The organism is Winogradskya consettensis (assembly GCF_018332715.1).
GTDB lineage: Bacteria > Actinomycetota > Actinomycetes > Mycobacteriales > Micromonosporaceae > Actinoplanes > Actinoplanes consettensis.
Genome location: NZ_BOQP01000058.1, coordinates 56,586 through 106,831, shown reverse-complemented (window position 1 = coordinate 106,831; position 50,246 = coordinate 56,586). Strand labels below are relative to the sequence as shown.

The 50,246-nt window shown below is 69.0% G+C and carries 56 protein-coding genes, 1 tRNA gene and 1 other RNA gene (1 of these 58 only partly in view); 32 read left to right on the top strand and 26 right to left on the bottom strand.

Annotated features, from left to right (window positions below; translation table 11 throughout):
* Positions 1-185 precede the first annotated feature (185 nt).
* Both Aco04nite_RS44540 and Aco04nite_RS44535 read right to left on the bottom strand, forming a co-directional pair.
* Positions 186-575 (bottom strand): YciI family protein, encoded by a 390-nt coding sequence (locus tag Aco04nite_RS44540; RefSeq protein WP_244876748.1) that lies wholly within the window; start codon positions 573-575, stop codon positions 186-188.
* A 33-nt stretch (positions 576-608) separates the two neighbouring features.
* On the bottom strand, positions 609-1,514 hold the full coding sequence (locus Aco04nite_RS44535) for an oxidoreductase (protein WP_213003222.1): 906 nt from the start codon (positions 1,512-1,514) through the stop codon (positions 609-611).
* 132 nt (positions 1,515-1,646) lie between these two features.
* Between Aco04nite_RS44535 and Aco04nite_RS44530 the strand changes: the two genes are divergently transcribed.
* Positions 1,647-2,489: a helix-turn-helix transcriptional regulator gene (locus Aco04nite_RS44530; RefSeq protein ID WP_213003221.1), complete on the top strand. Its 843-nt coding sequence runs from the start codon at positions 1,647-1,649 to the stop codon at positions 2,487-2,489.
* Between the two features lie 107 nt (positions 2,490-2,596).
* Here Aco04nite_RS44530 and Aco04nite_RS44525 read toward each other — a convergent pair whose 3' ends face one another.
* Positions 2,597-3,190 (bottom strand): TetR/AcrR family transcriptional regulator, encoded by a 594-nt coding sequence (locus Aco04nite_RS44525; protein ID WP_213003220.1) that lies wholly within the window; start codon positions 3,188-3,190, stop codon positions 2,597-2,599.
* Positions 3,191-3,281: 91 nt separating this feature from the next.
* On the opposite strand from Aco04nite_RS44525, the gene Aco04nite_RS44520 reads away from it, so the two are divergent.
* A complete protein-coding gene (locus Aco04nite_RS44520) occupies positions 3,282-3,671 on the top strand; it encodes a nuclear transport factor 2 family protein (protein WP_213003219.1) in 390 nt (129 codons plus the stop codon).
* Positions 3,672-3,680: 9 nt separating this feature from the next.
* Positions 3,681-4,133, top strand: a complete 453-nt coding sequence (locus Aco04nite_RS44515; RefSeq protein WP_213003218.1) for a DUF4279 domain-containing protein — start codon at positions 3,681-3,683, stop codon at positions 4,131-4,133.
* Between the two features lie 50 nt (positions 4,134-4,183).
* On the opposite strand, the gene fabF is transcribed toward Aco04nite_RS44515, so the two are convergent.
* The 5 genes from fabF to Aco04nite_RS44490 all read right to left on the bottom strand — a co-directional run bounded on the left by fabF (position 4,184) and on the right by Aco04nite_RS44490 (position 8,875).
* Complete coding sequence (gene fabF / locus Aco04nite_RS44510; protein WP_203835000.1) at positions 4,184-5,410, bottom strand: beta-ketoacyl-ACP synthase II; 1,227 nt, start codon at positions 5,408-5,410, stop codon at positions 4,184-4,186.
* A 1-nt stretch (position 5,411) separates the two neighbouring features.
* Positions 5,412-5,654 carry an acyl carrier protein gene (locus Aco04nite_RS44505; protein ID WP_015619828.1) on the bottom strand — a complete coding sequence of 81 codons (243 nt, stop codon included), beginning with the start codon at positions 5,652-5,654 and terminating at the stop codon, positions 5,412-5,414.
* A 32-nt stretch (positions 5,655-5,686) separates the two neighbouring features.
* Positions 5,687-6,637 carry a beta-ketoacyl-ACP synthase III gene (locus tag Aco04nite_RS44500; RefSeq protein ID WP_213003217.1) on the bottom strand — a complete coding sequence of 317 codons (951 nt, stop codon included), beginning with the start codon at positions 6,635-6,637 and terminating at the stop codon, positions 5,687-5,689.
* 2 nt (positions 6,638-6,639) lie between these two features.
* Positions 6,640-7,572 carry an ACP S-malonyltransferase gene (locus Aco04nite_RS44495; RefSeq protein WP_213003216.1) on the bottom strand — a complete coding sequence of 311 codons (933 nt, stop codon included), beginning with the start codon at positions 7,570-7,572 and terminating at the stop codon, positions 6,640-6,642.
* A gap of 118 nt (positions 7,573-7,690) precedes the next feature.
* Positions 7,691-8,875: a PucR family transcriptional regulator gene (locus Aco04nite_RS44490; RefSeq protein ID WP_213003215.1), complete on the bottom strand. Its 1,185-nt coding sequence runs from the start codon at positions 8,873-8,875 to the stop codon at positions 7,691-7,693.
* 235 nt (positions 8,876-9,110) lie between these two features.
* Between Aco04nite_RS44490 and Aco04nite_RS44485 the strand changes: the two genes are divergently transcribed.
* The 4 genes from Aco04nite_RS44485 (at position 9,111) to Aco04nite_RS44470 (ending at position 11,244) form a co-directional block, all read left to right on the top strand.
* Positions 9,111-9,323 carry a hypothetical protein gene (locus tag Aco04nite_RS44485; protein WP_213003233.1) on the top strand — a complete coding sequence of 71 codons (213 nt, stop codon included), beginning with the start codon at positions 9,111-9,113 and terminating at the stop codon, positions 9,321-9,323.
* Between the two features lie 72 nt (positions 9,324-9,395).
* Entirely contained in the window at positions 9,396-9,947 is a 552-nt protein-coding gene (locus Aco04nite_RS44480) for a TetR/AcrR family transcriptional regulator (RefSeq protein WP_203834995.1), read from the top strand.
* Positions 9,948-10,009: 62 nt separating this feature from the next.
* On the top strand, positions 10,010-10,483 hold the full coding sequence (locus tag Aco04nite_RS44475; protein WP_213003214.1) for a sigma factor-like helix-turn-helix DNA-binding protein: 474 nt from the start codon (positions 10,010-10,012) through the stop codon (positions 10,481-10,483).
* Between the two features lie 8 nt (positions 10,484-10,491).
* Complete coding sequence (locus tag Aco04nite_RS44470; protein ID WP_213003213.1) at positions 10,492-11,244, top strand: hypothetical protein; 753 nt, start codon at positions 10,492-10,494, stop codon at positions 11,242-11,244.
* A 38-nt stretch (positions 11,245-11,282) separates the two neighbouring features.
* Here Aco04nite_RS44470 and Aco04nite_RS44465 read toward each other — a convergent pair whose 3' ends face one another.
* The 3 genes from Aco04nite_RS44465 to Aco04nite_RS44455 all read right to left on the bottom strand — a co-directional run bounded on the left by Aco04nite_RS44465 (position 11,283) and on the right by Aco04nite_RS44455 (position 14,769).
* A complete protein-coding gene (locus tag Aco04nite_RS44465; RefSeq protein WP_213003212.1) occupies positions 11,283-11,930 on the bottom strand; it encodes a hypothetical protein in 648 nt (215 codons plus the stop codon).
* A gap of 353 nt (positions 11,931-12,283) precedes the next feature.
* On the bottom strand, positions 12,284-13,693 hold the full coding sequence (gene gltX / locus Aco04nite_RS44460; RefSeq protein ID WP_213003211.1) for a glutamate--tRNA ligase: 1,410 nt from the start codon (positions 13,691-13,693) through the stop codon (positions 12,284-12,286).
* A 65-nt stretch (positions 13,694-13,758) separates the two neighbouring features.
* A complete protein-coding gene (locus Aco04nite_RS44455) occupies positions 13,759-14,769 on the bottom strand; it encodes a DNA glycosylase AlkZ-like family protein (protein ID WP_213003210.1) in 1,011 nt (336 codons plus the stop codon).
* Between the two features lie 99 nt (positions 14,770-14,868).
* Here Aco04nite_RS44455 and Aco04nite_RS44450 point away from each other — a divergent pair, with 99 nt between their 5' ends.
* Genes Aco04nite_RS44450 through Aco04nite_RS44440 form a run of 3 tightly spaced genes read left to right on the top strand, consistent with a single transcriptional unit; the run spans position 14,869 to position 16,176 of the window.
* On the top strand, positions 14,869-15,408 hold the full coding sequence (locus tag Aco04nite_RS44450) for a dihydrofolate reductase family protein (RefSeq protein ID WP_244876747.1): 540 nt from the start codon (positions 14,869-14,871) through the stop codon (positions 15,406-15,408).
* Positions 15,409-15,412: 4 nt separating this feature from the next.
* Positions 15,413-15,742: an ArsR/SmtB family transcription factor gene (locus Aco04nite_RS44445; RefSeq protein WP_213003209.1), complete on the top strand. Its 330-nt coding sequence runs from the start codon at positions 15,413-15,415 to the stop codon at positions 15,740-15,742.
* Positions 15,742-16,176 (top strand): SRPBCC domain-containing protein, encoded by a 435-nt coding sequence (locus tag Aco04nite_RS44440; RefSeq protein ID WP_213003208.1) that lies wholly within the window; start codon positions 15,742-15,744, stop codon positions 16,174-16,176. Before Aco04nite_RS44445 ends, Aco04nite_RS44440 begins: the two co-directional genes overlap by 1 nt.
* Here Aco04nite_RS44440 and Aco04nite_RS44435 read toward each other — a convergent pair.
* The 3 genes from Aco04nite_RS44435 to Aco04nite_RS44425 all read right to left on the bottom strand — a co-directional run bounded on the left by Aco04nite_RS44435 (position 16,166) and on the right by Aco04nite_RS44425 (position 21,675).
* Entirely contained in the window at positions 16,166-18,289 is a 2,124-nt protein-coding gene (locus Aco04nite_RS44435; protein ID WP_213003207.1) for a methyl-accepting chemotaxis protein, read from the bottom strand. The genes Aco04nite_RS44440 and Aco04nite_RS44435 overlap by 11 nt on opposite strands.
* Positions 18,290-18,372: 83 nt before the next feature.
* A complete protein-coding gene (gene aceE, locus Aco04nite_RS44430) occupies positions 18,373-21,111 on the bottom strand; it encodes a pyruvate dehydrogenase (acetyl-transferring), homodimeric type (protein ID WP_213003206.1) in 2,739 nt (912 codons plus the stop codon).
* 162 nt (positions 21,112-21,273) lie between these two features.
* The gene (locus tag Aco04nite_RS44425; protein WP_203834985.1) at positions 21,274-21,675 is read right to left on the bottom strand and encodes a YjbQ family protein; all 402 of its coding nucleotides are present in this window, start codon (positions 21,673-21,675) and stop codon (positions 21,274-21,276) included.
* Positions 21,676-21,824: 149 nt separating this feature from the next.
* Here Aco04nite_RS44425 and Aco04nite_RS44420 point away from each other — a divergent pair, with 149 nt between their 5' ends.
* From Aco04nite_RS44420 to Aco04nite_RS44405, 4 genes are all read left to right on the top strand, one after another.
* Entirely contained in the window at positions 21,825-24,092 is a 2,268-nt protein-coding gene (locus tag Aco04nite_RS44420; RefSeq protein WP_213003205.1) for a thiamine pyrophosphate-dependent enzyme, read from the top strand.
* Between the two features lie 95 nt (positions 24,093-24,187).
* Entirely contained in the window at positions 24,188-24,619 is a 432-nt protein-coding gene (locus tag Aco04nite_RS44415) for a DUF3052 domain-containing protein (protein ID WP_203834983.1), read from the top strand.
* Positions 24,620-24,682: 63 nt separating this feature from the next.
* Entirely contained in the window at positions 24,683-25,147 is a 465-nt protein-coding gene (locus tag Aco04nite_RS44410) for a peroxiredoxin (RefSeq protein WP_213003204.1), read from the top strand.
* A gap of 84 nt (positions 25,148-25,231) precedes the next feature.
* Positions 25,232-25,303 (top strand) — tRNA-Val (locus Aco04nite_RS44405).
* 610 nt (positions 25,304-25,913) lie between these two features.
* Here Aco04nite_RS44405 and Aco04nite_RS44400 read toward each other — a convergent pair.
* Positions 25,914-26,162 carry a hypothetical protein gene (locus Aco04nite_RS44400; protein WP_213003203.1) on the bottom strand — a complete coding sequence of 83 codons (249 nt, stop codon included), beginning with the start codon at positions 26,160-26,162 and terminating at the stop codon, positions 25,914-25,916.
* A 225-nt stretch (positions 26,163-26,387) separates the two neighbouring features.
* On the opposite strand from Aco04nite_RS44400, the gene Aco04nite_RS44395 reads away from it, so the two are divergent.
* Positions 26,388-26,729 (top strand): hypothetical protein, encoded by a 342-nt coding sequence (locus Aco04nite_RS44395; protein WP_213003230.1) that lies wholly within the window; start codon positions 26,388-26,390, stop codon positions 26,727-26,729.
* Here the strand turns inward: Aco04nite_RS44395 and Aco04nite_RS44390 are convergent.
* The 3 genes from Aco04nite_RS44390 to Aco04nite_RS44380 all read right to left on the bottom strand — a co-directional run bounded on the left by Aco04nite_RS44390 (position 26,726) and on the right by Aco04nite_RS44380 (position 28,898).
* Positions 26,726-27,274, bottom strand: coding sequence for a dihydrofolate reductase family protein (locus Aco04nite_RS44390; protein ID WP_213003202.1), 549 nt, complete (start codon positions 27,272-27,274; stop codon positions 26,726-26,728). The genes Aco04nite_RS44395 and Aco04nite_RS44390 overlap by 4 nt on opposite strands.
* A 195-nt stretch (positions 27,275-27,469) precedes the next feature.
* Positions 27,470-28,078, bottom strand: coding sequence for a hypothetical protein (locus Aco04nite_RS44385; RefSeq protein WP_213003201.1), 609 nt, complete (start codon positions 28,076-28,078; stop codon positions 27,470-27,472).
* Positions 28,079-28,280: 202 nt separating this feature from the next.
* Positions 28,281-28,898: a maleylpyruvate isomerase family mycothiol-dependent enzyme gene (locus Aco04nite_RS44380; protein WP_213003200.1), complete on the bottom strand. Its 618-nt coding sequence runs from the start codon at positions 28,896-28,898 to the stop codon at positions 28,281-28,283.
* 250 nt (positions 28,899-29,148) lie between these two features.
* On the opposite strand from Aco04nite_RS44380, the gene Aco04nite_RS44375 reads away from it, so the two are divergent.
* Positions 29,149-30,348: an MFS transporter gene (locus tag Aco04nite_RS44375; protein WP_213003199.1), complete on the top strand. Its 1,200-nt coding sequence runs from the start codon at positions 29,149-29,151 to the stop codon at positions 30,346-30,348.
* On the opposite strand, the gene Aco04nite_RS50155 is transcribed toward Aco04nite_RS44375, so the two are convergent.
* Both Aco04nite_RS50155 and Aco04nite_RS50150 read right to left on the bottom strand, forming a co-directional pair.
* On the bottom strand, positions 30,337-30,465 hold the full coding sequence (locus Aco04nite_RS50155; protein WP_369076672.1) for a hypothetical protein: 129 nt from the start codon (positions 30,463-30,465) through the stop codon (positions 30,337-30,339). The genes Aco04nite_RS44375 and Aco04nite_RS50155 overlap by 12 nt on opposite strands.
* 32 nt (positions 30,466-30,497) lie before the next feature.
* On the bottom strand, positions 30,498-31,370 hold the full coding sequence (locus Aco04nite_RS50150; protein ID WP_369076671.1) for an LbetaH domain-containing protein: 873 nt from the start codon (positions 31,368-31,370) through the stop codon (positions 30,498-30,500).
* Positions 31,371-31,376: 6 nt separating this feature from the next.
* On the opposite strand from Aco04nite_RS50150, the gene Aco04nite_RS44365 reads away from it, so the two are divergent.
* Positions 31,377-31,874, top strand: coding sequence for a hypothetical protein (locus Aco04nite_RS44365; RefSeq protein ID WP_213003197.1), 498 nt, complete (start codon positions 31,377-31,379; stop codon positions 31,872-31,874).
* 10 nt (positions 31,875-31,884) lie between these two features.
* Positions 31,885-32,373, top strand: a complete 489-nt coding sequence (locus Aco04nite_RS44360) for a GNAT family N-acetyltransferase (protein ID WP_213003196.1) — start codon at positions 31,885-31,887, stop codon at positions 32,371-32,373.
* Between the two features lie 21 nt (positions 32,374-32,394).
* Here the strand turns inward: Aco04nite_RS44360 and Aco04nite_RS44355 are convergent, their stop codons facing one another.
* Positions 32,395-33,039 (bottom strand): hypothetical protein, encoded by a 645-nt coding sequence (locus Aco04nite_RS44355; protein WP_213003195.1) that lies wholly within the window; start codon positions 33,037-33,039, stop codon positions 32,395-32,397.
* Between the two features lie 253 nt (positions 33,040-33,292).
* On the opposite strand from Aco04nite_RS44355, the gene Aco04nite_RS44350 reads away from it, so the two are divergent.
* Complete coding sequence (locus tag Aco04nite_RS44350; RefSeq protein ID WP_213003194.1) at positions 33,293-34,156, top strand: hypothetical protein; 864 nt, start codon at positions 33,293-33,295, stop codon at positions 34,154-34,156.
* A 116-nt stretch (positions 34,157-34,272) separates the two neighbouring features.
* On the opposite strand, the gene Aco04nite_RS44345 is transcribed toward Aco04nite_RS44350, so the two are convergent.
* Positions 34,273-35,205, bottom strand: coding sequence for an NAD(P)/FAD-dependent oxidoreductase (locus Aco04nite_RS44345; protein WP_213003193.1), 933 nt, complete (start codon positions 35,203-35,205; stop codon positions 34,273-34,275).
* A gap of 150 nt (positions 35,206-35,355) precedes the next feature.
* On the opposite strand from Aco04nite_RS44345, the gene Aco04nite_RS44340 reads away from it, so the two are divergent.
* Positions 35,356-35,790, top strand: coding sequence for a hypothetical protein (locus Aco04nite_RS44340; RefSeq protein ID WP_213003192.1), 435 nt, complete (start codon positions 35,356-35,358; stop codon positions 35,788-35,790).
* Here the strand turns inward: Aco04nite_RS44340 and Aco04nite_RS44335 are convergent.
* The gene (locus tag Aco04nite_RS44335) at positions 35,781-36,242 is read right to left on the bottom strand and encodes a GNAT family N-acetyltransferase (RefSeq protein ID WP_244876746.1); all 462 of its coding nucleotides are present in this window, start codon (positions 36,240-36,242) and stop codon (positions 35,781-35,783) included. The two genes, Aco04nite_RS44340 and Aco04nite_RS44335, sit on opposite strands and share 10 nt — an antisense overlap.
* A gap of 298 nt (positions 36,243-36,540) precedes the next feature.
* Complete coding sequence (locus Aco04nite_RS44330) at positions 36,541-37,215, bottom strand: bifunctional DNA primase/polymerase (RefSeq protein WP_213003191.1); 675 nt, start codon at positions 37,213-37,215, stop codon at positions 36,541-36,543.
* A 245-nt stretch (positions 37,216-37,460) separates the two neighbouring features.
* On the opposite strand from Aco04nite_RS44330, the gene Aco04nite_RS44325 reads away from it, so the two are divergent.
* From Aco04nite_RS44325 to mctP, 8 genes are all read left to right on the top strand, one after another.
* Positions 37,461-38,690, top strand: a complete 1,230-nt coding sequence (locus Aco04nite_RS44325) for a helix-turn-helix domain-containing protein (protein WP_213003190.1) — start codon at positions 37,461-37,463, stop codon at positions 38,688-38,690.
* 13 nt (positions 38,691-38,703) lie between these two features.
* The gene (locus Aco04nite_RS44320) at positions 38,704-39,276 is read left to right on the top strand and encodes a flavoprotein (RefSeq protein WP_203834965.1); all 573 of its coding nucleotides are present in this window, start codon (positions 38,704-38,706) and stop codon (positions 39,274-39,276) included.
* 21 nt (positions 39,277-39,297) lie between these two features.
* Positions 39,298-40,155 carry a Nif3-like dinuclear metal center hexameric protein gene (locus Aco04nite_RS44315; RefSeq protein ID WP_213003189.1) on the top strand — a complete coding sequence of 286 codons (858 nt, stop codon included), beginning with the start codon at positions 39,298-39,300 and terminating at the stop codon, positions 40,153-40,155.
* On the top strand, positions 40,152-40,886 hold the full coding sequence (locus Aco04nite_RS44310; protein ID WP_213003188.1) for a zinc ribbon domain-containing protein: 735 nt from the start codon (positions 40,152-40,154) through the stop codon (positions 40,884-40,886). Before Aco04nite_RS44315 ends, Aco04nite_RS44310 begins: the two co-directional genes overlap by 4 nt.
* A gap of 5 nt (positions 40,887-40,891) precedes the next feature.
* On the top strand, positions 40,892-41,995 hold the full coding sequence (locus tag Aco04nite_RS44305; protein ID WP_244876749.1) for a bifunctional RNase H/acid phosphatase: 1,104 nt from the start codon (positions 40,892-40,894) through the stop codon (positions 41,993-41,995).
* A gap of 87 nt (positions 41,996-42,082) precedes the next feature.
* Entirely contained in the window at positions 42,083-43,381 is a 1,299-nt protein-coding gene (locus Aco04nite_RS44300) for a glycoside hydrolase family 18 protein (RefSeq protein ID WP_213003187.1), read from the top strand.
* Between the two features lie 181 nt (positions 43,382-43,562).
* Entirely contained in the window at positions 43,563-43,829 is a 267-nt protein-coding gene (locus Aco04nite_RS44295; protein WP_213003186.1) for a DUF3311 domain-containing protein, read from the top strand.
* On the top strand, positions 43,822-45,468 hold the full coding sequence (gene mctP, locus Aco04nite_RS44290; protein WP_213003185.1) for a monocarboxylate uptake permease MctP: 1,647 nt from the start codon (positions 43,822-43,824) through the stop codon (positions 45,466-45,468). Before Aco04nite_RS44295 ends, mctP begins: the two co-directional genes overlap by 8 nt.
* A gap of 115 nt (positions 45,469-45,583) precedes the next feature.
* Here the strand turns inward: mctP and Aco04nite_RS44285 are convergent, their stop codons facing one another.
* Positions 45,584-46,042: a MarR family winged helix-turn-helix transcriptional regulator gene (locus Aco04nite_RS44285; RefSeq protein ID WP_213003184.1), complete on the bottom strand. Its 459-nt coding sequence runs from the start codon at positions 46,040-46,042 to the stop codon at positions 45,584-45,586.
* 200 nt (positions 46,043-46,242) lie between these two features.
* On the opposite strand from Aco04nite_RS44285, the gene rnpB reads away from it, so the two are divergent.
* From rnpB to Aco04nite_RS44265, 4 genes are all read left to right on the top strand, one after another.
* An RNA gene (gene rnpB / locus Aco04nite_RS44280) (RNase P RNA component class A) lies at positions 46,243-46,650 on the top strand.
* A 945-nt stretch (positions 46,651-47,595) separates the two neighbouring features.
* Complete coding sequence (locus Aco04nite_RS44275) at positions 47,596-48,177, top strand: hypothetical protein (RefSeq protein WP_213003183.1); 582 nt, start codon at positions 47,596-47,598, stop codon at positions 48,175-48,177.
* Positions 48,178-48,186: 9 nt separating this feature from the next.
* Positions 48,187-48,480 carry a hypothetical protein gene (locus tag Aco04nite_RS44270; protein WP_213003182.1) on the top strand — a complete coding sequence of 98 codons (294 nt, stop codon included), beginning with the start codon at positions 48,187-48,189 and terminating at the stop codon, positions 48,478-48,480.
* Positions 48,477-49,796 (top strand): hypothetical protein, encoded by a 1,320-nt coding sequence (locus Aco04nite_RS44265; protein ID WP_213003181.1) that lies wholly within the window; start codon positions 48,477-48,479, stop codon positions 49,794-49,796. Before Aco04nite_RS44270 ends, Aco04nite_RS44265 begins: the two co-directional genes overlap by 4 nt.
* A 187-nt stretch (positions 49,797-49,983) precedes the next feature.
* On the opposite strand, the gene Aco04nite_RS44260 is transcribed toward Aco04nite_RS44265, so the two are convergent.
* Positions 49,984-50,246: the end of an HNH endonuclease gene (locus Aco04nite_RS44260; protein WP_213003180.1), read on the bottom strand. The gene runs 313 nt beyond the window's last position; 263 of the gene's 576 nt are visible here — the last part of the coding sequence; its start codon lies off the right edge, out of view; its stop codon occupies positions 49,984-49,986.

Sequence of the window (50,246 nt, the reverse complement as noted above, 5' to 3'; positions counted from 1 at the left end):
CCGTCTCGCCCGGCCGCCGTCCCGCACGGCCGCCGTCCCGCACGGCCGCCGTCCCGCACGGCCGCCGTCCCGCACGGCTGCCGTCTCGCCCGGGAGGAGCGATCGGCCGCCGTCCCGCCCGGACGGGCGTAGCGATCGGCCATGACGTGCCGGGCCCGGCGCGCATCGCGTGCCGGGCCCTCGCATCACCAGTACTTCGCAGACGGCCGGACCTCGACCGCACCGCCGAGCCGGGCCTGCGGCACCCGGGCCGCGACGGCGATCGCGGCCTCGAGATCATCCGCCTCGACCACCGCGAACCCACCGACCGCGCCCTTGACGTCGAGGTACGGCCCGGGCGTGGTGACGGGCGAGCCGTTCTCCACCCGCACGGTCGTGGCGTTCTCCGGCAGCCCCAGCGGCGGCCCGCCGGCGACGTTCTCCAGCTTGTTGATCGCGGCGTAGTCGGCGTAGATCGCCGCCTTCTCCTGCGCGGGGAACGCCTCGAACTCCGGGCTTCCGGGCAGCGGATAGCTCCCGTGATAGATGACCAGCACGAACTGCAACGTGTCCTCCTCGGGTCGGTTGGTAACCACCCCTGTGAACCCGTGCGTCGCGCCGATGTGACATCAGAGATAGCTGACGCCGGTCAGTTCCTCGGAGGAAGCCCAGAGCCGCCTGCCGACGGCCGGGTCGGCGGCCTCCCGGCTGAGCTTGGCCTCGGTGACCCGGCCCCGGGTCTCGAACAGCCCGGCCGGCCCGAAGAACTGGCCACCCCGCACCCCGGGATCGGTCGCGGCCCGCAGCTGGGGCAGCGTGCCCTGCTCCACCGACTGGGTGGCGAGCAGGCCGAGCCGGGCCACCGCCTTGCCGAGCCGGCCACGGTGTTCCCAGGCGCGCGGCGTCAGGTTGGTGCGGGTGAGGCCGGGGTGGGCGAGCGTGCTGATGACCGGAGAACCGATGGCGCGCAGACGGCGGTCGAGTTCGAGGCCGAAGATCGTGGTGGCGAGCTTGGAGCGACCGTAGGCGGGGGCGGGCCGGTAGTCGCGCTCGGACATCAGGTCGTCGAAGTCGAGGTGCGCGTTCTTGTGGGTGATCGAGCTGAGGCTGACCACGCGGGGCCCGCGTCCCGCGGCGAGGGCGTCGAGCAGCAGACCGGTCAGCGCGAAGTGGCCCAGCAGGTTCGTGCCCAGGTGCAGCTCGAAGCCGTCGGCGGTGGTGCGGCGCGGGCCGAGCAGCACCAGGCCGGCGTTGTTGACCAGTAGGTCGATCACCGGGTGGTCGGCGACCAGCTTCGCGGCGAACGTGCGGACCGAGGCGAGGGAGGCAAGGTCCAGCTCGCGAACCTCGACGTCACCGCCGATCCGGCGGGCGGCCTCCTGCCCGGCCGCGGTGTTGCGGACGGCGAGCACGACGTGGGCACCGTGCCGGGCGAGCTCGGTGGCGGTGACGAGCCCGAGACCCGAGTTCGCGCCGGTCACGACGGCGATCCGGCCGTGCTGGTCGGGGATGCGGTCGGCGGTCCATCCGGTCATCTGTGGCTCCTGGCGGCTGTCGGGTCGATGTCCGGCCGACGCTAGGCGTGAACCGCATGGGTTCGGTCGTTCCCGGTTGCCTAGGTCCGCGAGACCTACCCTGGCTGCCGGGTGGGTCGGCAGACTGAGGGCATGACCCATCCGTACGCACGTGAGCTCGGCGATTTCCTCCGCGCCCGGCGCAACCGGCTGAGCCCGCACGACGTGGGCCTGGAGCCGGGCGGCCGGCGCCGGGTCGCCGGGCTGCGGCGCGAGGAGCTCGCCCTGCTGGCCGGGCTGAGCACCGACTACTACCAGCGGATGGAGCAGGGCCGGGAGGTACGCCCGTCCGACGAGATCCTGGACGCGATAGCGGGTGCGCTCGGCCTCGACGACGAGGAACGCCGCCACCTGTTCACCCTGGCCTACGCCGCCCGCAGGCCGATGCCCGCCCGGCTGGAGCACGGCCCGGAAGAGGTTCCGCGCAGCACCCGGCGGCTGCTGCAGATCATGGACACCCCGGCTGTCGTCCTCGGCCGCCACCTGGACCTGCTCGCCTGGAACCCGATGGCGGTGGCCCTGCTCGGCGACCCCGACCTGGTTCCGCCCGACCGGCTCAACATGCTCCTGCTGATGTTCGACGACACGCTGACCCGCGAACGCAGCTGCCCGGACTGGGAACGCCAGGCCCTCGACTACATCGGCATGATGCACGCCGCCGTCGCCACCGACCCCACCCATCCCCGCGCCACGGCGATCGTCGGCGAGCTGAGCATCCGCAGCGCCGACTTCCGGCGGCTGTGGGGCCTGCACGACGTCCGCGAGTCCGTCAGCGGCACCAAGATCTTCCGCATCCCCGAGACCGGCGACATCCTCCTGGACTGGGACACCTACCCCCTGCCCGGCAACCCCGGCCCGATCATGCTCGTCTTCACCGCCGAGCCGGGCAGCCCCGACGCGGACCGCCTGAAACTCCTCAGCTCCCTGCGCGCCTGACCGCCCGGAACACGAGGAACCCGTCGCCCCTGCGGGCGATGCCGGTGAACGCGTTGTGGGCATCGAACACCACGCGACCGGTGACGAGCCGATGAAGGCTGAAGGGATCAGGCCCGCAGGCCGGTCAGCAGGCGTTCGATGTCGGTCCGGGCGGCTTCGAAGGTCTGCTGTGGTGTAACGGACTCGGCGATCATCGTGGCCGCCTCGCAGACGGCGCCGATGACCAGCCTGGTGCGGAGGGTGTCGTCGCCCGCGGTCAGCTCGCCCGCCTCGCGGAGCCGCCTGAATGCCGTCCGGAGCAGGCCCGCGGCGTGCCGGTCCTCGATGTCGCGGATCGTCGTGCGGTCGAGCACCCGGGGCCCGTCGACCACCACGATGCGCTGCAGGTCCGGCTCGGCGACCGCGGTCAGGAACTGCGCCACGCCGGCTTCGAGCTTCTGCCAGGCGGTGCCGCCGGTCGTGACGGCAGCGGTCGTGCGGGCGGCGATGCGCTCGTGCGCTGCGGCGTATACGGCCAGGAACAGTCCCTGTTTGCCGCCGAAGTGGTGGTAGACCGCCCCCTTGGTCAGGCTCGCGGCCTCGGCCACAGCGTCGATCGTGACCCGGTCGTAGCCGTCGGCCCCGAACGCGGCGCTCGCGTGCGCGAGCAGGCCGGTCGTGGTGCCGGCAGACCGCGCGGCCTGGGTGCGGCGCGTCGACATAGGACTCCTCCTCGGCTTGACATCGAAGTGGACCGGTCAAATGATACATACTCTGAGTACGTACTTTGAGTATGTAAGTTGGGAGCATGTCATGCAGGAGTTTGTCGACCGCTGGGCCGCGTTCTGGAGTTCACCCGACCCGGCGCGCGTGGATGAGCTCGGTGCCCCCGGCATCGTGCTGCGATACCCCGGGCTGCCCGAGCCGTTGCGGGGCATCGAGGCGTGGCGGGAGCGGGTGGCCGCCATCGTCGGGCGTTTTCCGGACGTGCGGCTGGCCGTCACCGCGTACGCCATGGTGGATGATCTTTGCTTTGTGAGCTGGCGCGGCACCGCCACCGTGGCCGGGCAGTCGATCGCCTGGGAGGGCATCGATCGCATGCGGCTGTACGGCGGCCTCGTTGTCGAGTCCCTGGTCGCCTTCGACACCGCCGGACTGCGTCCCGCCGCGCCTGACGGGGTGAGCCCGGCGGGACGGGGATAGCGTTCGGGGGTGAGTGATGATGAGGGCTCGGTCCTGGTTAAGCAGTATGTGTACTTTGCCCTGAAGAGCGATATCACGACGCCGGAGGCGATAACCGCGAAACTGGGCTTTCAGCCCGATCGGGTCGGGGTCCGGGGGTCAAGCCAGACCACGCCGCCGGTCCCGGCCACCCATACGTGGGCTGTCGAATGTCGTAAGCCCCGGATGACCGTCGACGAGCAGGTCTCCGAGGTGTTGGACCGGATCCGGCCCCTGGCCAACGGCATCCGGGAGCTGGTGGAGCCGGGCGAGATCGAGGCGGTCCTGCAGATCGTCCGCTACTTCGAGGTGGACGACGGCGACCCGCAGGCGGCCGAGGACGGCCCGCCGGAGTCACTGCTCGGCTGGCATCTCACCATCGCCGACCTGGCCTTCCTCGTGTCGATCGACGCGGACGTCAGCGTCGACGAATACAGCGTCTGACCGCTGGGAACAGGAAAGGGCGCCCCCTTGCGGGGACGCCCGGACCTAGGTCACACCCGGGTGAAGACCAGGGCTACGTTGTGACCGCCGAAGCCGAACGAGTTGTTCATCGCCGCCGCGATCTCGAGGGGGCGGGCCTTGTGGGCCGCCACGTCGAGGTCGAGGCGGTCGTCCGGGTCGTCCAGGTTGATCGTCGGAGGTACGACGCTGTCCCGGATGGCCAGGATGGTGGCGATCGACTCCAGGGCGCCGGCGGCGCCGAGGAGGTGACCCGACATGGACTTCGTCGAGGTGATCACCGGGTGGTCGCCGACGGCGGCGCGGATGCCCTTGATCTCGCCCATGTCGCCGGCCGGGGTCGAGGTGGCGTGCGCGTTGACGTGGGCGATGTCGGCGCCGGTCAGGCCGGCGTCCTGGATCGCCTTGGTCATCGCGCGGATGCCGCCCTTGCAGTCCGGGTCGGGCTGGACGATGTCGAAGCCGTCGGAGGTGATGCCGGCGCCGGCGAGCCGCGCGTAGATGCGCGCGCCCCGGGCGACGGCGTGGTCGTAGCGCTCGAGCACCAGGGCGCCCGAGCCTTCACCCATGACAAAACCGTCGCGGCCCTTGTCCCACGGGCGGGAGGCCTTCTCCGGCTCGTCGTTGCGCGTCGACATGGCGCGCATCGAGGCGAAACCGGCGAGCGGAAGCGGGTGGATGACCGCCTCGGTGCCGCCCGCGACGACCACGTCGGCGCGGCCGGAGCGGATGATGTCGAGGGCCAGGGACAGCGCCTCGGAACCGGTGGCGCAGGCGCTGGCCATGGAGTGCACGCCGGCCCGTGCCTGCAGGTCGATGCCGATCCAGGCCGCGGGGCCGTTGGGCATGAGCATCGGCACGGTGTGCGGGCTGACCCGGCGCGGGCCCGAGGCCTCCAGGATGTCGTCCTGGTTGAGCAGGGTGACCGCGCCCCCTATGCCGCTGCCGAAGCTGACGGCGAGGCGTTCCGGGTCGAGCCCGGAGCCTTCGAGGCCCGAGTCGGCCCAGGCCTGCTTCGCGGCGATCAGGGCGATCGCCTCGGAGCGGTCGAGCTTGCGCATCCGGACCCGGTCGATGACCTCGGAGGGGTCGACGGCGAGCTGCCCGGCGATGCGTACGGTCAGCTGCTCGGCCCACTCCGCGGTGAGCGGGGTCACCCCGGAGCGGCCGGCGAGCATGGCGTCCCAGGTGGACGCGACGTCCCCGCCAAGCGGGGTCGTCGCGCCGAGCCCGGTGACGACGACGTCAGTGACACTCATGTCAGTGGTTCGCCTCGATGAAGGAGACGGCGTCGCCGACGGTCTTGAGGTTCTGGACCTCGTTGTCGGGGATCTTGACGCCGAACTTCTCCTCGGCTGCCACCACGACCTCGACCATGGACAGCGAGTCGACGTCCAGGTCGTCGGTGAAGCTCTTCTCCTCGGCGACGTCCTCCGGGTTCACCCCGGCGACCTCTTCGAGGATCTCGGCGAGGCCGGAGGTGATCTCTTCGCGAGTTGCCATTGTGTGGTCTTTCCCTTCGATGGTGGTCTTGCTTACGGACAGCGAATGACCTGTCCGGCGTAGGTGAGGCCGCCGCCGAAGCCGAAGAGCAGCACCGGAGCGCCCGAGGGCACCTCGCGCTTCTCGACCAGCTTGGACAGCGCCAGCGGGATGCTAGCCGCGGAGGTGTTGCCCGACTCGACCAGGTCCTTGGCGATGACCACGTCGGGGCCGAGGCCCAGCCGCTTGACGATGCCGTCGATGATGCGGGTGTTGGCCTGGTGCGGCACGAACGCCGCGAGCTCGGACGGCTTGACGCCGGCCCGCTCGCAGGCCTGCAGGGCGAGCGGCGCGAGCGCGGTGGTCGCCCAGCGGAAGACCACCTGACCGTCCTGCTTGATGTACGGGGTGCGCCCCTCGATCCGCAGCGCCTCGCCCTTCTCCGGGGCGGAACCCCAGAGCACCGGGCCGATGCCGGCCTGCTCGCCGTCGGGGACGCCGCTGACGATCGCGGCACCGGCGCCGTCACCGAAGAGGATCGCGGTGGTGCGGTCGGTCCAGTCGGTCAGGTCGGAGAGCTTCTCGGCGCCGATCACGAGGGCGTGGCGGGTGGCCCCGGCCCGGATCGCGTGGTCGGCGGTGGCCAGCCCGTAGGAGAAGCCGGAGCACGCGGTGTTCAGGTCGAACGCGGCGGGCGCGGTGATGCCGAGGCGCGCGGCGACGCGGGTCGCGACGTTCGGGCACCGGTCGATCGAGGAGCAGGTGGCGACGACGACCATGTCGATGTCGGCGGCGGTCAGCCCGGAGCCGGCGAGAGCCTTCTCAGCGGCGAACGTGGACATGTCGGCGACCGACTCGGCGTCGGCGACCCGGCGTTCGGCGATGCCGACCCGGTCGCGGATCCACTCGTCGTTGGTCTCCATGAGCTGGGCCAGGTCGTTGTTGGTGACCACTTTCGAGGGTTGATAGTGGCCCAGCGCCACGATGCGGGAACCCGCGGTCATGGTCATGCTCCTTCGGTCGCAGTGTGGCGGGCGATGAGGTCGCGGGCAGCGTCCAGGTCACCGGGGTTGTTCAGGGTGACGATCTCGGGGGCGTTCTCGCCCTTGAGCTCGCGTTTGACGATCCCCGCCAGGGTGCCGGCGGGCGGCAGCTCGATGATGCCGGTGACGCCCAGCTCGCGCAGGGTCTTCATGACCAGGTCCCAGCGGACGGGGGCGGTGACCTGACGGACCAGGCGCTGCAGCAGCTCCCGGCCGTCGGTCACGGACGTGCCGTCCAGGTCCGACAGGACCACGCGGGCCGGGTCGGCGACGCTGACCTCGGCGGCAGCGAGGCCCAGGGCCTTCTCGGCGGGCGCCATGTACGGCGTGTGGAATGCCCCGGCGACGGCCAGCGCACGGACCCGGGCGGCTGCGGGCGGCTCGGCGGCGAACTTCGCGAGCGCGTCGAGGGCGCCGGCGGCCACGATCTGGCCGGTGGCGTTGCGGTTGGCCGGGTAGAGCCCGTGTGCCTCGATGCCCGCGAGGACCGCGTCGGCGTCACCGCCGAGGACGGCGCTCATGCCGGTCGGCTCCAGCGCGCAGGCGGCGGCCATCTCCCGGCCACGCACCCCGGCCAGGGTGATGGCGGTCTCCGGGGTCAGCACCCCGGCGAGGGCGGCGGCGCCGAGCTCGCCGACGCTGTGACCGGCGACGACGTCGACGCTCGCGAGCGGGAGGTGCTCGGCCGCGAGCAGGGCGGCCGCGACGAGCAGGGGCTGCGTCCGCGCGGTGTCCTTGATCTCCTCGGCGTCGGCCTCCGTCCCGAGGTGGACGAGGTCGACACCGGACAGCGCCGACCAGGAGGTCAGGCGGTCCTGGGCGCCGGGCAGATCGAGCCAGGGGGCGAGGAAGCCGGGCTTCTGGGAGCCTTGGCCGGGGGAGAGGACTGCGAGCACGCTTATGACTCTCCCGGATCGGAGGTCATTACGAAGGTGTCGCACGGGACCAAACCCTACGACCGACGTTGTTGGTTTCCTACAAAGACCCCTGGTGCCTGTCCCACTAAGGGATGTTTCACGTCGCCGGGTCGAGCCGGCCGATGGTCATCGCCATGCGCAGGGCGAACGCGTGGCGCCCGTCCAGCGGCGACAGCCCGGTCACTTCGGTCACCCTTTTGAGCCGGTATCGGACCGTGTTCGGATGGACGTAGAGCTCGCGGGCCGCGCTCTCCAGCACCCCGCCCGCCCCGAAGAAGGCATCCAGGGTTTCGAGCAGCCCGCCCCCGGCCCGCGACAGCGAGCCGTACGCGTCATGCCGCAGCGCCCGCCGTGCCTCGGGGTCCCCGGCCAGGGCCCGTTCCGGCAGCAGGTCGTCGGCGGCCACGGGTTTCGGCGCGGCGGGCCAGGCGGGCGCGGCCCGGAATCCGGCGAGCGCGGCACGGGCCGACTCGGTGGCCTGGTCCAGTGAGGGCACGGCCGGCCCGACGACGATCGGCCCGTCGCCGAACGCGCCCGCGAGCTGCGTCGCCGTGGCGAGGGGGTCGGTGGCGCCGCCCATCACCACCACGATCCGGTCGCCGTGCACGCCACCGATGACCTCGACCCGGGCCCGTCGCGCGGCGCGGTAGAGCGAGTGCAGCACCACGGTGTGGTCGCCGCCCGGGGAGCGGCCCACCACCACCGAGACGGGCGGTGCGTCGGCCCAGCCCAGGGCCGCGGCGCGGCTGGCGAGCACGTCGGAGGAGTCGCCACGCAGCAGGGCGTCCACGAGCAGGGCCTGCAGCCGGGTGTCCCACGCGCCGCGCGTCTCGGCGGCCCGGGCGTAGACGCGGGCGGCGGAGAACGCGATCTCGCGGGAGAACTTGAGGATGGCCATGGCCAGCGCGTCCTCCTCGCCGTCGGCGGCGAGGGCCTGCACCTCGGACTCGGCGACGTCGATGGTCACCTTGATCAGCTGGACGGTCTGGGTCAGCGTGATCGCGCGGGCCAGGGTCCGGGGCGCGGCCGCGAAGACCTCGTCGGAGATCTCCTGGGTGCCGGCGGCCGTCCCGCCCGAGCGCAGCCATTCGACCAGGGAGCGGATGCCGGCCTGCGCGACGAGCATGACCGAGGAGCGCTGGTCCGCGGGCAGTGCCCGGAACCAGGGCAGCGTCTCCTCCATCCGGGCCACGCTGGCCGAGGCCAGGGTGCCGGCGCTGCGTTCGACCTTGCGGAGGGTGGCCGCCAGCGGGGCGTTCGTCGGTGCGGGTTTGCGTGCCACCGGACCAGCATGTCAGGCGGCCGCCGGAACGCGGCGCGCGCGGCGAGAGGCGTACCTTTTGAGATATTTGTCCGTAATAGCGGTGCGCCTTCCCTGCGATTCCGGTCGGTGACCTGGCATCGTGTCGTCCTGGTACGTGACCGCGTACTTGACTCGATAGCCGTCGAAGGTCAAGCGCGGGGTCGCGGTGCCGATGAGACCGGGTATCCCGGCGAAGCACGGAAAGGAGGCGGCAGTGACGGACCACGAGGGCGTACTCCCCGACCCGGAGCAGGACTGCACCGAGGACCTGCCCACCCTGCTCGCCCCCGAGCCGGCCGACGACTTCCCGCACCGCATGGGCTGTCGCACCCAGCTGCACGGCTGGGCCGGTGCCCACCTGCACGGCGCGGTCCGGCCCCGCCGCCGCGCCGCCGGCCGTGGCCGCCCACCCGGCCGCTGGTGCTGAGAGCCCCCTGAAAGAGGGACCGGCCCGGCGCGTACGACGCGGTTGAGGCCCTGCGACCGACACCGTGAGCGGGTGGACGACAAGAGACGGCTGATCCTCGACCAGGCCCTGGCCCTCGTCGACGAGCGCGGCCTGGCCGCGATGTCCATGCGCGCGGTCGCCGAACGGGTCGGGCTGACGTCGATGGCGCTGTACCCGTACGTCGGCGGCAAGGACGCCATGCTGGACGGCCTGGTCGATCTGCTGAACCTGGAACTGGCCGACTACGACGGCGACCCGGCGGAGATCGACTGGCGGCAGCGGCTCCGGGCGCTCGGACGGGCGGTGCGGGGGCTGTCGCTGCGGCACCCCGGCGCATACCCGTTGCTGCTGAACCGTCCTTCGCCCGGCAGTTCCTGGCTGACCGCGGCCCTGCGCGCCACGCTGCACGACGCCGGCGTGGCCCCGGACACCGTGCCCCGGCTGACCCGGATGATCTGCGCGTTCCTGCTGGGTTACACCACCGGCGAGGTGACCGGCGGCCTGCCCGAGGCGACCCCGCAGGGAGACCCGGCCGGCGCCGAGTTCGACGCCGACCTGGACGATCTCGTACGCCTTGTCGAGGTCACCGTCCGGGTCGTGTAGACCCCGTTCCGCGACGAGGCCACCCCGCTGTGCCCTATAAAAGGGGCAAAAGGGAGGCCCGAATGACCGACGACTACGTGGCCCAGCGGTACGCCCACCTGCGCCGCGCGGCCTTCCTGATGTGCGGGGACTGGACGCGGGCGGCCGGCCTCGCCCGTGCCACGCTGGCCAGGGCGCTGACCGATCCGGACGTCGCCGATCTCGACCTGTGGGCGTACGGCGATCTGATGTCGGCCTTCAAACCCGCGCACAGCCGTCGCGAGCACGTCTTCGTGGCACACCCGCAGGCAGTGGGGGAGCAGGACGCGGATGCGGCGCTCAGCGACGTCTACACGGTCCTGGTCCTCGACGCCCTGCGCAGGCTGCCGCCGAAGTGCCGCGCGGTCCTGGTCCTGCACCACTTCTGCCATCTGCCGGTGGGCGAGACGGCCGACGTGCTCGGCATCGACGGCGGCAAGGTCACGGAGTACGAGGCCGAGGGGCTGGCCGCCTTCGGTGACCTGTTGCGCGCGACCCAACCCGCCGGTGCGCTGTGAGCGCGGCGATGACGTCCGTCCTGGAACGGGCGTGCGCCGGCGAACCGCCGATCGGTGACGCGGTCGACGACATCTTCCGCCGCGCGGAACGGCTGCGCTGCAGGCGGGCGGCCACGGTGGTCATCGCCGGTCTGGTCGCGGTCTGCGTGGTCGTTCTGCTCGGGTACGCCCTGACGACAGTCCTGCTCCCCGGGCACAAACCACGCTCGACAGCGGCCGTGGCGGTCGCCCAGCCCCGCCCGTCGGCAGTGCTGGATCCGGTGCTGAACGTCCTCGCCGCCCCGGTCGACGCCAAGGAGTTCCGGATCGTGCCCCGCCCGCCGTACCGCGGTTCGGGCTGGCGGCAGTACGCGGTCGTCGGCGCCGGTGGGGAATCCCGTGGCCTGATCGAGGTGGCAGTCTTCGACGCACCCGCGGGCCTGTGCCTGCCGGTGGCCGCGGACCCGAACGCCTGCGCCGAACCGGACAGTTCAGCGTCCGGATTCGAGTACGCCCGCTACGACGAGAGCGACGACCGGGACTGGCAGGTGCACGAGGTGATCGCCCGCCGGGTGGTCGACGGCCGCACGATCGCGGTGCAGGTCACCGGCGAGCGCGGCACGGGCGACCGGGACCGGGGCGAGGCACCGCTGACCACCCGCGAGGTGGCGGACGCGGCGACGAACCCGCGCCTGCTGGACGGTTTCGGCCTCGGCGAGCGCTGCAATCAACCCGCCCCGGACTGCCCCGTCCTACGCATCCCGGTGCGGCCCGCCGGCTAGACCCGCCTGGTCAGATCCGGCTGGTCAGATCCGGCTGGTCAGATCCGGCGGCGGATGAGGTACGCCACGCCGGCCAGCCCGAGCAGGACGACGAGCAGGACCGCGCCGTTGAGCAGGAACAGCCGCTGCAGCTGGTCGAAGACGTCCTTGCCGACGGCGACCGGGTCGAGCTCCTCGTTGACGCTCTCGCCCACGCCGCCGCCGATGCCACCGGCGACCGCGTCGGGCTTCGCGTCCAGCGGGAGGCCGCTGAGCCGCAGCGTCTCCGACATGGAGAGCCGGCCGTAGAACCAGCCCGAGGTCTTCTTGCCGGTCGGCTGCTTGGCCGGCCGGTAGGCGCGAGGCCCGCCGGAGGCCATCGGGTACAGGTCGTAGACCTGGCTGGCCTTGTCCTTGATCTGCACGGTGACCGTGAACTTGACGCCGAGCTTGTCCGACTTGGGCTGCGTGGTCGTCGGCGTGGCGGCACCCAGCCAGTTGACCTCGCCCAGCAGCCGCTGGAACAGGTCGGGGTGCTCGGCCTGCTTGACGACGAGCTTGCCCTCGGGGAACTTGCCGGTGACCAGCACGGAATCAGGCGTCGCGGCCGCTTTGGGTGCGGCGCTCGCCGGCGCCGAGGACAGGGACAGGCCGATAGCGACGGTCGCGGCGAGCGCCCCCGTCGCGGCAACGAGCCGTTTCAACATCCCTCGAGCCACCGTCCGGCCTCCCCCGCCTTGGTGATGGACATGGTCCGCCGCACCCCTGGTTCTGACGAACCCCGGTTCACAGCTTCCCCGCAGACGGCCCCGGCCGCATCCCGGGCCACGACCTTTGGAGCCATCCGGAACAGACCCGGTGCAAGGGCGAGGAGGGTACGCCGACAGAGCTGATCAGCGGGCGAATAGTACCCAGCAGGGGCAAGTTCCGGAGCGCCCGGTCACCCGTCCTGCGGATACCTCTACCCCTATGACGCGAGCGGCTGACCAGGACGTTGCACCAATCGGTACACGCGCACTGAATTCTCAGTGAGCGTGTACCGAAATGGTCACGAAATAGTTCAGGCCACCTTCTGGCGGGCCGCTGCGAGCCGCGCGAGGGTCTTCTCCCGGCCGAGGACCTCGAGAGATTCGAAGAGCGGGAGGCCGACCGTACGCCCGGTGACCGCGACCCGCACCGGTGCCTGGGTCTTGCCCAGCTTGAGCCCGCGCTCCTCGCCGACCTTCTCGAGCGCGGCCTTCAACGGCTCGGCGGCCCACTGCTCGAGAGCGCCGAAGGCGGCCGCGGCGGCGTCGAGGATGTCGCCCGCACCCTCCTTCATCGCCTTGTTCCAGGACTGCTCGTCGCTGACCGGCTCGGCCAGGAACAGGAAGTCCACGTAGTCGACGATCTCGCTCAGCACCGCGATGCGGGTCTGGGCGAGCGGCGCGACGTCGGCGAAGACCTGGAAGTCGAACGCCTCCGGGTCCCACGGCGGGGCCGCGATGGTCTCGGTGCCGCCCAGCCACGGCGCGCACACCGCGGCGAACTCCTCCGACGACAGCGCGCGGATGTACTCGCCGTTGAACGCCCGCAGCTTCTTGACGTCGAAGAACGCGGGGGAGTGGTTGACGTCCTCGAGCCGGAACTCGTCCTCCATGACCTGCCACGGCACGATCTCGCGGTCGCCGGTGGGCGCCCAGCCGAGCAGCAGCAGATAGTTGCGCATGGCGGCGGCGAGATAGCCCTCGTCGCGGTACGACTCCAGGGCCACCTTGTCGCGGCGCTTGGAGAGCTTCTGGCGCTTCTCGTTGACGATGACCGGTACGTGCGCCCAGATCGGGGGCTTGACCCCGAGCGCCTCCCAGAGCAGTTGCTGCTTCGGGGTGTTGGGCAGGTGCTCCTCGGCGCGGATGACGTGGGTGATGCCCATGGTCATGTCGTCCACGACGTTGGCGAGCAGGAACACGGCGGTGCCGTTGCTCCGGGCGATGACGAAGTCCTCGATCAGCTTGTTCTCGAACGTCGGCTCGCCCCGGACCAGGTCGACGACGACGGTGCTGCCCTCGTCGGGCGTCCGGAAGCGCAGGGCACGACCCTCGCCGGGGCCGAGCGCGCGCTCCCGGCAGAAGCCGTCGTAGCCGGTGTGGGTGTTGCCGGCCCGCGCGACGACGTCCTCGCGGGTGCAGTCGCAGTAGTAGGCGCGGCCCTCGGCGTAGAGCCGGGTGGCGGCGGCGGTGTGCTCGCTCGCGTACGAGGACTGGAAGTAGGGGCCCTCGTAACTGCCGCGTTCGATGCCGATCCAGTCGAGGGCGGAGATGATGCCCTCGATCCACTCGGGACGGTTGCGGGCCGCGTCGGTGTCCTCGATGCGCAGGACGAACGCGCCACCGGTCTGGTGGGCGACGATCCAGTTCTGCAGAGCGGAACGGGCACCGCCGACGTGGAACATTCCGGTCGGCGAGGGGGCGAAGCGTACTCGTACAGTCACCCACCAAGACTACGGCGCCCGTCGAGCAGGTTCACGCCGGGCAGGTCAAGGCGCCACGCGGCGCCTCAATCCCGGCTGACCACCGCCCCCTCGGGGAGGGCCCGGCGCACCGTGGCCGGCAGCCGGCCGAACGCGGTGATCACCGGCCTGCCGTCCCGTTCCTCCCAGACCCCCTCGATCCGGCCGTTGACCACCAGGGTGGGTGAGATCCAGCCCTGGGGGCGCGACACCGCCGACTTCGGCCCGCTGCTCATCTGATCGAGTTGCCGGGTGCTGGCCACCACGTACGGGTCGAAGGCCGGCAGCAGGTGCACGGTCTCGCCGCCCAGGGGCATCTCCGCGTCGGCGGGCAGGCCGTCCGCGGTCAGCTCGAGGCGCGCGAACGACTTCTTGGCCAGCGGTGGTTTCAGGTCGAACCAGCGGGCGAACTCGTCGGCGCCGGCCGGTCCGTAGGTGTCCAGGTAGGCGAGCGCGAGCCGGTCGACGGCCTCGTCGGTGGGCACGGGTTCCCAGTCGCCCAGCCACGCGCGCGGCGCCACGAAGGTGACGTTGCGGCCTCGCGGCGGTCCGGAACAGAGCAGGCCCCGGAAGGCGAGCGGTTTGAGGATCGCGCCGAAGCCCTGGGTCAGCGGCTCCCGGAGGTCGTCGTGCCCGGTCGTCTCGATGATCGCCGTGGCCAGTTCCTCACGGGTCAGCGGTTCCGCACCCAGCACGTCGGGTGTCGCGGCGATGATGTCGGTCATCTGCGAGGCCGTCACGCCGTGGTACTTGAGCCAGGAGCCGGTTGTCTCACGGGTGCGCGTACTCATCGCTGCCACCCAGGTCGGGAGGTCCTCGGCCGGGAGGAGATGCAGGGTGCCCCGGGCCGCCCATGTGCGTACCAGAGTCCGATCCTGGTAGAGCGCTCTGTCGAGGTCCGCCGTTGCCGTCCGGAGAGCGACCGCGGCCTGGGCCGATGCGGCCACCTGGGCATGCACCCCGCTGAGGCGGCGCGCGACGGCTATCGCGTCCTTTGCCCGCTCCCCGCCGAGGAATTGTCGCTCTATCCGCCGCCGCAGGATCTGGTCGAGGCTCACGCTTCTGGTTATACGCCCTTGACGCGAGCGCCGTGACCTGGGTAATTTACCAACAAGCTAATTAACCGATGCGTTAAACAAACCGACAGACTGGGAGTCATGGACATGGGCAAGATCATCGCGGTGGAGTACGTGACGCTCGACGGTGTCTTCGAGGAGCCGAGCTGGAGCGGGCCCTATTTCAACGACGAGCTCGGCGGCTGGCAGGACGAGAACCTGCAGGAGGCGGACGCGTTGCTGCTCGGACGGCGTACCTATGAGGGCTTCAAGGCCGCGTGGCCCGGCATGGAGGAAGCGACCGGGCATTTCGGCAAGAAGATGAACTCGATGCCCAAGCACGTCGCCACCACCACCCTCACCGAGCCGGAGTGGAACGCCGCGTTCCTGACCGGCGAGGTCGCCGAGGCCGTTGCCGGGCTCAAGGCCGGCCCGGAGAGTCTGCTGATCAACGGCAGCGCCGAGCTGGTCAACTATCTGACCCGGCACAACCTGATCGACGAGTACCGGATCATGGTCTTCCCTGTCGTCGTCGGCGAGGGGCGCAAGCTGTGGCACGACGGCACCAAGGTCGCGCTCTCGCTGACCAGGACCTGGAGCACGAAGACCGGCGTCGAGGTCATCACGTACGTGCCGGCCTGATCCGGTGGCGGACGACCGGCTGAGCGTCATCTTCGGCGCCCTCGCCGACCCCACGCGCCGGGCCATCCTGGCGCGCCTGGCGCAGGGCCCGGCGAGCGTCAACGAGCTGGCCGAGCCGTTCGCCATGACCCTGCCCGCCGTCTCCAAGCACCTCAAGGTCCTCGAACGGGCCGGCCTGATCTCCCGTGGCCGCGAGGCCCAGTGGCGCCCGTGCAAGCTCGAGGCCGAGGGGTTGCAGGAGGCTTCCGAGTGGGTGGACCGCTACCGCCAGTTCTGGGAGTCGAGCTACGACAAGCTCGACGCCCACCTCAAAAACATGATGAAAGGCACCTGATGGATTTCCGTGAGATCGACATCGTTCGCGTCTTCGACGCTCCCCGCGAGCTCGTCTGGGCGGCCTGGACCGATCCGGACCAGCTGGCTGCCTGGTGGGGACCGTCCGGCATGACCACACCCCGGGAGAGCGTGGAGATGGATGTACGCCCCGGCGGTGTGTTCCGCCTGACCATGGTCGCCCCCGACGGGACGGAATTCCCGACCGACATGCGCTTCACCGTCGTCGAGCCGGTCGCCACGCTCGGGTACGAGTGGGACGGTCAGCGCGGGATCGGCGGAGGCACCGCGACCGTCACCCTCAAGGATCTGAGCGACGGCCGCACGGAGCTCACCAACCACTTCGCCGGCTACACCGACGACGTGGTCCAGGGCTACATGATCGAGGGAACCAACCAGCAGTTCGACAAGCTCGCCGCGTTCATCAAACAGTAAACCTGTCCACGAGTACGGTGAGCCGGCGCGCGGTCGCGTCGAGCTCCTCGGCGGCCTGGTGGGAGACCTGGACCGCGCCGCGGGTGCTCTCCACGGCCCCGCTGACCGCGCCGATGCCCGAGGCGATCTCCTGGCTGCCCACGGCCACCTCGGAGATGTTGCGCGACATCTCCGCGGTCGTCGCGGCCTGCTCCTCGACCGCCGCGGCGATCGCCGTCTGATAGTCGTTGACCTGGGCGATCGTGTTCGTGATCGCGTTGATGGCCTCGACCGCCTTGGCGGTGTCACCCTCGATGGCCGACACCCGCGCGGTGACGTCCTCGGTCGCCTTCGCGGTCTCCTGGGCCAGATCCTTGACCTCGCCCGCGACCACCGCGAAGCCCTTGCCGGCGTCGCCCGCCCGGGCCGCCTCGATCGTCGCGTTCAGCGCCAGCAGGTTCGTCTGCTCGGCGATGCTGGCGATCAGCCGGACCACGTCCGCGATCTTGCCGGTGGAGACGCGCAGCTCGTCGATGACGCCCGAGGCGGTGGCGGTGAGGCCCACGCCGTCGCGCCCGGCCCTGGCCGCGTCCTGCGCGTTGCTGGAGATCTCGCTGATCGAGGCCCCCATCTCCTCGGCTCCGGCGGCGACCGTCTGCACCACGTGCGAGATGTCCTCGGCCGCCCGGCTCGCCGCTCCGGCCCGGTCGGAGGCGGTCGCGGCGGAGCCGGTCAGCTCGCCACCGGTCGTCGCGACCAGCCCGGCCGACTTCGACACCTCGTGCGACGCCCCGGTGACCTCGACCATGACCTCCCGCAGCTCGGTGACGGCCGTGTTGAGCGCCGTCCCGGCCCGGCCGATCTCGTCGGTGCCGCTCTCGTCGCTCCTGACTGTCAGGTCACGCTTGGCCAGCCGGGTCAGGGCCTCGGTCAGCCGGCCCAGCCGCTTCGAGATGCGGCGCGCCTGCCCGGCGGCCAGCAGACCACCGGCCACCGCCATCAGCAGCGCCGCGATGACGAACGCGACCAGCATGTCCCGGCGCCCGTCGTGGACCGCGTCGGAGGCTCCGGTGGTGTCGGCCTCGTACCCGTTGACCGCGATCGCCCAGGAGAAGGGTTTGTACAACGACACCGTGGTGATGGTGTTACCGGCCTTGCCGTTGGTGGCGCCGGGCAGCTGGTACGTGGTCCGGAACGTGTTGTCGCCGGTGAGCTTCGCCGCCTCGGTGACGATCTGCTCGACGTACTTCACGCCCTTGGCATCGGTGGCGTCCAGCACGGTCGTCCCGGCCGCGCCGTCGACGCTGGAGGCGATGACCCGGCCCTTGTCGGCGCTGTTCGTGCTGTACACCGCCACCGAGCCGTTCTCGCGGATCTTGCTGCCGGCGATCGCGTCGGTCAGGTTCGCCAGGGCGGTGGACTGGGGTACGCCGACGAACAGCGCGCCGATGACCGTCCCGGAGCTGTCCTTGATCGGGTCGTACGCCGTGATGAACCAGGTGTCGACCACCTGCGCCACGCCCCTGTAGCTCTTACCCGACTTGATCGCGGCGGCGACGGCGTTCGGGGTGCCGTCCGCGCCGGTCGCCGGGATGTACGTACCGATCACCCGGTTGCCGGTCTTGCCCTTGACGTTCGTCGCCACCCGCAGCAGGTCGCCGTCGTCGTTCATCCGCTGGAAGACGGTCACCGAACGCCCAGTGAGGTCGGCGGTGTCGTCCACGAACGCGGTGGAGGTGCCGAAGCTCGTGTTCTGGCCCAGCCACTTGCCGCCCACGGTCATCCGCGGCAGGGTCACGGTGCTCTTGGCCTGGCTGACCTGGTTGGTCGTGGCCCACTTGACGGTCTTGTCCTGCAGCGACGCGCCGCCCGCCTTCTTGAGCAGCGAGTTGGCGGTGCTCATGCTGTTGCTGACGCCGGTCTGCACCTCGTCACCGACCGAGCTGACCAGCCTGTTGACCTCGTCCGAGGTGCGGTTCAGATCGTCGGTCGTCAGCTGCTGGACCTGGTCGTCCGTGCGGTTGGCGAACGAACCGCTCTGCCAGGCACCGACCCCGACGAGGACCGCGGCCGTACTGATGACACTGCCGAGGCCGAGGGCAAGCAGCTTATGACTGATCTGAGCACGCACCATGCCCGACTTTTCGACCTTCTCGGGCAAAAACTGAGGGATGCGCCGCGTAATACGCGGCACATCCCTCCCTTACGCGTTGCTGATCAGCTGTCGCCGCCGGTCTCCCCGACCGGAGCCGCGCTGACGTCGTCGATCGCGTACTTCTTGGCGGCCTCGGCCGGCACGTGCGCCGGGACCTTGCCGCGCAGCGCGAGCTGGCGCAGCGTCGCCACGGCCACCGACTCCGCGTCCACGTGGAAGTGGCGGCGCAGGGCGTGCCGCGTGTCGCTCATGCCGAAGCCGTCCGTGCCCAGCGACGTGTAGTCGTTCGGCACCCAGCGGCTGATCAGGTCGGGGACGGCCCGCATCCAGTCGCTGACCGCGACGACCGGGCCCTCCGTGCCTTCCAGCTTGGTCTGGATGTACGGCTTGCGCCCCGGCTCGCCCGGGTTGAGCAGGTTGTGCTCCTCGGTCTCCACCGCGTCGCGGCGCAGCTCGGTCCACGAGGTCACCGACCAGACATCGGCGCTGACGCCCCAGTCCTGAGCGAGCAGCTCCTGCGCCTTGATCGCCCACTGCATGCCCGTGCCGGAGGCGAGGATCTGCGCCTTCGGACCGGTCGTCTGCGGCGCCGCGGCGTAGCGGTAGATGCCCTTGAGCAGGCCCTCGACGTCGACGTCGGCCGGTTCCGCGGGCTGCAGGATCGGCTCGTTGTAGATCGTCAGGTAGTAGTAGACGTTCTCCTGGTGCTCGCCGTACATCCGGTGCAGGCCACGCTCGACGATATGCGCGATCTCGAACGCGAACGCCGGGTCGTACGCCACCACCGCGGGGTTGGTCGCGGCGATCAGCAGGGAGTGGCCGTCCTCGTGCTGCAGGCCCTCACCGTTGAGCGTGGTGCGTCCCGCGGTCGCGCCCAGCAGGAAGCCCCGGGTCATCTGGTCCGAGGCGGCCCACAGCTCGTCCGCCGTGCGCTGGAAGCCGAACATCGAGTAGAAGATGTACAGCGGGATCATCGGCTCGTCGTGGGTTGCATACGACGTGCCCGCGGCGATGAAGCTGGCGGTCGAGCCGGCCTCGTTGATCCCCTCGTGCAGGATCTGCCCGGTCGTCGACTCCTTGTACGACAGGAAGAGCTCCCGGTCCACCGACGTGTACGTCTGGCCGTGCGGGGAGTAGATCTTCTTCGTCGGGAAGAGCGAGTCCATGCCGAACGTACGCGCCTCGTCCGGGATGATCGGCACCCAGCGGGCCCCGAACTCCTTGTCGCGCATCAGATCCTTGAGCAGGCGTACGAAGGCCATCGTGGTGGCGATCTTCTGCTTGCCCGACCCGCGCTTGACGTCACCGAACGTCTTCGACTCCGGGATCGCCAGCGTCTTCGGCTTGGTGCGCCGGGTCGGCACGTAGCCGCCCAGCTCGCGCCGGCGCTCCTGGAGGTACTGCATCTCGTCGGACTTCGCACCGGGGTGGAAGTACGGCGGGAGGTACGGGTTCTCCTCGAGCTGCTTGTCGCTGATGTCGAGGTAGAGCCGGTCCCGGAAGCCCTTGAGGTCGTCCAGGGTCAACTTCTTCATCTGGTGCGTGGCGTTGCGGGCCTCGAAGTGCGAGCCCAGGGTCCAGCCCTTGATGGTGTGCGCCAGGATGACCGTCGGCTGGCCGGTGTGCTCGGTGGCGGCCTTGTACGCGGCGTAGAGCTTGCGGTAGTCGTGACCACCGCGCTTGAGGTTCCACACGTCGTCGTCGGACATGCCCTCGACCAGCTTGCGGGTGCGCGGGTCACGGCCGAAGAAGTTCTCCCGCACGTACGCGCCGGACTCGCCCTTGTACGTCTGGAAGTCGCCGTCCGGCGTGGTGTTCATCAGGTTGACCAGCGCGCCGTCGGTGTCCTTGGCGAGCAGGGCGTCCCACTCGCGGCCCCAGACGACCTTGATGACGTTCCAGCCGGCGCCGCGGAAGAACGACTCCAGCTCCTGGATGACCTTGCCGTTGCCCCGGACCGGGCCGTCGAGCCGCTGCAGGTTGCAGTTGATCACGAAGGTGAGGTTGTCGAGCTCCTCGCGGGCGGCCAGGCCGATCGCGCCGAGCGACTCGACCTCGTCCATCTCGCCGTCGCCGAGGAACGCCCAGACGTGCTGCTGGCTGGTGTCCTTGATGCCGCGGTTGTGCAGGTAACGGTTGAACCGGGCCTGGTAGATCGCGTTCAGCGGGCCGATGCCCATGCTGACCGTCGGGAACTCCCAGAAGTCCGGCATCAGCCGCGGGTGCGGGTAGCTCGGCAGGCCGCCACCCGGGTGCGACAACTCCTGGCGGAAGCCGTCCAGGTCGTTCTCGGTCAGCCGGCCCTCGAGGTACGCGCGGGCGTACATGCCGGGGGAGGCGTGGCCCTGGAAGAAGATGTGGTCGCCGCCGCCGGGGTGGTCCTTGCCGCGGAAGAAGTGGTTCATGCCGACCTCGTAGAGGCTGGCGCTCGACGCGTAGGTCGAGATGTGACCGCCCACGCCGATCTGCGGGCGCTGCGCGCGGTGCACCAGCATCGCGGCGTTCCATCGGATGTACGCCCGGATGCGCCGCTCCACGAACTCGTCGCCGGGGAACCAGGGCTCCTGCTCGGGCGGGATCGTGTTGATGTAATCGGTCGAGGTCAGGGGCGGGACGCCGACCTGTCGCTCACGGGCGCGTTCCAGCAGGCGCAGCATCACATAACGGGCTCTCTTGGGCCCGGCTTCGTCGATGACTCCGTCGAGCGACTCGACCCACTCGCTTGTTTCCTCGGGGTCGATGTCCGGAAGCTGGCTCGGCAGGCCGTCACTGATCACCGGGCGCTTGCGTTCCGTGGCCACAGGCATTCCTCTTGGTCGGTGTCGGACCGTACGCCCATTGTGTGAGTCGCACGGCAATGGTTCCATCCTGCCCCCTCCCGGTGCCTGTCGTCACGCCTACCGTCCTGCTGCGCGACATGGGACACACGTACTGGGCAGTAACTACTTTTGCTGCTGACTGCTTCATCCCAGAAAACTGAACCGGACCTGGCGTTCGGGGTTGTCGCCGTTCGGGTCGACGAGGCAGATGGACTGCCAGGTGCCCAGCGCGATGCGTCCGCCGATCACCGGCAGTGACGCGTACGGGGGGATCCAGGCAGGGAGAACGTGGTCACGACCATGCCCGCGCGAACCGTGCCGGTGCCGCCACTTGTCCTGCGCCGGCAGCAGCTCGTCGATGGCCGTGAGCAGGTCCTCGTCGGATCCGGCGCCGGTCTCGATGATCGCCAGCCCGGCGGTGGCATGCGGGACGAAGACGTGCAGCAGGCCGTCGCCGCGGCCGCGGACGAACAGCTCCGCTTCGCCCGTGATGTCGCGGACCACCGGCTTCGAACCGGTCCGGACGGTGATCACGGTGGTGTCCATGAGGGGGAAGTCTTACACGGAGACGTTCGTAGCTCACCACGCGGTTGTGCCTGTCCGCAGGCGAACGCGGTTATCCACAGGCGCACGTTATCGACGTCCGTTATCCACAGGACGCGCTTGCGCGGTGGCGGGGGTGGCCAAGGTCGGCAATGCTGGTTCGCGTGACCACGCCTCAACAACTCGACGAGCGTTTCCGCGACGCGGTCTCGGCCTTGCAGCCGCGCGACCCGATGCGCGCGCCCGGCGAACCGGTCCGCGAAGGTTCCGCACTCACCGGTGAGCGGGCCCGGGAGCTCTTCGACGCCCAGCTCACCAGCCGCCACCTCGACCTCGCCGCGCGCTGGCTGCGCAGCTTCAACGAGGGTTTCTACACCATCGGGTCGTCCGGCCACGAGGGAAACGCCGCCGTCGCGGCCGTGCTGCGCCCGGACGATCCTGCCCTGCTCCACTACCGCTCCGGCGCTTTCTACTGTGTCCGCGCTGCTTCAGCTGCTTCTGCAGGGGATTTCCTTCTGGATGCCGCCCGCGACGTCCTCCGCGGCATCGTGGCCTCCTCGCTGGAGCCGATCTCCGGCGGCCGGCACAAGGTCTTCGGCCGGTCCGATCTGGCGATCATCCCGACGACGTCCACCATCGCCTCGCACCTGCCGCGGGCGGTCGGCCTCGCGCTGGCCCCCTCGCTCAAGGGCGCCGACTCCTCCTGGCCCGCCGACGCGATCGTGGTCGCGTCGTTCGGCGACGCGTCGGTCAACCACGCCACGGCCACCGCCGCGTTCAACACCGCCGGCTACTACGAGCATCTCGGGCAGGACCTACCGCTGCTGCTGGTCTGCGAGGACAACGGCTTCGGCATCAGCGTCTCCTCGCCCGAGGGCTGGGTGGCCGCCGCGCTCAGCTCGCGCCCCGGCCTGCGCTACTTCGCCGCCGACGGCACCGATCTGGCCGCCGCCTACGACACCGCCCGAGAAGCCGCCGACTGGGTTCGTGAGCAGCGCAAACCCGCCGTCCTGCACCTGTCCGTGGTGCGGCTGATGGGGCATGCGGGGGCGGACGCCGAGGTGGCCTATCGCGCGGCCGACGAGATCAGCCGCGACCTGGCCCGCGATCCTCTGATCGGCACCGCGCGCCTGCTGATCGAGGGCGGGTTCGCCACGCCCGACGACCTGATCTCGCGTTACGACGAGCTCGGCTGGCAGGTCCGCAAGGTGGCCGAGGAGGTGCTCGGGGAGCCCAAGCTCGCCACCGCGGCGGAGGTCGCGGCGCCGCTGGCCACCCGGCGCCCATTGCGTACCTCGAAACACATCACCGACACCGCCACCCGGGCCAACGGGGCCGGTTCGGCGCTGCGCTCCCAGGCCTTCGGCGGGAAACTGCCCGAACGGGCAGGCCCGCTGACCCTCGCCCAGACGATCAACGCCACCCTGACCGACGCGCTGCTCGCCCATCCGGGAGCGCTGCTCTTCGGCGAGGACGTCGCGGTCAAGGGCGGTGTCTACGGTGTGACGAAGAACCTGCGCGAGCGTTTCGGGGCCACCCGGGTCTTCGACACCCTGCTCGACGAGACATCCATCCTCGGCCTCGGCCTGGGCGCCGGGCTCGCCGGCCTGCTCCCGATCCCCGAGATCCAATATCTGGCATATCTGCACAACGCCGAGGACCAGCTCCGCGGCGAGGCGGCCACCATGGCGTTCTTCTCGCAGGGAGCGTTCCGCAACCCGATGGTGGTGCGCGTCGCCGGCCTCGCCTACCAGCAGAATTTCGGCGGCCACTTCCACAACGACAACTCGGTCGCCGTCCTGCGCGACGTGCCCGGCCTGGTGCTGGCCGTCCCCTCCCGCCCGGCCGACGCGGCCCCGCTCCTGCGCTCCTGCCTGGCCGCCGCGGCCGTGGACGGCACGGTGAGCGTGTTTCTCGAGCCCATCGCGCTCTACCACACCCGCGACCTGTTCCAGCAGGGAGACAACGAATGGCTCGCCCCCTACGCGCCGCCCGGCGACTGGGTCGGCGCGCACATCCCCGTCGGCCGCGCCCGCACCTATCCGGTCGGCTCGGCGGAGGACCTCACGATCCTGACCTTCGGAAACGGCGTGCGCATGTCGCTGCGCGTCGCCGCCCAACTCGCCGCGGAAGGATACGGTTCCCGGGTGGTGGATCTGCGCTGGCTGAGCCCGCTCCCGGTTGCCGACCTCGTCCGCGAGGCCTCGGCGACCGGCCGGGTCCTCATCGTCGACGAAACCCGCCGCTCAGGCGGGGTCGGCGAGGGAATTCTGGCCGCTCTGGTGGACGGCGGATTCGTCGGCGCGGTCCGCCGGATCGCCTCGGTTGATTCACCCGTTCCGCTCGGTCCGGCAGCGCAACTGGTCCTGATCGGGGAAGATGCCATCACACAGGGTGCCCATGCCCTGCTGACGCGATAGATTGCCACACACTCGGTGCGCCACTTGCGCACAAGGCGCCGAGTGTGTGGACTACCCCCACAAAGTTGTCGTGAACAGCAAGGAGGAATTAGACAGTGAGCGCGACCGCTGGTCAGGCCGACGGCGTACGCAGCCTGGCGGACCGGTTCGGCTTCGAGCCGAGCATGGTGGTCATGGAGATGGGCTACGACGATGACGTAGACGAGGATCTCCGTGATGCCCTGACCGAACGCGTGGGCGAGTTGGTCGACGAGGACACCGATGAGGTGGTCGACGCGGTACTGCTTTGGTACCGCGACGGCGACGGTGACCTGTTCGAACTGCTCACGGACGCTTTGAGCCCCCTAGCCGACAGTGGCGTGGTGTGGCTCCTGACCCCCAAGGCAGGCCGCGACGGCCATGTCGAACCCAGCGAGGTCAGCGAGAACGCGCCGGCCGCCGGCCTTCAGCAGACCTCCACGGTGAACGCGGGCACGGACTGGACCGCTGCCCGCCTGGTGTCCTCCCGCGGGGCGAAGAAGAAGTAACCCTTCCGCTTCGTCAGCCGCGCGGTACCAGCCGCCGCGCGGCCTTTTGGCTATCGTTGACCGATGCCGATCGACGTGGGCACAGAGGCGCCGGACTTCACGCTCAAGGACCAGAACAACCAGGAGGTCACCCTCTCGGACTTCCGCGGCCGCAAAGCCGTACTCCTGGTCTTCTACCCCTTGGCGTTCTCCGGCACCTGCCAGGGCGAGCTCTCAGAGATCCAAGAGCACTACTCTGAGTACTCGAACGACTACATCCAGGTGTTGACGGCAAGTGTCGACTCCACCTACAGCCACAAGATCTGGGCAGACCGCGAGGGCTTCACCTTCCCGCTCCTCGCGGACTTCTGGCCGCACGGCGCGGTCGCCCAGTCCTACGGCGTCTTCAACACCCAATCCGGCTTCGCTAACCGCGGCACCTTCATCATCGACAAGGAAGGCGCCGTCCGCTACGCCCAGATGCAAGGCCCCGGAGAAGCCCGCGACCAGACCACCTGGCGCGAAACCCTCAAGGACCTCATCCTCTGAAGCCGGAGAAGACCCACCAGCCCCACCAAGGTAAGATAACCACTCCGGTACGCCCCGCGCCCTGACGAGCGCGGGGACGGAGCCGGGCGCGTAGCTCAGTGGGAGAGCACTCGCCTTACAAGCGAGGGGTCGTAGGTTCGAAACCTACCGCGCCCACGAGAGTCGGAGGACTCTGTCCGCGTAACGCTCGGACCTGGGACTCTCGTTATGTTTGCTCCGGGGGCCGAGCCCCCGGACACCCCGCGTTGCGGTCGTCGCGCTGGGTGGATTGGTCGCGCTGCGTTGTGGTGGTCGCGCTGCGTTGTGGTGGTCGCGCTGCGTTGTGGTGGTCGCGCTGGGTGGGGTGGTCGCGCTGCGTTGTGGTGGTCGCGCTGCGTTGGTGGGTGGTCTTCGCTTCGCTCGAGCAGCGCTGGGTTGGGCGCGTTTTCGCCTTCGCGGGCCTGGGGATTTGCCTTATTAGGGCAGGTCCAGGAATTCCCGGAATTGGGCTTCCACGGTGTTCATCGTGTCGGGGGAGACGAAGCCCTGGTTGTCGCGGATGACCTTGCGGTCAAGGATCTGGACAACGCTGTGGATCCGGACGAATGCCCCGCTCAGGGGTCGACTGGGCTGAGGCGGACTGCCAGCTGGTTTGGGTGCGGGACGTCGCGCACGACAGCGAGGGCCCATACGGCTAATTACTCGACGGAGTTGTATTCGTCGTTGCTGATAATCAGGACGTGGTGTTGACTACTGCCGCGCAAAAGTGTCCAGATCTGGCCGCGGTTCACCACTGCGCGTCGCGGAGTGCGATGTCGTTGCTGCTTTCGATCAGGGCGGCGTCTGTACCGGCTTGATCCGTGGTGCGCCGCCGTAGGTATTCCCCGTAGGCCACGGCGGCACTGCGTTGGCGTGCGCGCCGAGCCTCGGGGAGCATTTGGCGGACAGCTTCGGTCACGGCGGCGGAGGCGTTGCCTTGGGCTTGCAAGAAAGCGGCTACGTCGTCGGGAACGCTGATGCTCAGCTTGACGGTCATACTTTTATGCTGCCAAGCGAAGCCAATCATCGTACGTCGTCGTCGCTGCCGCTGCTGCTGCTGCTCTGCTCCAGCCGGTGCCCGCGTTCGCCGCACCGCAGTGGTCTCAATTTCGGTCTCAGTCGACACCGTCCTTGGATATGGAGGGTCTCTCGTGGCTGGTGGATATGGGCGGACGTGGGGTGGGGGTTCTGAGAGACTCGCGCGGTGGATGGGGAGCTGGATGTGCCGGTGTTGACCTTGTGGCGGCCTACCGGGCCGACGGAGGTCGAGCTTGTGCGGGCTACGGGGTGGCGGCGCTGGCCTCCGCGGCTGCCGGAGCAGCCGATCTTCTATCCAGTTCTCAATGAGGACTACGCGATCAAGATTGCGCGGGACTGGAATGTGCCGGCCTCGGGCGTGGGCTACGTGACCCGGTTCGAGCTGGACGCAGCGTTCGCTGACCGCTACCCCGTGCGTCGGGCGGGCGGGTCGACGATCCTCGAGCTCTGGGTTCCCGCCGAGGAACTGGACGAGTTCAACGATCACATCGTCGGCGAGATCAAGGTCATCCACGAATTTCGCTAGCGCGCGGGCGGCCGGTATTCGAGCAGCACGATCCGCGAATCCAGCACCTCCGTCCCGGCAAGCTCGAACCCGCCGCGGGCGAATCCGTCGAACGCGGGCTCGCGGCCGTCGACGCCCATCATCATCGGGAAGACCATCACCCTCAGCCGGTCGACCAGGCCGAGCTCCACGAGCCCTCGCACGAGCGAAAGGCTCCCGATCGTCCGCAACACGACGTCGGACTCGCGCTTGAGTGTCCCGATCCCGTCGGCAAGATCCCTGACCAGGCGGGTGTTCTGCCAGTCGAGCGGCCCGTGCAACGTACGCGAGACCACGACCTTGGGTGTCTCGTTCGTCTTCATGCTGTTCGCGTCCGTAGCCGTGACCGAGAACCCCGCCATGAGCTCATAGGTCACCCGCCCCATCACCAGAACCTGCGGACGCCCGACCTCCCGCGTGATCCAGGCGTCCAGCTCCTCCCCGCCGTACCCGAAATAGGGCCCCACCTCGACCCCGCGGGCAAACCCATCGATCGACACGAACAAATCAGCGATCAGCTCAGCCATCACTCCTCCATCCACCCGCAACAGAGCCGCAACCTATCGCCCGGCCGGGCCGGCAGAGCCTCGATGCTCCACAGACCACCCACCGTGGGTACGCCGGCACATCACTCGCTGCGGCAGTCATCCCAGCCAGCCGCCAACTGCCGGACGTTCAGGTGCAGGGCCGGCCGGCATACCCAGCCGGCCCTGCACCTCTTGTCAGTTAGCCCCGGCCGTGACCTCCAACTCCTGCCCGGCAGACACGGCCTCCTCCGGCAGCGGCGCTCCGTCGCGAGTGGTATCCCCGTCGGGAGGGGCTTCCCTCTCCCGACGACCGTCTCGATCGCGGTAGACCGAGCCGGTGTCCGACTCGAGCTCACCCAGGCTTTCCAGCCGGGCCCGGATGCCGCCGCGGCTGCGGCCGAACTCCTCCATCAGAACTCGTTCGGTCGCGCCCTCCCGGAAGAGTGCGACGAGGCGAGCGTCATCCGTGTCGGACCAGCGGGCACCCCGATTGGGATAGCGCCGTGGCTTGTCCGTCACCACGGTGGCCTTGGCCTGTTTGCGTTGGACGCGGAGGGCGGCAATGCCGGCCAGGGTCGACGTCAGCGCGTCGGCCACGGCCGGCAGGTCGTGCGGTGAGATCCCACCGCTGATCTCGCTCACCACCTTGCCGTCCGGATCCCAGCCGGCCAGCACGAGGCTGACCTGCTCTTCTCCCGTCCCGGTCGCGGTGATCTGGTAGGTGTGGGCACCGACGGTCAGGTGTCGTTCCAACGTGGTGTGCGGGCGCCGGTCGTGCTCCGACGCGTGCTCGATGTCGTTCATGCAGCGACCGTATGGCGCCCCACCGACAGTTTTTCCCGGGCGTGTCCGCCTCCCCGGCGTGTCCTGTCAGACACCTGACGAAGGCCGCCGAAGGGCTGCAAAAGTCGTCACGCCGAGCCACAATGGACGGGCGGCAAGACACGATGATCCGCCCAGGCGCCCCAGATCTGCGGGAAGCACCAGATCGCCGGAGCGCGCGAGATCACTTGACGCGGCTGCTGAGGATTCGCACGCCGGGGCCGTCCAGTTCGGAAAGCACCGCACGTCTGCCACACATGGCCATGAGCAGCGCCTCTGCCGGCCCCGCGACCAACGGACCCGTCCCGGAGAACCAGTTGAGATCAGAAGCCTCGAATCGCAGTCCCGCCAGGCGACGCCTCGGCGCGAAACCGAACGCCTTCCCACTGACCATGAACTCCAGCGACACCTTCAACCGGTCGAGCAGCAGACCATGAGGCAGACCGAGCGGGCGTCGCATGTCCTGGCCGTGCACCTGCAGATCGGTCAGCTGCCCGGGATACCCCACCAGAGGCGGCTTGAAGTCGTTGTAGGCGTTGTCGCGCAGCGCCTGCGCGAGTTCGGCCACTGGGCGATCCGCCGTACGCACCGCCGCGCGCGAGTTCCATTTGTGCAGGTTGAGCCCGCTCGACACGAGCAGACGCAGGTCCGGTTTACCCAGCGCGGCAAGCAGGTGCCCGGCAACCTCCTGCACGGTCCAGTCGCCGCAGAGGCTGGCAGCGCCGAGCTGATTCGGCTGCAGCGAGTCGAGCAGATCGGCGATACGGCGACGCTCGTCGGCGATTGCGGCACGGATGTCCATCCGCGGAAGGCTAGCGACAACCCACCACGTCAACAGCCCCAAGCCCAACGACATGCAAAAGATCACCAACCTTTGGTGTACGCCCGGAGCGCACTCGCCGTACCCAGCAGCAACGGAGCCCGTGGTCTACAGCGACTCCCCAAGCTGTCACCGGTGAGCACCGTGGTGCTGTCCGCCGCCCACGCAGCCGTCTTTCACAGACCTGAGCGCCGGTCTGTACAGACTCGATCCCAACGGCGAGAGTCGATGGATGGCCGATGCGACCGCAACCCTGTGGCGCAACCGGGAGTTCAATCTGCTCTGGGTCAGCCAGTCCCTTTCCGACATCGGCACGGCGGTCTCCGGCCTGGCAGTCCCGCTGCTCATCCTCGCGCTGACCCAATCGCCCGTCCGCGCGGGCCTGGTGGGCACGATCGGACTGGTCGTGACGGTGCTGTCGCGGCTGCCCGCCGGAGTGCTCGCCGACCGGTTCGACCGGCGCCGGATCATGCTGGTCTGCGATGCGGTGCGGCTGGTCGCCTACCTGGTCCTCGGCTTCGCGGTGCTCCACCACCAGGCGTCATTCGCCCTCGTGGTCGCGGTGGTCGTGGTGGCATCGGTGGGAAACGCCTTCTTCGGTACGGCGGAGCACTCATCGCTGCGCACGATCGTCCCGTCAGTGCAGCTACCGACGGCGGTCGCACGCAACGAGGCGCGGGCATACGGCACCACACTCGCCGGCCCGCCGCTGGGTGGCCTGCTGTTCGGAGTGGCGCACGCGCTGCCGTTCTTCGGCGACGCCATCACGTTCCTCGCGTCGATGATCGGCGTCCTGATGGTCCGTCGCCCCCTGCAGGAGGACCGCGAGGCCGAAACCTCCGGCCACCTGACAGCGCTCGCGGAGGGCTTCCGATTCGTGATCGGCAACCCGTTCCTGCGCACGATCGTGCTGGTCGTCGCCCCGCTGAACCTAGCCCTGCACGGCATCATCTTCACCATCATCGTGACGATGCAGACCCACCACAAACCCCCGGCCATCATCGGCACAGTCGAGACAGTCATCGGAATCGGCGGCCTTCTCGGCGCCGTCCTGGCCCCAGCCCTGCACCGCCGCCTGGCCTTGCCCGCCCTGATCCGAGCCGTCTGCTGGACAGCAGCCCTCCTGATGTCAGCCAGCGCCCTGGTGACCGACAGCGTGGCAGCAGCAATCCCCCTAGGCCTCGCAGTCCTCCTGGGCCCAGCAACCAACGCCGCCCTCTTCGGCCACCAAGCAGCAATAACCCCCGACCGCCTCCAAGGCCGAGTAGTCAGCGTCATCATCGTCCTGGCCACCTCCATAGCCGCCGCAGCCCCCCTCCTAGCCGGCGTCCTCATCACCGCCCTGGGCCCCGCCACCACCGTCCTAACCTTCGCCTCCCTGGTCATCTGCGCCGCAATAGCAGCCTCATCCACCACCGCCCTACGCCCCTGACACCCCACCAGACCCCGCCTTGCTCAGCCCCGCCTTGCTCAGCTCCGCCTTGCTCAGCTCCGCCTTGCTCAGCTCCGCCTTGCTCAGCCCCGCCTTGCTCAGCCCCGCCTTGCTCAGCCTTGCTCGGCCCTGCCTTGCCCTGCCCTGCCCTACTCGGCCCAGCCGGCGACGCCCGGTCCACCCGTGTCTGGCACGGCCCGGCCTTTATATGCCTGGCCCGGCTCGACTGCGCCCGGCTCGACTGCGCCCGGCTCGACTCGGCCTGGCTCGGCTCGGCTCGGCCGTGCTCGGGCGTAGTTCCGCTTGATCTGCCCTGCCCCAGGCCCGACCGCTCCGTCGACCCAACCCGGCCCGATCCGACTGCCCGGCCCGGCCCGGCCCGATCCGACTGCCCGGCCCGGCCCGGCCCGGCCCGGCCCGGCCCGGCCCGACTGCCCGACCCAACCCGGCCCGATCCGACTGCCCGGCCCGATCCGACTGCCCGGCCCGATCCGACTGCCCGGCCCGATCCGACTGCCCGGCCCGATCCGACTGCCCACCCCGGCCCGACCCGACTGCCCACCCCGGCCCGACCCGACTGCCCGGCCCGGGTCGACGGGGGTGGGCTGGCTTGGTCGAGCCTTTCGATTGGGGCCGGCTTTGCGTTGGCTGGTTCTTAATGCGTTGGGGAGGTGCGGAGGGTGGGTTTCAATGGGGCGATGAGTGAAGATCTTGGGCCGTCGAGGGCGGTGCTGCGGGCGTTTGGGGCTGTTGGGGAGCCTGTTCGGCTGGCTGGGGGGAAGGGCGGGGCCTGGCGGGTGGGGGATGTTGTTGTGAAGCCTTCGGAGGGGGATGCGGAAGTTCGGTGGCGGGCTGGGGTGCTGGCTGGGTTGGCGGAGTCGTCGGAGTTTCGTGTTGCGCGGCCGGTGCGGGCGGCTGATGGTGACTGGGTGGCGGGTGGGTGGGAGGCGACCTGGCTTGTGGCGGGGGAGCCTGATCAGCGGCGGGTTGTGGAGGTTGTGCGGGCTGGGGAGGCGTTTCATGCGGCGGTGGCCGGGGTGGCTCGGCCGTCCTTTTTGGATACGCGGTGGAATCCGTGGGGGAACGGGGAGTGGCTGGCTTGGGAGCCCGTCGACTCGGCTGGGCATGGCATGAAAACGGTTGTCCGGCGGCCGAGTGCTCTGCTGGATGAGTTGCTGGCGGTTCGGGTGCCGGTGGTGATGGTGGAGCAGATTGTGCATGCGGATCTGCTGGGGAATGTTCTTTTTGCTGAGGGGTTGCCGCCGGCGATCATCGACTGGGCTGCTTACTGGCGGCCGGCGGCTTGGGCGTCGGCTGTTGCTGTTGTTGATGCGATGGTGTGGCACGGGTTCGATTTTGGGCTGGCGCGGCGGTGGGCGGGGGTGCCCGATTGGGGGCAGTTGCTGGTTCGGGCAGCGATATTTCGGCTGGCTACGTGGGGTGCGGCGGGGTGGTCCGCTGAGCCGCAGGAGGCGTACGGGCCGGTGACCCGGGACGTCGTCGAGTTTGTCAGGGGTGGCGGTTAGGGTCGCTGGTGTGACTGAGATTCGGCTCGAAGTGATGACCCAGGTTCAATACGAGCAGTATCGCGAGTCGGCTGAGAAGGGGTATGCGAAGCAGGTCACGGAGTCCGGGGACATGTCGTCGGAGGAGGCTGCAGAGAAGGCCTCGCGGGACTATGCGCGGATTTTGCCCCATGGCATGCAGACCGATGATCAGCACTTCTTCCAGGCCTATGTCGGCGACGACGCGGTGGGCATGATCTGGTACAGCATCACCCCGGGGGCTGCCGGTTCGAAGGCATGGATCTATGACTTCGAGGTGGGTGAGCACTTCCAGCGGCGCGGTTACGGGCGGGCGATCATGCGGGCGGGTGAGGAGTTCTGCCGGTCTCGGGGGGTGGCTTCGATCGGGCTCAACGTGTTCGGGGGGAATGACGGGGCCCGGGCGCTCTACGAGCAGGAGGGCTACGAGATCACCGCGTTGCAGATGCGCAAACATCTGGGTGGGCCGGAGAGCCGGTGAGCGGCTGCCGGGGCGGCGGGACTAGTGGGGAGAGGGCGCAACCCGGTCGAGGCCGAGGGCGTCGGTGACCAGGGCCAGGAGGTCGTTCTCCCGCAGGGCCGGGTCAACCTCGATCACGCGGAGATTCAGGCGGCGCGCCTCGGTGCGGAGTTGATCGGTGAACAGCCGGTCGCGGGTGAGCAGGTTCTCGAGGGCCTTCGCCGGGTTCGACGTGCGGCCCGCTATCTGCCAGGTGGAGCCGCGGCTGGTGAATGCGGCGCGGCGGAAGGCGGGGGTGGGTAGGAGCCAGACCGCGTGGTGAGGTGCGGGGAGCAGGGGTTCGACCAGGTGGGGGAGTAGGCGGAAGCCCTCGGCCAGCAGCGGTGGGTGTGGTGGGAGGGCTCCGAGGTCTTCGGTGATCAGGGGGAAGGCCTCGCCGCGGTACCAGTGGAATGTCGTGAGCATGACTTCCGGGCTGCGGTTGAGCCAGCGGTCGTCCATGTCCATCGCCATGAAGTCGTGCAGCAGCGGAGCCTCGATGGGACTGCTGCGAGCGGCGTGATCGGTCATCACGTCGTCGGTGGCGTAGAGGCGGAGTCCGAGCGAGTGGGCGATGCGGCGGGCGATGGTTGATTTGCCCGCGCCGGAGCCGCCGCCGATCCAGTAGACGTGCTGCAAGGTGACCACGTTGACAGTTTGATGCACCCGCGCTGCACCCTGGCCTGTCTCAGGTCGGGGCAGGGCCGCCCGATTCTTCAGGCATCTGCGGACGGCTCCGCAGGTGAGCGGGCCCGGCTGTAAACCCCCTCGGCGGTCGGGCCCGCTCAGCTCTCGTCACCGAGACGAGCTGCGACCAGTCGAGCCGAGACCAGACGAGGCGAGACCGGCCGAGGCGAGATCAGTCGAGGCGGGACCAGACGAGACCGGAAGGGGCGTGGCCGTGACCGCTCCCCGGGCTCGCGAGCTTTATATCGGTGCTGATCACGAGAAGACCGTCGTCTCCGCGTACCCGTTGAGGATGCGGACCGGGCGCGCCCGACGTTACCGGTTCGGGTCGGTGACCGAGGTTGTGCCGCGTACGCCGAGTGGGCGTACCCGGGAGCAGCGGATCAAGGTCTCTTCCGAGCTGGCGCTGGTGCTGCTGGTGGTTTGTGCGGTGCTGACGCTTGTCGACGTGCCGTGGGCGGTGGCGGCTTCCGGGTCGCTCGCGCTGGTTGCTTTTGTCGCGGCCCGGCAGGCGCGGGCGGCCAAGGTCGGGACGCTGGCGTTGCCGCGTGAGGAGGGCGCGTTCGTTCTGCATGCGGAGCAGGAGCGCGCGGCTTTCGGCCGTGCGGTGGCAACTGCTCGACGGGTACGCAGGACTTGGCCCGCCCTGCACCACATGGTCGACGCCGCCGAGGCGGACCGGAGCCTGACCGCCGCGTTGGGTGAGCTCGCGGCGACCCTGTCCCGCCGGCAGCAGATTCGCCGGCTCCGGGACGAGCTCTACGACGCTGCCGGGCACGGGCTTCCGGGGGAGAGCCCGGCCGCGATGGCCCTGACCGAGCAGCGGACCCGCGTCGAGGAGCTGTGGCAGGTCAGTGGCGCGGACGCCAACCGGATCCTGGCGAGCATCCACGCGGCCGCCGTGGCCGGCGAGAACCTCATCCACGAGCAGCGTGTCCACGAGACCGCCCGGGAGGCTGAGCTGGCGATCTCCCGCCTGACCGCCACGGGTACGCCCACCACGAACGCAGGCCCGGAACTCGCCGAACGCACCGCCGCCGTGATCGCCGCCTACCGCGAACTGGCCGCCGCCAACTAAACCGCCGCCAACCGTGCCGCGCCCCACTGAGCCGCCGCCTCTTACCGGGCCTGTCCAAAGAGAGGCTTACTGGGCCTGTCCAGAGAGAGGCTTACTGGGCCTGTCCAGAGAGAGGCTTACTGGGCCTGTCCAGAGGGTGGCGAGTAAGCGGCAACAGCAGCAGCGGTGTCCTCGGTGATCAGGTCCATGTTCAGGGCGGCGGCGACCATGAGGCCGGCGGCGGCCGCGCTGACCACCTGGGCCATCTGGTCGGTGACGTTGCCGGCGACCCAGACGCCGGGGACGGCGGTGCGGCCGGTGGGGTCGGCGGGGACGCTGCTGCCGAAGTCGTTGGGCTCCGCGGTGAGGCCGAGTGATGCGAGCGGTTCGGCGTTGGCGAGGAAGCGGGGCGCCACGACGAGCGCGTCCCGGCGTACCAGCGTGCCGTCGCTGAGGCGTACCCCGGAAAGGGCGGGACCGTCGCTCACGACCTCGACCACCTTGTCCGTCACGATCCTGACCCCGCGGGCCCGCAGGGGCAGCAGAGCGGCCTCGTCCGCCTCGGCGGTGTGCTGGAAGAACGTGACGTCGTCGCTCCACTGGCGCCACATCATGGCCTGGTGCAGCGACATCGGTGAGGTGCCGATGATGCCGATGGCCTGGCCGCGGACCTCGTAGCCGTGGCAGTACGGGCAGTGGATCACGCCGTGGCCCCACTGCTCGCGCAGCCCGGGGATCTCCGGCAACTCGTCGGTCAGCCCGGTGGTCACGAGCAGCCGGCGTCCCTCGAAGGTGCGCCCGTCAGCGAGCGTGACGGAACGGGGAGTCGCGGAGACGACAGTGCCGGAAATGACCGAGCCGCCGTAGCGGGTCACCTCCGCGTGGGCCTGGGCGCGGAACTCGGCGGGTGGGATGTTGTCGCGGGTCAGGAAGTTGTGGATGCCGTCGGCGGGGGCGTTGCGGGGGTGTCCGGCGTCCACCAGCAGCACCGAGCGCAGGGCCCGGCCGAGGGCAACGGCGGCGCTGGCTCCGGCGGGGCCGCCGCCGATCACGATCACGTCGTAGGTCATGTGTCTACGGTGGCGCGGTGGGGTACGTACCGCAAAGAAGTTTGCTGAATTGGCAAGGCATTACCAAAAGTAGTCGAGCAACTACTCAGGATTACCAGGCGGTGACCGATCAACAAGGCCGTGCCTGCCCCCGCGGAAAGGGTCTCGACCATGCGCCGTCAGCGTCGCCGTTACATCACCCCGATTGCCGTTCTGGCCGGGCTCTTCGGCCTCGGTGCCGCCTCCGCCAACGCGGCCGGCCGGGTGAGCGCCGCGGACGGTGAGTCCGCGGCCGTGGCGCAGGCGGCTGCCGCGCCGAGCGATCCCGGCATGAAGCTGATCGCCTCGTACTCCGGGGACGCCGAGTTCAACGGGCCGCGGATCACCGTGCCGAACAGCGACTACGAGGCCATCGTCAGCTACAAGTGCGACGACGACGGGTTCCTGTACGTCTCGTGGAACGGCACGCCGTACAGCTACGAGGAGGCGCACTCGTCCGCCGGCAAGGGCACGGTCGTCCTCGCCGGCAGGGAGGGCAAGTCGAAGGGGTATTTCGCCATCGACACGTGGCTGGGGTGCTCGTGGTCGTTGAAGGTCTACTCCTGAGCGAGATCCTTCGCGTACCAGTGATCGGCGTAGAGCAGATCCCGGTGGGGCGGGATCTCCCGGAAACCGATCGCGGCGTAGAGCGCCCGGGCCTCGACGAGGTCCGAGCGGGTATCCAGGCGCAGGGTACGCAGACCGCGGTCGAGAGCAGCGTCCTCGATCGCGGCCAGTAGCCGCCGTCCCAGCCCGAGCCGTCGCGCCGACGGGTGCACGTAAACCTTGGTGACCTCGCCGACAGAAGGTTCCGCGAGCCGCAGCCCGGCGCACCCGACCGGCTCACCACCCTCACCGAATGCCACCAGCAGCACGTCCGGATCGTCGTCCGAAGCCGCGTCGACCTCCGCCGCCGTCGCGGGGCGCTCGTAGTAGCGCTCCACCATCTCGGTCAGGTACAACCGCACGATCGTGGTGGCAGCGGGGTCCCCGACGGGTGTCTCTTTGATGACAAGCACGCGCCGGATCGTGCCAAATTCCGGCCCGGTTCAGCGAGCGGGTTTCGGCCGCAGCGTCTTCGGCGGCCGTGAACCCGCAGGCCGCGAACCGATAGGGCGACTACCCAACGGGCGCGTGCCTGCGTAGCGTGACGAGTTGTTCACCCAAAAGAGTGACTCGACTACCGCAAAGTAGCCCAATAGCTTGTCTCGTGACATGTCTTCCCCCGGTCAGACCCGAATACCGCCCGCTACCAGCCTCAACGATCCGGCGGCCGGTGGGTGGCCCATGCCCTTTTTTGCACCCTGGGGCGGGCAGTCACGCGGCTCTTCGAGAGGTGGACATCTGGCGGGGCACGGTCACGGTGGTGGGCTTGAGGGGGCGCTTGCCCATCCCGTCGAGCACGGCGACGAGTATCGCCTGCACAGCGGCGGACGGGGGCAACCGCCAGCCGCTGCGGTCCGGGTGGACGGCCCAGCGGACCGGGCCCTCGGGCGTACGGCTGGGAGCGGCCGGCACCCACGAGCCGGTGCTGTGGTGCAGGACGTCGAGACAGGCGGCCAGTTCGGGACGCAGGGGCTCGTCCGGGCGTACGAAGAACATCCATCGTCCCGAGGGGGTGACCGCGACCGGACCGCCCGGATCTCCACGGTCCGGGCCGATGACGCCGGCGTGCAGCCGGATCGCACCGAGCACGCGCAGGCCGACGGCCGCGGGCACCTCGAGCACGTCGAAGGCGCCACCGGTCGCCAGCAGCACGGTGCGGGGACGATGCCGCCACCAGCTCGCCACCAGGGCGGGGTCGGTGCCGGCGTGGTCCTCCCAGGACTCGATCGCGGGGTGGCACCCCATGATCCGGCATCCCGCGCGACCACAACTGAACCGTTCACCGTCCAGGTGCGCGCCGGGTATGACCGCCCAGCCGTGCGCGGCGTAGCGCAGCGCCGCTCTGCGCATCCGGATCCGGTCGAAGAGGCTGTTGCTCCACTGCATGATCGGTTTACCCCCGAGTTGGAACTCGCCGCCGCTATACCAGGCGGGGCTGCCGTTACCTACTTCGACACGCGTCGTTGGTTGAGGCAGATCACCCTTTGCAAGTTGCATGAGAAAATACGAGCCACGGTGAGCAGCCGATCACACAACCTGTGCGACCAGCACGGACGAGTGAGGTCCACACTGCACCTGAAACACCGTGTTGCTCGCCGGCGGGGGACGCCGGATGAGTTTGGGGAGGCACCGTGGACGAGCTGCCGATCGGCCGCCGAGTCGCCTACTGGCGCGGCCGTCGCAAAATGTCCCAACAGGTCTTCGCGGACAGGTTGGGCAAATCCAAGAGCTGGGTCGACAAGGTGGAACGAGGCGTCCGCCGGCTCGACAAGTTCTCCGTCGTCTACGAGATCGCGGATGTTCTCGCCATCGACGTGACGTTGCTGCTGGGCAAGGACGTGGAACGACGTCCGGACACGCCCAACTGCATCGATCAGGTCGAGGTCGAGGAGATCCGCGCGGCGCTCGAGCGCTATGACCAGATGAGCGCGTTCTTCCATCCCATCCCGCAGGCACCGCCGCTGACGGAGATGCGCAAGGCCGTCAGTCACGCCTGGCTGACATACCAGCACGCGAAGTACGGCGTGCTGGCCCGCAAGCTCCCGCAGCTGCTCCGGGACGCGCAGGCCGCCGACAGCGCCCATGCGGGCGGCGAGGAGGCACGCGACGCCGCGCACCTGCTCGGGCAGGTCTATCAGATCGCGTCGTCGGCGCTGCGCAAGGTCGGCGAGCACGAGCTGTCCTGGCTGGCCGCGGACCGCTCGATCGCGGTCTCGCAGCGGGCCGGTGACCAGCTGCTCGCCGGGATGGCCAGCCACCGGGTCGGCATGGCGCTGCTCTCGCTGGGCCGGGTCCGCTCGGCGCTCGAGGTGAACGTCAACATCGCCAACCGGATCGCGCCGACCACCCCGGAGGCGGCCACCCCGGAGCGGTTGTCCGTCTACGGGTTGCTGCTGCTCACCGGGGCGATGGCAGCTGCCCGGATCGGCGACAGCGCCACCGTGCGCGACCTGGTCAGCGGTGCCGAGCAGGCGGCCGGCGCGCTGGGCGGGGACTTCAACTACTACTGGACGTCCTTCGGGCCGACCAACGTGGAGCTGCACCGGGCCGCGGCCGCGGTCGAGCTCGGCGACGGCGGCAAGGCGATCGAGACGCACAACGCGATCAACCAGAGCTGTTTCCAGGCGATGCTCCCGGAACGTCGCGCACATCACTTCCTGGACATAGCACGTGGTTACACGCAGCTGGGCGACGTGGAGATGGCGAGCGAGATGCTGCTGGAGGGCGACCGGCTCGCCCCGGCGGAGATCCGCTGCCGGCCACTGGCCCACGAGGTCATCTCCGACGTGCTGAGACGCACCCGGGGCACCCCGCCGGCACCCATCGCGGAGCTGGCCGAGCAGATGGGAGTCGGCGTATGAGGTGGGTTCTGCCGTGAGATCCGGCGTTCTGTACATCCTGGTCTGCGGCTCACCGATCGCCCGGGACGTGGGGTTGCTCGTCGACCTGGCCCAGCGTGACGGCTGGGAGGTCTGCGTGATCACCACGCCGGACGGCCGCAAGTTCGTCGACACCGCGGCGCTGCGTGCCCAGACGGGGCACGTCGTCCGCAGCTACTACAAGAATCCGGGCGACCACGATGTGTTACCGCCCGCTGACGCGATGATCGTGGCGCCCGCGACGGTGAACACCGTGAACAAGTGGGCCGCCGGGATCACCGACACCCTGGTCCTCGGCCTGCTGGTGGAGGGGTACGGCTTCGGCATCCCCACCGTCGTCATGCCGTACACGAACAAGGTCATGGCGATGCACCCCTCCCTGCACGACAGCATCGCCAAGCTGCGCAGCTGGGGTGTGCAGGTGCTGCACGGCGACGACGTCGTCCGGCTGGGCGGACCCGGACAGAACGACCGTTTCCGGAGCCAATTCCCCTGGCGGCGTGCGCTCCAGGCCCTGCAGACCCACTTCCAGGCCGCAGACCGAGTCGAGCCCGGGGCCCGTTCCTGAACCTGGGTAGAGTTGGCGGCCGTGACCGATACCGCCGTTGCCCCGCCCACCGTCCGTGAGGTGGTGGCCGCCCTCGACGCCCGATACCCGAGGGCCTGGGCCGAGCAGTGGGACAGGGTGGGCCCCGTCCTGGGCGACTTCGATCGCCCGGTCCGCACCGTGCTGTGCGTGGTCGACTGCGTGCCCGAGACCGTCGAGGAGGCGGTCGGGGCCGGCGCGGACCTGATCGTCGCCCATCACCCGCTGCTGCTCAAGGGCGTCTCCTCGGTCGCGCCGGACACGTTCAAGGGCCGGATCGTGCACCGCCTGATCAAGGCGGACGTCGCGCTCTACGTCGCGCACACCAACGCCGACGTCGCCAACCCGGGTGTCTCGGACGCTCTGGCGGCTCGGCTCGGCCTGATGGCGACCCGCCCGCTCGTCCCCTCCGAGGACGGGCGCGGGACAGGGCGGGTGGGAGAGCTGGCCGAGCCGCTCACCCTTGCCGAGCTGACGGCCTTCGCGGCAGATCAACTACCCTCAACCGCAGCGGGTGTACGCGCGGCAGGTGACCCTGACCGCGTCATCCGCACGCTCGCCGTCAGCGGCGGTTCGGGCGACTCCTTCCTGCGCGCTGCCGCAGCGGCGGGAGCCGACGCGTATCTCTGCGCTGACCTGCGTCATCACCCGGCGAGCGAGCACCTCGCCGCCGGCGGCCCGGCCCTGCTCGACGTCGCCCACTGGGCGAGCGAGCGGCCGTGGCTCGACGAGGTCGCGGACTGGCTGCGTACCCATCTCGGGGTCACCGCGCTCGTTTCCGACCTCGACACCGACCCCTGGACCGTGCACTCGCTCAGCCGTGAACTCTCGGCAAGCTCAGCTAAGGAGAACCACCCGTGAAGGCCGCCCCGGACGCCCAGCGCCGCCTGCTCGACCTGCAGGCCGTCGACACCGCGCTCAACCAGCTCGCGCACCGCCGCAAGTCCCTCCCGGAGCTGTCCGAGATCGAGACCGTCTCGCGGGAGATCTCCGCGCTCGAGGACGAGCGGGTCCGTGCCCAGGTCGCCGTCGACGACCTGGACCGCGACATCACCCGCTTCGAGAAGGACATCGACCAGGTCCGCACCCGCAAGAACCGCGACCAGGCCCGGCTCAACGCCGGCGGGGCGCTGCGCGAGATCGAGGGCCTGCAGCACGAGCTGGCCACGCTCAACCGGCGCCAGTCCGAGCTCGAGGACGCCGAGCTCGAGCTGATGGAGAAGCGCGAGAGCGCCGAGCAGACGCTCAACGAGATCAAGAAGCGGATCGCCCGCTCGATCGAGCGGCGCGCCGCGGCCGAGGCCCGGCGTGACGAGGCTACCGCCGAGATCACCAAGGAGCAGGAGTTCAAGACCCAGTCGCGGGCCCCGCTCGCCGCTGACCTGCCCCAGGACCTGGTCCAGCTCTACGACAAGATCCGCGCGGACACCGGTCTCGGCGCGGCCCTGGTGCGCGCCGGCCGCTGCGGCGGCTGCCGGATCGAGCTGTACGGCGCCGACCTGAACCGGGTCAAGGGCGCCCCGGCCGACGAGGTGGTGCGCTGCGAGGAGTGCCGCCGGATCATGATCCGCACGCAGGAGTCGGGCCTGTGACCGATCTGCGCGTGGCGGTCGAGGCGGACGGCGGGTCGCGGGGCAACCCCGGCCCGGCCGGCTACGGCGCCGTCGTCCTCGACGCCACCAGCGGCGACGTGCTGCTCGAGCGGTACGCGTCGCTCGGCACCACCACGAACAACGTCGCCGAGTACTCGGGCCTGATCGCGGGCCTGCGCGCCGCCGCCGAGCTGGGCGCCACCCGGGTCGACGTCCGGATGGACTCCAAGCTCGTCGTCGAGCAGATGTCCGGTCGCTGGCAGATCAAGAACCCCGGCCTGCGCCCGCTCGCCGCCGAGGCCGCGACGCTGGTCGCCGGTTTCACCGCGGTGACCTTCGACTGGATCCCGCGGGAGAAGAACAAGCTCGCGGACGCCCTGGCCAACCGCGCGATGGACGAGGCCGCGGGCAAGCCCGTCCCCGACATCTCGCTGCCGGCGTCCTCGGCCACGCCCGCTGCTCCCCGCAGCTGGGCCCCGCCGTCGCTGGACAAGGCCACCCGGCTGATCCTGGTCCGGCACGGCGAGACCGCGCTGACCAAGCAGGGCCGCTACTCCGGGCGCGGTGACGTGCCGCTCTCCGACGAGGGCGAGGCCCAGGCCATGGCCGCGGCCGGGCGGGTGGCGAGCATCAGCCGCGAGGTCGCAGCCGTCGTCTCCTCACCCCTGCAGAGGTGTACGCGCACCGCTGAGCACATCGCCGCCGAGCTCGGCAACGTCCCCGTGACGGTGATGCCGGAGCTGATCGAGTGCGACTTCGGCGACTGGGAGGGCCTGTCGTTCGCCGAGGTCCGCGAGCGCTGGCCCGCCGAGATGGACCGCTGGCTCGACTCGACCAGCGTCGCGCCTCCCGGCGGCGAGTCGTTCCAGGCGGTGGCGAAGCGGGTTCGGGGCGCGCTGGCGACGCTGCAGTCCGCGTACCCCTCGTCGGCAGTCGTTGTCGTCTCGCACGTCTCACCGATCAAGCTGATCCTGCGCGACGCGCTCGCGGCAGGCGACGCGTTCCTGCACCGGCTGTTCCTCGACGCGGCCGGCGTCTCCACGATGGACATGTGGCCCGACGGCGGCATCGCGGTGCGCTCGGTCAACGAGACGGCGCACCTTCGATAGACCGGCCGACGCTTGACCCTCCCGGGTGCGGACGTTTAGCTTCCTCAGGCAGGAAACTTTACTAAATGCTCCGCCCCTGGAGGGCTCATGCATGGGTTCATCGGCCGCGGCCTCGCCGCCGCTGCGACTGTCCTGATCGGTATCACCGCCGCACCCGGGATCGCTCACGCGTCATCCGGCCTCCCGGCCAAGCACTCCTACGTCAAGGTCGGCTACTTCACCCAGTGGGGAATCTACGGCCGCGACTTCCCCGTGGCCAAGGTGGACAAGTCCGGCGCCGCCGCCGGCCTGACCCACCTCAACTACGCGTTCGGCCCGGTCACCGCCGCCGGTGTCTGCGACTCGGCCGACCCGTGGGCCGACTGGCAGGCCCCGTTCGCCGCCGACCACAGCGTCGACGGCGTCGCCGACACCGCGGACCAGCCGATCGCCGGCAACCTCCACCAGCTCGCCGAGCTCAAGGCCAAGCACCCCGGCCTGCGGGTTCTGATGTCGCTCGGCGGGTGGAGCGGATCCGCGTACTTCTCGGACGCCGCCCTCACCGACGCCTCCCGCAAGAAGCTCGTCTCGTCCTGCGTCGACCTGTGGCTCAAGGGCAACCTGCCGGGCGTGGCGGCCGGTGCCGCGAGCGGCATCTTCGACGGCATCGACCTCGACTGGGAATGGCCGGGCTCCGCGGGCAACGACGGCAACATCATCCGGCCCGAGGACAGGACCAACTTCACGCTGCTCGCCGCGGAGTTCCGCAGGCAGCTCGACGCGCTCGGCCGCGGCACCCGCAAGCACTACGACCTGACCGCGTTCCTCCCGGCCGCCCTGGCGAAGATCGACGCCGGCTTCGAGGCCCGCAAGATCTTCAAATACCTCGATTTCGGTACGGTGCAGGGCTACGACTTCCACGGCTCCTGGGAAGCCGTCACCAACCAGCAGTCAGCGTTGCGGGTCCCGGCGGGTGCCCCGGACAACCCGGACTTCTCCATCGAGGTCGCGATCAACACGTGGCGGTCCCGCGGGGCGCCGTCCGACCAGCTGGTGCTCGGCATCCCCTACTACGGCCAGGGCTGGACCAGTGCCGGCGGTCTCTTCGCCCCGGCGACCGGTGGCGCGCCCGGCACGTTCGCTGTCGGCACCGAGGACTACAAGGTGCTCAAGACGCTGCCCGCTAAGGGGTACACGGTGCATCGCGACTGGCGAGCCGGGCACTCGTGGATCTCGGACGGTACGACCTTCTGGACGTACGACGATCCCGCGCAGATCCTGCAGAAGACGGCGTACATCCGCAGCCAGGGACTCGGCGGGGCGATGATGTGGTCGCTCGACGGGGATGACGAGAAGGCGTCGCTCACGCGTACGGTGGCGGCTGGTCTCTGGGGTCCTCGCTTCTGAGGTCTTCCGGGCTCCCGGGCTTCTTGGCTTGTTGGCGAGGCGGTGTGCCGTTCGGCGCACCGCTTTTGCCGTTCGGCGCAGCCCGATCTCCGCTACGACTCGCGTGGGAAACGTCTCGGTAACCTCCGGCCGATGGCCGTGATTACCCCGGTGACATTTCCGGCCAACGGGAGGTATCGCCATGACAGAGCCGAGATCGGTGCCACGCAGTGACCGCAGCCCCTGGAACTGGCTGCTGATAATCCCCATCGCGGTGCCGTTGCTGACGCCGCTCTACAACATGGACTCCCCGCGGCTGTGGGGCTTTCCCGCGTTCTACTGGCTGCAGTTCGCGTTCATCCTCATCGGCGTCACGACCACGTCGATCGTCTACCAGATGACCCACCGCCGCGCTGTTTCCCCGTCTCCGGCTGCTTCCACTTCTCCCTCGGAGGCCGGCGATGAGTGACCACATTGTTGAGATCGTCGTCTTCTCGGTTCTGTTCCTGCTGGTCAGCGGGATGGGCTTCGTGGCGGCCAAGTGGCGCGCGCCCAAGGACATGGCCCACCTGGACGAATGGGGGCTGGGCGGCCGCAGCTTCGGCGGCTGGATCACCTGGTTCCTCGTCGGTGGCGACCTCTACACCGCGTACACGTTCGTGGCGGTCCCCGCGCTGATCTTCGGGGCGGGTGCGGCCGGGTTCTTCGCCGTGCCGTACACGATCATCGTCTACCCGATCTTCTTCCTGATCCTCATCCGGCTCTGGTCGGTGTCGCACCGGCACGGCTTCGTCACGCCCGCCGACTTCGTCCGGACCCGCTTCGGCTCGCCGACCCTCGCGCTGCTCGTCGCGATCACCGGCATCGTCGCGACCATGCCGTACATCGCGCTCCAGCTCGTCGGCATCGAAGCCGTGCTCAAGACGATGGGCGTCACCGGGGACAGCGCCCTCGCCCGGCACGCGCCGATCATCGTGGCGTTCGCGATCCTGGCGGCGTACACGTATCAGTCGGGGCTGCGCGCGCCCGCGCTGATCGCCTTCGTCAAGGACACCCTGATCTACATCGTGATCATCGTCGCGGTGCTGTACCTGCCGTACAAGCTCGGCGGCTGGGGCACGATCTTCGACGACGCGTCCGCGAAGTTCGCCGCGAGCCCGGCACCCGGCGACGGCATCACGCTCAACACCAACAACCAGCTGCAATACATCACGCTGGCCCTGGGCTCCGCGCTCGCGCTGTTCCTGTACCCGCACAGCATCACCGGGGTGCTCGCCAGCAAGAGCCGCAACACGATCAAACGGAACATGTCGGCGCTCCCCGCGTACAGTTTCCTGCTGGGGTTGATCGCTCTTCTGGGTTATATGGCCATCTCGGCCGGAGTGAAGCCACTACCCGGCGCCAAAGCGGGCAGCGTCGACAGCAACACCGTCGTGCCGCTGCTTTTCGACCAGCAATTCCCGTCCTGGTTCGCGGGCGTCGCCTTCGCCGCCATCGGCATCGGCGCCCTCGTCCCGGCCGCCATCATGTCGATCGCCGCGGCCAACCTGTTCACCCGCAACATCTACAAGGAGTACTTCCGCCGCGACGCCACCCCGGCCCAGGAGGCGACGGTTTCCAAAATCGCGTCGCTCGTCGTCAAGGTCGGCGCGGTCGCGTTCATCATCTTCCTCGACCCGCAGTTCTCCATCGACCTGCAACTCATCGGCGGCATCATCATCCTGCAGACCGCACCGTCCGTCGGCCTGGGACTCTTCACCCGCTGGTTCCACCGCGGCGGCCTGATGGCGGGCTGGGCCGCCGGCATGGGCCTCGGCATGTGGATGCTCTACAGCATCCCGAACGCCGCCACCGGCCGTAAACACTTCGGCGGCTCGGCGTTCCCGCTGTCCGACTTCGGCTTCGACACACCCCGGACCATCTACGTCGGCTTCATCGCCGTCCTGGTCAACCTCGTCGTCGCAGTCATCGCCACCCTGATCCTGCGAGCCCTGAAAACCCCGGACGGCATCGACGGCACCAGGCCCGACGACTTCTTCGCCGACGAAGGCGACCCCCGCCTCGAAACCGCCCGCACCACGCCGGACGCCGTCGGCTCCTCGACCTGACCCGCTCCCACCCTGCGCCGCGGTCCTGGAATTCCTCTCCGGGGCCGCGGCCTTTTGCTCCACCCGGGCTGCTCCGCCCGGGCTGCTCTACCCGGGCCGCTTTGCTGGGGCCGCTTTATTGGGGGCCGCGGCCTTTGATGTAGGCATCCATGTCGTGGGTGAAGCGCTCCAGCACCGCGGCCAGATCCTTACGCTCCTGCCCCGTCCAATCCTTGAGCACGACGTCATACAACTCCCGGCGCGCCCTGCTGACGGCCTCCACCTGCGCAAGCCCCTCCGCAGTGGCAGCAATGACAGTGCCCCGCCCGTCATCGGGATCAGCGCTCCGCTCCACCAGCGCATCCCGATGCATGGCCCCGACCTGCCGCGTCACCGTCGACCCGTCAAGATTGAGCCGATGCGCGACAGCCGAGATATTCTGCGGCCCCGACTCCCTCAGCAACCGCAAAATCACATAGGCGGCCCGATCCAGGGCCCGATGCGGTCGCGGCGAACTCCGCCGGGTGGCCTCGCCGAGCCGGATCAGCATCGCGACCTGAGTCTCAATGCTCCCGAGCGCCAATTCGTCGTCCATGAGCGGTAATCGTAGGTGTCGCTTCCTGAAAGTTAGCTGCGAATCCACCAGCTTTCACTTTCCCCACCCACCCACGCCCACTCTTCACTCGTCAACCAGCCGCTGCACCCCCGGTCTGCCTGACGGCGTGTCACCTCAGCGTCAACGTGTTGCCCGACCTCGGCGCTGTCGGAAGGTCCCGTAGGATGGTTGGTGACGGACGAGTTGGCTGGGCGGTCGCGTCGGTGTCACCCTCGCGGTGGCGCCGCCGAGGAACGTCCGGACTCCTCAGAGCAGGGTGGTTGCTAACGGCAACCCGGGGCGACCCGCGGGAAAGTGCCACAGAGAAAAGACCGCCGGCACGCTCGTCGTGCCGGTAAGGGTGAAACGGTGGGGTAAGAGCCCACCAGCACCCCGGGCGACCGGGGTGGCTCGGTAAACCCCACCCGGAGCAAGGCCAAGCAAGGCCCCGACCGCAAGGAAAGGGCCGGCGCAGGGTTCGAGGGCTGCTCGCCCGATCCTGCGGGTAGGCCGCAAGAGCATGCCGGCAACGGCAAGCCGAGATGGATGACCGCCCAGCGGCGAGCAATCACCGCGGACAAAATCCGGCGTACAGGCCAACTCGTCCGTCACTTACCTGGTCGCCGTCGTCACAATGGCGCTGACCTGGACCTATAGATACTCACCAATGGTCACTCTTGGTGAGTTTTAGGCATCGTTTGACGCCCTGAGGACGCCCTGACGCCCTGGGGACGCCCTGAAGGAGATCATCTTCGGGGCCCTTTGGCCTCCACGGCGACGCGCTCCCGGCCCAAGCCATCCCGTCCGCCGTCGACCCACACTCTGTGGTGCGGGCCCGGTCCTGGGCGCCAAGGTGGAGCGCCCCACCGGACGTACGACCTTGGCGCCCAGGACCGGGTCTGCTCGGCTTCGCCTGGGCCGGCGGTGGGCGGGATGGCTGCTCCATCCCAGAAGCCTGAGAGCCCCCGCCGGAGGCATCCTCCGAGATTGGCTGCCGTCGCAGAGGTAGGCCGGTGCGCCGGCCGATGCCGCCCGGAGGGCGCCAGCAGGCCGAGCGCGGCCGGCCGCGCCGCGCTCGCGCGGCGCCTTGATTCAGAAAAGATGAATTCGGCACTACTTCACCCACGGCGCCTACGCATTTCGTCACCGGGGGGAGGACGCCCATCCCGGCAGGGTTGTCATATGACAAGTCTTATGCGGTTGGCGAGGCCTAGTAATCTGCCTCTAGGGATTAACGCTCACTCAATCGCCGTGCTCAAACGAGCAAAAGCATCGACGATCACCGCTGTAGCGGTTAGCCGATCGGGGGATCGAAGGACTGTGCAGCACGACGACCAATGGCAGCCTCAGGTGAACGTGACGTCTCCTGACCGGACGGTGCGACTGCTGGCCGATCGATCGGGCCAACTCGCGGTGGAGGTGCAGGACTTACACCGGCATACCGAGGATTCGCTGGCCGGGCAGATCCGAGCGGCAGCGCGCGTAGCCCTGGCATCGCTGCAAGACCGGGGCTCGGATGCCGACCTGACACCGGCTCCTGCTGAGGACCCGCGTTGGACGTGGTCGTGAACACAAAACGCCTGTCTGCCTTCGTGGGTTTCGGCACATTGGCTGTCATCGTCGTTGCCGTTGCTGTTTGGCAGCTCAATCCGTTCGGCGACAAGCAGACGTGGGTACCGACCTGCTCGGACCTGAGTGCACCGATGCAGTCGGCGGTCGGTGGGGCATGGGCTGTTGGGAAGGACGATCCTTCCCGGAAGGTCAATGACTCGTCGACCTTGTGCGAGCTTGCGTTCACGTCCTCCGATCAGCGGTTCATCGGCACCGTGCAGGTCTTTCTCAGCGGCGCAGGCGATGACGACGCGGCTCGCCGTGAGGCGGACGGTTATCCCTGCGACGGGGTCCAGTCGGCCTCCGCGCCAGCGGATGGATATTCCGTCTACCGCTCGTGTGGCCGAACCCTGGGAGGGCGCCACAACGTGTCGGTGGTGGCGGCACAGGACCAGCGTTGGCTGAGCCTGACGCTGTCGACCTCGATCCCTGCTGGCGGCACACCTTCTGACGTCAGCGCCTTCGGCCAGGACACGCTCAGCGCGCTCGCCCACCAGTGCGTGACGCTGTCCGACAGTAAGTAAGGCCCGAGAATGAGCAAGATTGATCGCTATTTTGCAGACGTAGCCGCCATCCAGGCGACGGGAAAGTCTTCTGATGGGTGGATCACCGTCGCCCGCTCGTCGGACGGTGACCTCGACGTGCGGATCCGTCGCGGCATGCTGCGGGAGTTGACCGACCGGGAGATAGCCGGCGAGATCCGTACCGCTCTGCTCGCCGCGGTGGCTGACCATCGCCGGCAGTACGTGCAGTTGCGCATCGACTACTTCGGCTCACCGGTCGGGGCGATGGCCATCGACCCATCCGACATCACGGGGCAACCATGACTGACATCTCAGCACTGCACGTCGAATCGCAAGCGCTGGTCTCGTACGGAACCGAACGCTACGAAGACTCCGTCACCTACAGCGCCATCCGCCGGTATCTCGACGACATCGGCGCTGTCCCGACCGGGGCATGGGGCACCCTGCCCGGCGTCTCCGACCGGCTGGCCCGCGACTGGCAGACCTCGCTGGGTTACCGCGTAGATGAGGCCCTCGACGCCAAGAATGAGATGGACCGTATGACCGACGGCCTGCTCCAGGTCGCCACCGACTACGAGGGCACCGACCTTGAGGTGTCAACCAGCTTTGACGTCGTCAACCAGGATCTCAAGCCGTATCTGCCCGTCGCTGACGGTTATGCCTCGACCATCAACACCCGCCGCGGTGGTGCCGGCGTCCTCAACTCGGGCGGAGACCCCCACCTCCACGGGGAAGAACGGCCGAGCGTGGTCATCCCGCCCGACAACACGAACCTAACAGCCACTCGCCACGAGACGATCCCGAGCACCCGGGCCGTCACCGAACCGATCACCATCGGCAGCAGCGACGGCAACAACCTCGGCTTCAGCGGCGGCCGGACCACCTACTACGAGAACGGCGGCGGCGACCGCCTGGACGAGTTCGTCACCCAGTACCGCAGCGACCTCCTCCAGCTCGAAGCGTTCCTGACGGAGCTCGAAACCGGTATCCGCCTGCCCCTGAACGACCTGATCATCCACGCCTGGCGTAGCGCACCCGACGTCGTGAAGAACAGGGCTGACCTGCTCCACTCGGTCGCGAACACCTACGCCGAAACCCGCACCAACTTCGACGCCGAAACCGACCGGCTCGCCCTGTACTGGGAAGGGACCGCATCCGAGGCGTTTACCCAGTACGCGAAGTCAACGAGTACGTGGCTCACCCAGGTCCAGGCTCAAGCCACCTGGCTCGCGGAGGAAGGCAAGAAAGCCGCCTCCATGTTGGAAGGCCTCCGCAACGCGTACGCATCCACCGGCTTCGAACGCATCAACACCCTCCTCGACGCCATGAGCAGTTACATCGAAGCCGTCAACGCACCCTTCAGCGCATGCACCAACCCGGAGAAGGCCCTCATCGAGGTCGCGCTCAGCTTCGTCAACGTCCTGACCCTCGCCGAAAAGAACGCCATCAGCCTCTCCATCGAACTATTAAAGATCGATGAACAGGAGCGCAAAGAACGCCCCGACCTAGGCACGCGCGGCCACGACGCCGTCCCGCTCCCCGCGCCAGCCTTCGGCAGCACTTCATGGGGCGACCGTAACGGCTGGAAAACCAACCCCGAACGCCCAGATCGTGCCTAACGATGTGTCAAAAGAATTGTCGAAAAAATATACACTTCCGCGCATTGGGAACGATCATGTAACTTAGACATGCGATGCATCTAGCTTTGACCCTGCGAGACAGTCTGGCTTAGGTTGACACTGCCCGTCCATGCCGATGATCATGTGCCGTTGTGTAGATCGTTTGAGCCGGCGAGATACCGTACTATCAGGGCCTTTCTCGGTCCCAGAAGTCAAACGGCGGGTTCACTTCTAATTTTTCTGCCTCTGCCAGCCGCCGTACAAACTCTCGACCCTTGTCGGTAATAGTGTAAAACTCTTGTTTTCCTGTAAAATCAATGATGGCGCTTGCGCCATTAGGAACCGTCAGTCCAAATCCATTCGACTGATCGAATTCTCGTCTGAAGAGACCATCGTTTACCAGATACAGCATCGCAACGTCAGATGCTAACGGCATACCGATAATGGTGA

Bases quoted from the DNA above. Each gene is read 5' to 3' on its own strand.
- Aco04nite_RS44535 (WP_213003222.1), bottom strand. From the start codon at position 1,514: ATGACCGGATGGACCGCCGACCGCATCCCCGACCAGCACGGCCGGATC.
- Aco04nite_RS44530 (WP_213003221.1), top strand. From the start codon at position 1,647: ATGACCCATCCGTACGCACGTGAGCTCGGCGATTTCCTCCGCGCCCGG.
- Aco04nite_RS44525 (WP_213003220.1), bottom strand. From the start codon at position 3,190: ATGTCGACGCGCCGCACCCAGGCCGCGCGGTCTGCCGGCACCACGACC.
- Aco04nite_RS44520 (WP_213003219.1), top strand. From the start codon at position 3,282: ATGCAGGAGTTTGTCGACCGCTGGGCCGCGTTCTGGAGTTCACCCGAC.
- fabF (WP_203835000.1), bottom strand. From the start codon at position 5,410: ATGAGTGTCACTGACGTCGTCGTCACCGGGCTCGGCGCGACGACCCCG.
- Aco04nite_RS44505 (WP_015619828.1), bottom strand. From the start codon at position 5,654: ATGGCAACTCGCGAAGAGATCACCTCCGGCCTCGCCGAGATCCTCGAA.
- Aco04nite_RS44500 (WP_213003217.1), bottom strand. From the start codon at position 6,637: ATGACCGCGGGTTCCCGCATCGTGGCGCTGGGCCACTATCAACCCTCG.
- Aco04nite_RS44475 (WP_213003214.1), top strand. From the start codon at position 10,010: ATGACCGACGACTACGTGGCCCAGCGGTACGCCCACCTGCGCCGCGCG.
- Aco04nite_RS44470 (WP_213003213.1), top strand. From the start codon at position 10,492: ATGACGTCCGTCCTGGAACGGGCGTGCGCCGGCGAACCGCCGATCGGT.
- Aco04nite_RS44465 (WP_213003212.1), bottom strand. From the start codon at position 11,930: ATGTTGAAACGGCTCGTTGCCGCGACGGGGGCGCTCGCCGCGACCGTC.
- Aco04nite_RS44450 (WP_244876747.1), top strand. From the start codon at position 14,869: ATGGACATGGGCAAGATCATCGCGGTGGAGTACGTGACGCTCGACGGT.
- Aco04nite_RS44440 (WP_213003208.1), top strand. From the start codon at position 15,742: ATGGATTTCCGTGAGATCGACATCGTTCGCGTCTTCGACGCTCCCCGC.
- Aco04nite_RS44435 (WP_213003207.1), bottom strand. From the start codon at position 18,289: ATGGTGCGTGCTCAGATCAGTCATAAGCTGCTTGCCCTCGGCCTCGGC.
- Aco04nite_RS44425 (WP_203834985.1), bottom strand. From the start codon at position 21,675: ATGGACACCACCGTGATCACCGTCCGGACCGGTTCGAAGCCGGTGGTC.
- Aco04nite_RS44420 (WP_213003205.1), top strand. From the start codon at position 21,825: ATGCTGGTTCGCGTGACCACGCCTCAACAACTCGACGAGCGTTTCCGC.
- Aco04nite_RS44410 (WP_213003204.1), top strand. From the start codon at position 24,683: ATGCCGATCGACGTGGGCACAGAGGCGCCGGACTTCACGCTCAAGGAC.
- Aco04nite_RS44400 (WP_213003203.1), bottom strand. From the start codon at position 26,162: ATGACCGTCAAGCTGAGCATCAGCGTTCCCGACGACGTAGCCGCTTTC.
- Aco04nite_RS44390 (WP_213003202.1), bottom strand. From the start codon at position 27,274: ATGGCTGAGCTGATCGCTGATTTGTTCGTGTCGATCGATGGGTTTGCC.
- Aco04nite_RS44385 (WP_213003201.1), bottom strand. From the start codon at position 28,078: ATGAACGACATCGAGCACGCGTCGGAGCACGACCGGCGCCCGCACACC.
- Aco04nite_RS44380 (WP_213003200.1), bottom strand. From the start codon at position 28,898: ATGGACATCCGTGCCGCAATCGCCGACGAGCGTCGCCGTATCGCCGAT.
- Aco04nite_RS44375 (WP_213003199.1), top strand. From the start codon at position 29,149: ATGGCCGATGCGACCGCAACCCTGTGGCGCAACCGGGAGTTCAATCTG.
- Aco04nite_RS50150 (WP_369076671.1), bottom strand. From the start codon at position 31,370: ATGAAACGCCTCCCCAGCCCGCACAACCTCCACAACCCGCCGCTGATC.
- Aco04nite_RS44345 (WP_213003193.1), bottom strand. From the start codon at position 35,205: ATGACCTACGACGTGATCGTGATCGGCGGCGGCCCCGCCGGAGCCAGC.
- Aco04nite_RS44340 (WP_213003192.1), top strand. From the start codon at position 35,356: ATGCGCCGTCAGCGTCGCCGTTACATCACCCCGATTGCCGTTCTGGCC.
- Aco04nite_RS44330 (WP_213003191.1), bottom strand. From the start codon at position 37,215: ATGCAGTGGAGCAACAGCCTCTTCGACCGGATCCGGATGCGCAGAGCG.
- Aco04nite_RS44300 (WP_213003187.1), top strand. From the start codon at position 42,083: ATGCATGGGTTCATCGGCCGCGGCCTCGCCGCCGCTGCGACTGTCCTG.
- Aco04nite_RS44295 (WP_213003186.1), top strand. From the start codon at position 43,563: ATGACAGAGCCGAGATCGGTGCCACGCAGTGACCGCAGCCCCTGGAAC.
- mctP (WP_213003185.1), top strand. From the start codon at position 43,822: ATGAGTGACCACATTGTTGAGATCGTCGTCTTCTCGGTTCTGTTCCTG.
- Aco04nite_RS44285 (WP_213003184.1), bottom strand. From the start codon at position 46,042: ATGGACGACGAATTGGCGCTCGGGAGCATTGAGACTCAGGTCGCGATG.
- Aco04nite_RS44270 (WP_213003182.1), top strand. From the start codon at position 48,187: ATGAGCAAGATTGATCGCTATTTTGCAGACGTAGCCGCCATCCAGGCG.
- Aco04nite_RS44265 (WP_213003181.1), top strand. From the start codon at position 48,477: ATGACTGACATCTCAGCACTGCACGTCGAATCGCAAGCGCTGGTCTCG.